The 54949-nt window shown below is 72.4% G+C and carries 53 protein-coding genes (1 of these 53 cut by a window edge); 30 read left to right on the top strand and 23 right to left on the bottom strand.

Annotated elements, in window-relative coordinates:
- Window positions 1–122: 122 nt before the first annotated feature.
- Complete coding sequence (locus ACZ4TR_RS10570) at window positions 123–482, bottom strand: nuclear transport factor 2 family protein (protein WP_465286788.1); 360 nt, start codon at window positions 480–482, stop codon at window positions 123–125.
- Window positions 483–663: 181 nt separating this feature from the next.
- Here ACZ4TR_RS10570 and ACZ4TR_RS10565 point away from each other — a divergent pair, with 181 nt between their 5' ends.
- On the top strand, window positions 664–1470 hold the full coding sequence (locus ACZ4TR_RS10565; protein ID WP_465286787.1) for a helix-turn-helix domain-containing protein: 807 nt from the start codon (window positions 664–666) through the stop codon (window positions 1468–1470).
- 43 nt (window positions 1471–1513) lie between these two features.
- On the top strand, window positions 1514–2287 hold the full coding sequence (locus ACZ4TR_RS10560) for an aldo/keto reductase (protein ID WP_465286786.1): 774 nt from the start codon (window positions 1514–1516) through the stop codon (window positions 2285–2287).
- Here ACZ4TR_RS10560 and ACZ4TR_RS10555 read toward each other — a convergent pair.
- The 6 genes from ACZ4TR_RS10555 to ACZ4TR_RS10530 form a co-directional block, all read right to left on the bottom strand.
- Window positions 2284–3915 (bottom strand): hypothetical protein, encoded by a 1632-nt coding sequence (locus ACZ4TR_RS10555; protein ID WP_465286785.1) that lies wholly within the window; start codon window positions 3913–3915, stop codon window positions 2284–2286. The genes ACZ4TR_RS10560 and ACZ4TR_RS10555 overlap by 4 nt on opposite strands.
- 116 nt (window positions 3916–4031) lie before the next feature.
- Window positions 4032–4913: a 3-methyladenine DNA glycosylase gene (locus ACZ4TR_RS10550; RefSeq protein ID WP_465286784.1), complete on the bottom strand. Its 882-nt coding sequence runs from the start codon at window positions 4911–4913 to the stop codon at window positions 4032–4034.
- Window positions 4910–5953 carry a hemolysin family protein gene (locus tag ACZ4TR_RS10545; protein WP_465286783.1) on the bottom strand — a complete coding sequence of 348 codons (1044 nt, stop codon included), beginning with the start codon at window positions 5951–5953 and terminating at the stop codon, window positions 4910–4912. The genes ACZ4TR_RS10550 and ACZ4TR_RS10545 overlap by 4 nt, the downstream gene beginning before the upstream one ends.
- On the bottom strand, window positions 5950–7314 hold the full coding sequence (locus ACZ4TR_RS10540) for a hemolysin family protein (protein ID WP_465286782.1): 1365 nt from the start codon (window positions 7312–7314) through the stop codon (window positions 5950–5952). The genes ACZ4TR_RS10545 and ACZ4TR_RS10540 overlap by 4 nt, the downstream gene beginning before the upstream one ends.
- A gap of 214 nt (window positions 7315–7528) precedes the next feature.
- The gene (locus ACZ4TR_RS10535) at window positions 7529–8095 is read right to left on the bottom strand and encodes a TIGR03086 family metal-binding protein (RefSeq protein WP_465286781.1); all 567 of its coding nucleotides are present in this window, start codon (window positions 8093–8095) and stop codon (window positions 7529–7531) included.
- Between the two features lie 23 nt (window positions 8096–8118).
- Window positions 8119–8700: a TetR/AcrR family transcriptional regulator gene (locus tag ACZ4TR_RS10530; RefSeq protein WP_086673969.1), complete on the bottom strand. Its 582-nt coding sequence runs from the start codon at window positions 8698–8700 to the stop codon at window positions 8119–8121.
- Window positions 8701–8886: 186 nt separating this feature from the next.
- Between ACZ4TR_RS10530 and ACZ4TR_RS10525 the strand changes: the two genes are divergently transcribed.
- The 5 genes from ACZ4TR_RS10525 to pip all read left to right on the top strand — a co-directional run bounded on the left by ACZ4TR_RS10525 (window position 8887) and on the right by pip (window position 13082).
- On the top strand, window positions 8887–9282 hold the full coding sequence (locus ACZ4TR_RS10525) for a hypothetical protein (RefSeq protein WP_465286780.1): 396 nt from the start codon (window positions 8887–8889) through the stop codon (window positions 9280–9282).
- A 40-nt stretch (window positions 9283–9322) separates the two neighbouring features.
- Entirely contained in the window at window positions 9323–9931 is a 609-nt protein-coding gene (locus ACZ4TR_RS10520; protein WP_465287343.1) for a DUF3558 domain-containing protein, read from the top strand.
- A gap of 3 nt (window positions 9932–9934) precedes the next feature.
- On the top strand, window positions 9935–11284 hold the full coding sequence (locus ACZ4TR_RS10515) for a hypothetical protein (RefSeq protein ID WP_465286779.1): 1350 nt from the start codon (window positions 9935–9937) through the stop codon (window positions 11282–11284).
- 34 nt (window positions 11285–11318) lie between these two features.
- Window positions 11319–12047: an ESX secretion-associated protein EspG gene (locus ACZ4TR_RS10510; RefSeq protein WP_465287342.1), complete on the top strand. Its 729-nt coding sequence runs from the start codon at window positions 11319–11321 to the stop codon at window positions 12045–12047.
- A gap of 87 nt (window positions 12048–12134) precedes the next feature.
- On the top strand, window positions 12135–13082 hold the full coding sequence (gene pip / locus ACZ4TR_RS10505; RefSeq protein ID WP_465286778.1) for a prolyl aminopeptidase: 948 nt from the start codon (window positions 12135–12137) through the stop codon (window positions 13080–13082).
- A gap of 76 nt (window positions 13083–13158) precedes the next feature.
- On the opposite strand, the gene ACZ4TR_RS10500 is transcribed toward pip, so the two are convergent.
- A complete protein-coding gene (locus tag ACZ4TR_RS10500) occupies window positions 13159–14358 on the bottom strand; it encodes a Glu/Leu/Phe/Val dehydrogenase dimerization domain-containing protein (RefSeq protein WP_465286777.1) in 1200 nt (399 codons plus the stop codon).
- Window positions 14359–14479: 121 nt separating this feature from the next.
- On the opposite strand from ACZ4TR_RS10500, the gene ACZ4TR_RS10495 reads away from it, so the two are divergent.
- The 8 genes from ACZ4TR_RS10495 (at window position 14480) to ACZ4TR_RS10460 (ending at window position 23079) form a co-directional block, all read left to right on the top strand.
- The gene (locus ACZ4TR_RS10495; protein ID WP_465286776.1) at window positions 14480–15406 is read left to right on the top strand and encodes a LysR family transcriptional regulator; all 927 of its coding nucleotides are present in this window, start codon (window positions 14480–14482) and stop codon (window positions 15404–15406) included.
- Between the two features lie 138 nt (window positions 15407–15544).
- On the top strand, window positions 15545–16804 hold the full coding sequence (locus tag ACZ4TR_RS10490) for a glutamate-cysteine ligase family protein (RefSeq protein ID WP_465287341.1): 1260 nt from the start codon (window positions 15545–15547) through the stop codon (window positions 16802–16804).
- Entirely contained in the window at window positions 16801–18138 is a 1338-nt protein-coding gene (gene egtB / locus ACZ4TR_RS10485; protein ID WP_465286775.1) for an ergothioneine biosynthesis protein EgtB, read from the top strand. The genes ACZ4TR_RS10490 and egtB overlap by 4 nt, the downstream gene beginning before the upstream one ends.
- Before the next feature lie 4 nt (window positions 18139–18142).
- On the top strand, window positions 18143–18904 hold the full coding sequence (gene egtC / locus ACZ4TR_RS10480) for an ergothioneine biosynthesis protein EgtC (protein ID WP_465286774.1): 762 nt from the start codon (window positions 18143–18145) through the stop codon (window positions 18902–18904).
- Window positions 18901–19878, top strand: coding sequence for an L-histidine N(alpha)-methyltransferase (gene egtD / locus ACZ4TR_RS10475; RefSeq protein WP_465286773.1), 978 nt, complete (start codon window positions 18901–18903; stop codon window positions 19876–19878). Before egtC ends, egtD begins: the two co-directional genes overlap by 4 nt.
- 46 nt (window positions 19879–19924) lie before the next feature.
- Window positions 19925–20347 (top strand): nitroreductase family deazaflavin-dependent oxidoreductase, encoded by a 423-nt coding sequence (locus ACZ4TR_RS10470; protein ID WP_465287340.1) that lies wholly within the window; start codon window positions 19925–19927, stop codon window positions 20345–20347.
- A 138-nt stretch (window positions 20348–20485) separates the two neighbouring features.
- Window positions 20486–22090, top strand: a complete 1605-nt coding sequence (locus ACZ4TR_RS10465) for an alpha/beta hydrolase (protein ID WP_465287339.1) — start codon at window positions 20486–20488, stop codon at window positions 22088–22090.
- Window positions 22091–22365: 275 nt separating this feature from the next.
- A complete protein-coding gene (locus ACZ4TR_RS10460) occupies window positions 22366–23079 on the top strand; it encodes an MgtC/SapB family protein (protein WP_465286772.1) in 714 nt (237 codons plus the stop codon).
- A gap of 67 nt (window positions 23080–23146) precedes the next feature.
- Here ACZ4TR_RS10460 and acnA read toward each other — a convergent pair whose 3' ends face one another.
- Entirely contained in the window at window positions 23147–25978 is a 2832-nt protein-coding gene (acnA, locus tag ACZ4TR_RS10455; RefSeq protein WP_465286771.1) for an aconitate hydratase AcnA, read from the bottom strand.
- 349 nt (window positions 25979–26327) lie between these two features.
- Between acnA and ACZ4TR_RS10450 the strand changes: the two genes are divergently transcribed.
- The gene (locus ACZ4TR_RS10450) at window positions 26328–27638 is read left to right on the top strand and encodes an NlpC/P60 family protein (RefSeq protein WP_465287338.1); all 1311 of its coding nucleotides are present in this window, start codon (window positions 26328–26330) and stop codon (window positions 27636–27638) included.
- Here ACZ4TR_RS10450 and ACZ4TR_RS10445 read toward each other — a convergent pair.
- A complete protein-coding gene (locus tag ACZ4TR_RS10445; RefSeq protein ID WP_465286770.1) occupies window positions 27635–28033 on the bottom strand; it encodes a DUF1801 domain-containing protein in 399 nt (132 codons plus the stop codon). The genes ACZ4TR_RS10450 and ACZ4TR_RS10445 overlap by 4 nt on opposite strands.
- A gap of 61 nt (window positions 28034–28094) precedes the next feature.
- On the opposite strand from ACZ4TR_RS10445, the gene ACZ4TR_RS10440 reads away from it, so the two are divergent.
- From ACZ4TR_RS10440 to ACZ4TR_RS10420, 5 genes are all read left to right on the top strand, one after another.
- A complete protein-coding gene (locus tag ACZ4TR_RS10440; RefSeq protein ID WP_465286769.1) occupies window positions 28095–28802 on the top strand; it encodes an SAM-dependent methyltransferase in 708 nt (235 codons plus the stop codon).
- 9 nt (window positions 28803–28811) lie between these two features.
- Window positions 28812–29357, top strand: a complete 546-nt coding sequence (gene mobA, locus ACZ4TR_RS10435; protein WP_465286768.1) for a molybdenum cofactor guanylyltransferase — start codon at window positions 28812–28814, stop codon at window positions 29355–29357.
- 159 nt (window positions 29358–29516) lie between these two features.
- Window positions 29517–30590, top strand: coding sequence for an AAA family ATPase (locus tag ACZ4TR_RS10430; RefSeq protein ID WP_284749328.1), 1074 nt, complete (start codon window positions 29517–29519; stop codon window positions 30588–30590).
- A gap of 6 nt (window positions 30591–30596) precedes the next feature.
- Window positions 30597–31541, top strand: a complete 945-nt coding sequence (locus ACZ4TR_RS10425; RefSeq protein WP_364520199.1) for a DUF58 domain-containing protein — start codon at window positions 30597–30599, stop codon at window positions 31539–31541.
- Window positions 31538–32518 carry a VWA domain-containing protein gene (locus ACZ4TR_RS10420; RefSeq protein ID WP_465286767.1) on the top strand — a complete coding sequence of 327 codons (981 nt, stop codon included), beginning with the start codon at window positions 31538–31540 and terminating at the stop codon, window positions 32516–32518. Before ACZ4TR_RS10425 ends, ACZ4TR_RS10420 begins: the two co-directional genes overlap by 4 nt.
- Before the next feature lie 296 nt (window positions 32519–32814).
- Here ACZ4TR_RS10420 and ACZ4TR_RS10415 read toward each other — a convergent pair whose 3' ends face one another.
- From ACZ4TR_RS10415 to ACZ4TR_RS10385, 7 genes are all read right to left on the bottom strand, one after another.
- A complete protein-coding gene (locus ACZ4TR_RS10415; protein WP_465286766.1) occupies window positions 32815–33324 on the bottom strand; it encodes a hypothetical protein in 510 nt (169 codons plus the stop codon).
- An 84-nt stretch (window positions 33325–33408) separates the two neighbouring features.
- On the bottom strand, window positions 33409–33879 hold the full coding sequence (locus tag ACZ4TR_RS10410) for a tRNA (cytidine(34)-2'-O)-methyltransferase (RefSeq protein WP_465286765.1): 471 nt from the start codon (window positions 33877–33879) through the stop codon (window positions 33409–33411).
- Between the two features lie 3 nt (window positions 33880–33882).
- Window positions 33883–34305 (bottom strand): acyl-CoA thioesterase, encoded by a 423-nt coding sequence (locus tag ACZ4TR_RS10405; protein WP_465286764.1) that lies wholly within the window; start codon window positions 34303–34305, stop codon window positions 33883–33885.
- A gap of 16 nt (window positions 34306–34321) precedes the next feature.
- Entirely contained in the window at window positions 34322–35266 is a 945-nt protein-coding gene (locus tag ACZ4TR_RS10400; protein ID WP_465286763.1) for a TAXI family TRAP transporter solute-binding subunit, read from the bottom strand.
- The gene (locus ACZ4TR_RS10395; protein ID WP_465286762.1) at window positions 35263–36657 is read right to left on the bottom strand and encodes a sensor histidine kinase; all 1395 of its coding nucleotides are present in this window, start codon (window positions 36655–36657) and stop codon (window positions 35263–35265) included. Before ACZ4TR_RS10395 ends, ACZ4TR_RS10400 begins: the two co-directional genes overlap by 4 nt.
- A 4-nt stretch (window positions 36658–36661) precedes the next feature.
- Window positions 36662–37330 carry a response regulator transcription factor gene (locus ACZ4TR_RS10390; protein WP_285478479.1) on the bottom strand — a complete coding sequence of 223 codons (669 nt, stop codon included), beginning with the start codon at window positions 37328–37330 and terminating at the stop codon, window positions 36662–36664.
- Between the two features lie 7 nt (window positions 37331–37337).
- The gene (locus ACZ4TR_RS10385) at window positions 37338–38669 is read right to left on the bottom strand and encodes an MFS transporter (protein WP_465286761.1); all 1332 of its coding nucleotides are present in this window, start codon (window positions 38667–38669) and stop codon (window positions 37338–37340) included.
- Between the two features lie 184 nt (window positions 38670–38853).
- Here ACZ4TR_RS10385 and ACZ4TR_RS10380 point away from each other — a divergent pair, with 184 nt between their 5' ends.
- Window positions 38854–39558 carry a beta-ketoacyl-ACP reductase gene (locus tag ACZ4TR_RS10380; protein WP_364520217.1) on the top strand — a complete coding sequence of 235 codons (705 nt, stop codon included), beginning with the start codon at window positions 38854–38856 and terminating at the stop codon, window positions 39556–39558.
- A 53-nt stretch (window positions 39559–39611) separates the two neighbouring features.
- The gene (gene fabI / locus ACZ4TR_RS10375; RefSeq protein WP_465286760.1) at window positions 39612–40379 is read left to right on the top strand and encodes an enoyl-ACP reductase FabI; all 768 of its coding nucleotides are present in this window, start codon (window positions 39612–39614) and stop codon (window positions 40377–40379) included.
- Window positions 40380–40382: 3 nt separating this feature from the next.
- Here the strand turns inward: fabI and ACZ4TR_RS10370 are convergent, their stop codons facing one another.
- Together ACZ4TR_RS10370 and ACZ4TR_RS10365 are read right to left on the bottom strand one after the other, a co-directional pair.
- Entirely contained in the window at window positions 40383–41549 is a 1167-nt protein-coding gene (locus ACZ4TR_RS10370) for a Cmx/CmrA family chloramphenicol efflux MFS transporter (RefSeq protein ID WP_465286759.1), read from the bottom strand.
- Between the two features lie 68 nt (window positions 41550–41617).
- Window positions 41618–42199 (bottom strand): TetR/AcrR family transcriptional regulator, encoded by a 582-nt coding sequence (locus ACZ4TR_RS10365; protein ID WP_465286757.1) that lies wholly within the window; start codon window positions 42197–42199, stop codon window positions 41618–41620.
- Window positions 42200–42285: 86 nt separating this feature from the next.
- Here ACZ4TR_RS10365 and ACZ4TR_RS10360 point away from each other — a divergent pair, with 86 nt between their 5' ends.
- Window positions 42286–43329: a ferrochelatase gene (locus tag ACZ4TR_RS10360; protein ID WP_465286756.1), complete on the top strand. Its 1044-nt coding sequence runs from the start codon at window positions 42286–42288 to the stop codon at window positions 43327–43329.
- Window positions 43330–43332: 3 nt separating this feature from the next.
- On the opposite strand, the gene ACZ4TR_RS10355 is transcribed toward ACZ4TR_RS10360, so the two are convergent.
- The gene (locus ACZ4TR_RS10355) at window positions 43333–44130 is read right to left on the bottom strand and encodes a hypothetical protein (protein ID WP_465286755.1); all 798 of its coding nucleotides are present in this window, start codon (window positions 44128–44130) and stop codon (window positions 43333–43335) included.
- A gap of 100 nt (window positions 44131–44230) precedes the next feature.
- Here ACZ4TR_RS10355 and ACZ4TR_RS10350 point away from each other — a divergent pair, with 100 nt between their 5' ends.
- On the top strand, window positions 44231–45628 hold the full coding sequence (locus ACZ4TR_RS10350; RefSeq protein ID WP_465286753.1) for an ATP-binding protein: 1398 nt from the start codon (window positions 44231–44233) through the stop codon (window positions 45626–45628).
- Window positions 45625–47589, top strand: a complete 1965-nt coding sequence (locus ACZ4TR_RS10345; protein ID WP_465286752.1) for a hypothetical protein — start codon at window positions 45625–45627, stop codon at window positions 47587–47589. The genes ACZ4TR_RS10350 and ACZ4TR_RS10345 overlap by 4 nt, the downstream gene beginning before the upstream one ends.
- Before the next feature lie 7 nt (window positions 47590–47596).
- On the opposite strand, the gene ACZ4TR_RS10340 is transcribed toward ACZ4TR_RS10345, so the two are convergent.
- Window positions 47597–48904, bottom strand: a complete 1308-nt coding sequence (locus ACZ4TR_RS10340; protein ID WP_465286751.1) for a hypothetical protein — start codon at window positions 48902–48904, stop codon at window positions 47597–47599.
- 128 nt (window positions 48905–49032) lie between these two features.
- Here ACZ4TR_RS10340 and ACZ4TR_RS10335 point away from each other — a divergent pair, with 128 nt between their 5' ends.
- Both ACZ4TR_RS10335 and mshC read left to right on the top strand, forming a co-directional pair.
- Window positions 49033–49791 carry a MerR family transcriptional regulator gene (locus ACZ4TR_RS10335; RefSeq protein WP_465286750.1) on the top strand — a complete coding sequence of 253 codons (759 nt, stop codon included), beginning with the start codon at window positions 49033–49035 and terminating at the stop codon, window positions 49789–49791.
- A 71-nt stretch (window positions 49792–49862) separates the two neighbouring features.
- A complete protein-coding gene (gene mshC / locus ACZ4TR_RS10330; RefSeq protein ID WP_465286749.1) occupies window positions 49863–51101 on the top strand; it encodes a cysteine--1-D-myo-inosityl 2-amino-2-deoxy-alpha-D-glucopyranoside ligase in 1239 nt (412 codons plus the stop codon).
- Between the two features lie 56 nt (window positions 51102–51157).
- Here the strand turns inward: mshC and ACZ4TR_RS10325 are convergent, their stop codons facing one another.
- Together ACZ4TR_RS10325 and ACZ4TR_RS10320 are read right to left on the bottom strand one after the other, a co-directional pair.
- Window positions 51158–52789 (bottom strand): ABC-F family ATP-binding cassette domain-containing protein, encoded by a 1632-nt coding sequence (locus ACZ4TR_RS10325; RefSeq protein ID WP_465286748.1) that lies wholly within the window; start codon window positions 52787–52789, stop codon window positions 51158–51160.
- 158 nt (window positions 52790–52947) lie between these two features.
- Window positions 52948–53424, bottom strand: coding sequence for a MarR family winged helix-turn-helix transcriptional regulator (locus ACZ4TR_RS10320; protein WP_364520239.1), 477 nt, complete (start codon window positions 53422–53424; stop codon window positions 52948–52950).
- 145 nt (window positions 53425–53569) lie between these two features.
- On the opposite strand from ACZ4TR_RS10320, the gene ACZ4TR_RS10315 reads away from it, so the two are divergent.
- Window positions 53570–54157, top strand: coding sequence for an ArsR/SmtB family transcription factor (locus ACZ4TR_RS10315; RefSeq protein ID WP_364520241.1), 588 nt, complete (start codon window positions 53570–53572; stop codon window positions 54155–54157).
- Window positions 54154–54949: the 5' portion of an MFS transporter gene (locus ACZ4TR_RS10310; protein WP_465286747.1), read on the top strand. The gene runs 434 nt beyond the window's last position; the window shows 796 of its 1230 coding nt (coding positions 1–796); the start codon lies at window positions 54154–54156; its stop codon lies off the right edge, out of view. The genes ACZ4TR_RS10315 and ACZ4TR_RS10310 overlap by 4 nt, the downstream gene beginning before the upstream one ends.

The following is a 54949-nucleotide window of genomic DNA, read 5'->3' as shown; positions in this document are numbered from 1 at the left end:
CAAAAAGGAACGGGAGAAAGGGGAAGAATCCCCACCGGACGGGGGGGGGAGGGGGGGGGGGGGGGGGGGGGGGGGGGGGGTGTCTCCCCCCCCCCCCCCCCCGCCCCCCCCCACGCCGGTTCTCAGCCGGGGATCTTGTCCAGGAAGCCGTGGACGTGGGCGATCTTCCCGTCTTCGAGCTCGACGACGTCGAACCCGATGGCGACGGGCTCGGCACCGGGCGTGCCGAGGTACCACTGGAACCGCGCGAGATCGTGGTGCGCGTCGGGCTCGGCGGGCAGGCTGAAGGTCAGCCCGGCGAACTGCTGCTGCGCCCCGCCGACGAACTGGTCGATCCCGTCGTGCCCGGCGACGGCCCCGAGCGGGTCGGTGTAGCGGGCGCCGTCGGTGAAGAGATCGGCGATCAGGGCGCGGCGCTTGCCGCCGTCGGTCTCGTTCCAGACGGCGATGTACTGCTCGACGATGCCGCGGACGTCGGTCATGGCAGTTCCTTTCGTTGGGGGACAACGGGTTGTCGTCGTCCGGTGCTGGGAACGACTTTGGCGGACGGCCGGCGGCCCGTCGATTACGCGAGAGGTAATGCCGCGGCGGCGCTCGGACCGGCCGCGGGCATTACCCGCGAAGTAATGGCAGCGACCCGGTGATCGCCGTAGCGTCGCTCGCGTGACGACTACGGTGCAGGCCGCGCGGCAGCGGCCCGTCGGGGAGCTGCTGCGGGAATGGCGCGACCGGCGGCGGATCAGCCAGCTGGACCTCGCGATCTCGGCGGACATCTCCACCCGCCACCTCAGCTTCGTGGAGACCGGGCGTTCCCGGCCGAGCCGGGACATGGTGCTGCGCCTCGGCGAGCACCTCGACGTGCCGCTGCGCGAGCGCAACCGGCTGCTGCTCGCCGCCGGGTTCGCGCCCGCCTACACCGAGAACGCGCTGGGGGACCCCGGGATGTCCGCCGTCCGCCAGGCCGTCCGGCAGCTGCTCGCGAGCCACGAGCCCTACCCGGCCGCCGTCGTCGACCGGGGCTGGAACCTCGTCGACGCCAACGACGCCACCGGTCTGTTCGTCGCCGGGATCCCGCCCGAGCTGACCACCAACGTCCTGCGCGCGACCCTGCACCCCGACGGCATGGCCCCGCACGTGCTCAACCTGGGGGAGTGGCGCGCCCACCTGCTCGGCCGGCTCCGGCGCCAGGTGGGCCAGACCGCGGACCCCGCGCTGACCGACCTGCTGGACGAGCTGCGTGGCTACCCCTGCGACCAGCCGGTGCCCGAGGTGGAGGTCCCCGGACCGGGTGACATCTTCGTGCCGCTGAAGTTCCGCCACGAGGGCACCGACCTGACGTTCTTCAGCACGGTCGCCACGTTCGGCACGCCGCTGGACGTCACGGTCGCGGAACTGGTGATCGAGTCGTTCTTCCCGGCCGACCCGGCGACGGCCGCACACCTGCGCGAGCGGGCCGCGTCGGTGGAATGATGGGGGACACCCGCGCAGCATCCGACGTGAGGATCACCGGTAGATGGCCGTCCCGCCTTCGCTCGCCCTGTCCGACGGAGTCCGCATTCCCCAGCTGCTGTTCGGCGTCGCGGGACTGACCGCGGCCGAAACCGGCCGCGCCGTCCGCATCGCCCTCGACACCGGCTACCGGGGCTTCGACACCGCGCCGGGGACCGAGGCGGCGGTGGGCGACGCGCTCGCCGGAGTCCCCCGTGAAGAGCTGTTCGTCAGCTTCAAGGTGCCCGCGCAGGGCTACGACGCCGCCCGCCGTGCCGCCGACCAGGCACTGACCGCGCTCCGGCTCGGGCACGCCGACCTGTGCCTCCTGGACGGGACGAAAGGCGCGTTCACCGACACCTGGCGCGCCCTGAGCCGCCTCCGGGCCGACGGCCGCGTCCGCGCGGTCGGCGTCGCCGGGTTCGGCATCGCGGAACTGCGCCGGCTCATCGACGCCACCGGCGCGGTCCCGGTGCTGAACCAGATCGAGCTGCACCCGTGGCTGCAGCAGCTCCCGCTGCGCGAATTCCACACCGAGCGCGGCATCGTGACCGCCGCGTCGAGCCCGGCCGCCAACGCCGGCCTGCTGGCCGACGAGACGGTCACCGCCCTCGCGGCCAAGTACGGCAAGACGCCGGCCCAGATCGTGCTGCGCTGGCACCTGCAGGCCGGCACGGTCGCCGTGGCGGCCTCGGCCACGACGACCCGCACCCGGGAGAACTTCGGGATCTTCGACTTCGAGCTCGCCGACGACGACCTCGCCGTGCTGGCCGAGCTCGACAACGGGACGCGCGTCTAGGTCGACTTGATCCCGGCGGCGGCGAAGTCGGCCTGCTGGGCCGGCTGTTCCAGGTACTCGCGGAACGTCTGGGCGGCGCGGAGCACGGTGTCGTCGATGCCCTGCCCGGTGAGCCCGATGAACGGGTAGTCGGCCGACCGCGCGCTCGCCACCGACTGCGCGGGCGAGCCGATCAACTCGGGCTTCTTCGTGGTCAGCTCGCTGACCCAGTACGACGATTCCGGCAGCCAGGCGGCGGGGAGCCCGCCGATCGCGTCGAGGTTGGTCCGGCCCACCAGCGCGTCGAGCACCTGCGCGGAGGGCTTGGCCTCGATCATCACGTGCACGCACTGGCCGTGGACGACGGTCGCGGCCTGGTTCCAGCGGTCGGCCGCGGCGGTCAGGGGTTTCTGCGCGCTCGGCGTGACGAGGATCCGCATGTGGGAGGTGCCGCCGGAGCAGCTGGCGGCCTGCGCCTCGGCGCGGCTGTTGAGCTCGCTGTCGGCCCAGTTCCAGCCGATCACGCCGAGCCCGATCAGGGCGGCGAGCACGGCGCAGGCGATCGGCCAGGTGGCGATCCGGCGCCGCGGCGCCTTCTTGCCGACGATCCGGTGCGACCCGGTCGCCTCGCCCTTGCCGAGGGTCCGGTGCGAGCCGGTGGCCTCACTCTTGCCGGTGGTCTCGTCCTTGCCGGACGGCCCGGTGGTGTCGGTGCGGCCGGGGACGCGACGGCGGCCGGAGGTCTCGCTTTCGCCGGCTTCACTGCGACGGCGGCCGCGGCGCGGGGTGCTTTCGCTGTCGCCTTCGCGGTCGAGGGTGCGGTGCGAGCCGGTGTTTTCGGTCCGGGCGGCGATCGGGTAGTCGCCGGAGGTCTCGTCGTGCCGGGTGATGATCTCGGTCCGCTCGGCGGCCGACTCCGCCGGCCGGACGGGGGCTTTGCCACGACGGCGCCCGCCCCCGGCTTCACCGCGGCGGGCTTCGCCACGGCGACCAGCGGGAGTTTCGCCGCGCCCGGCCGCCGGGTAGGACCCGGAAGCTTCACCGCGGCGGGTGGTGCGAGACGATTCGCCGCGTTCGGCGACGGGGTGGGAGCCGGGAGTCTCAGTGCGGCCGGCAGCCGGGTAGGCGCCTGAGGCCTCATCGCGGCGGCTGACGGCAGCCTCACCGCGGCCGGCCACGGGGTACGCGCCGGAAGTCTCATCGCGGCGGCCGGCGGGAGCTTCACCGCGGCCGGCGACAGGGTAAGAGCCGGAAGTTTCGCCGCGACGGGCGGCGGGCGACGATTCACCGCGCCCGGCGACGGGATAAGAGCCGGAAGCCTCGCCGCGCCCGGCCACCGGATAGGAACCGGAAGCCTCACCGCGGCGGGGGGCCGGGTGCGAGCCGGTCGGCTCGCCGCCCCCGGAGACGAAGTAGCCCGACTTTTCGCCGCGAGCGGCGCCGCGGCCGGCGATCCCGAAGGCGTCCGAGATGGAGCTGCGCTTCGGGGTGCCCTTGCCCGCGACCGGGTACGCGCCGGAGGCCTCGCCTCGACCCGCGGCGCGGGGAGATCCCGCGGCCTCGTCGGGGTGCGGGCGGCGTCCGCCCGGCGCCCCGGCACGGTCCTGAGGGTGCGGCACGGGCTCGTCGTCCCGGGCGTGTCGCCCCATGGTCGTCCTTTCGGCGTCCTGCGCATGTCAAGTACGCGCTGCGATGCAATGAAACCGTTATCACCCTAACAGGTGAGTATCAGTGAGAGAATAATCTGACTCACAGTGGCGCGTACTCAGGGTGCTGCGCTGACCAGGCGATGGCAGTGCGCTATCAGGCGGGCACGCACCGGCGCCGCCCGCCGGGCGAAATCACCCTGGGCCCGGGCGTATTCGGCGCGTCCCTCGGCCGTCTCGATCCGCACCGGCGGATAGCCGAGCGCGGCCAGGTCGTACGGGCTCGCCCGCATGTCCAGCGTCCGGATCTCGACGGCCAGCTCGAATCCGTCCGCGACCAGCTCCGCCGGCACGAACGGATCGAGCTTGTACGCCCATTTGAACAGGTCCATGTTCGCGTGCAGGCACCCCGGCTGCTCGAGTGCGACCTGCGTCTCCCGGGACGGCGCCAGCTCGTTGCGCGGCCGGGCGTCCGCGGTGAAGAACCGGAACGCGTCGAAGTGCCCGCACCGGATGTCGAGGGACTCGACGACCTCGTCGGTGCCCGCCGAGCCCAGCCGGAGCGGGACCTGGTTGTGCCGCACCGAGTCCGCCGGCTCGCGGTAGACCATCGCCCACTCGTGCAGCCCGAAGCAGCTCAGCCGCGGCGCGCGGGACGCCGTCGCGGTCAGCAGGCCGAGGACGAACTCGGCCGTCCGCCTCTTGCCTTCGGTGAAACCCTCCGGGTCGAGGACGACGCCGTCGGCGGTCTCGACGTAGCCCTTGCGGTCCAGGAAGCGTCGCGCCGCGGGCCCGGCGAGGGCGACACCGGGCCCGGGCTGCCACCGCTCCAGGTGCGACGGCCGGTACGAGTAGTAGGTGAACAGGAAGTCGAGCACGGGGTGCTTCTCGCCCCGTGAACGTCGCTCCTGATGCGGGACCGTCCACCGCCGCATCCGCTCGACGTGCGCCGCCTCCCGGGCCAGCCAGTCCGGTTCGGCGAGCACGTCGACGGCGGTCACGCGCCCACGTGGGTGCCATCGCGCACGGTGCCCACGTACTCCTCGACGAGGTCCTCCAGGGCGACGACGCCGACGGCCTTCCCGTCGACGTCGAGCGCCCGCGCCAGGTGGCTGCCTTCCTTGCGCATGGCCGACAGCGCGCTGTCGAGCCGGGCGTCGGCCCGCAGTTCGGTGAGCGCGCGCGTCTTGGCCGTCGGCACGATCGTCGCCGGGTCGTGGCCGGCCAGGTCGAGGACGTCCTTCACGTGGATGTAGCCGGTCAGCCGGCCGTCGTCGGTGCACACCGGGAACCGCGAGAAGCCGGTCGAGGACACCGCCCGCTCGACGTCGCCGACCGTCGGCCCGCAGGGCAGGGTCGTCAGCTCGGCCGTCGGCACCAGCACGTCGGCCACCGTCTTCTGCACCGACGACAGCGTCTGGGTGAGCCGCCGGTGCTCGGACTGGTCGATCAGGCCTTCGCGCCGCGACTCGCTGAGCAGCTCGGCCAGCTCGTCGGACGTGTAAGCCGTCTCGAGCTCGTCCTTCGGCTCGACCTTCACCGCGCGCAGCAGCGAGTTGGCGACGAAGTTGAGCAGCCAGATGAACGGGTTGGCGAGCTTGACCCACCCGACGTGCACCGGCACCAGCCACAGCGCGAGCCGCTCGGGCTCGGCGATCGCGAGGTTCTTCGGCACCATCTCGCCGATCAGGACGTGCAGCACGGTGATGAACGCCAGCGCGATGGCGAACGAAACCGCGTGCAGCAGCGTCTCGGGCAGGCCCAGCAGGTCGAAGAACGCCGACAGGCGGTGCGCGATCGCGGGCTCGCCGAGGCGGCCGAGCAGCAGCGAGCAGATGGTGATGCCCAGCTGCGCACCGGCGAGCATCAGCGACACGTGCTTGCTCGCGTTGATCACGATCTTCGCGCGCGTCTTGCCCTGCTCCAGCAGCGCTTCGAGCCTGTCACGCCGCGAGGAGATCAGCGTGAACTCCGCGCCGACGAAGAAGGCGTTGAGCAGCAGCAGGACCACGACGAGGGCGATGTTCAGCCAGTCGCTCACGAGACCACCTCGGCCACGGCGGGTGCCGGGGATTCTGGGGGTTCTTCGGACGCCCGGACCGGGGCCACTTCGACCTCGGCGATCCGGCGCTTGTCCATCGTGGTGACGGTGAGCAACCAGCCGTCGACCTCCGCGGCGTCACCCTCGGCGGGGATCTTGCCCAGCCGCTCGAGGATCAGCCCGGCGATGGTCTCGTAGTCGCCGTCCGGCATCCGGAAGCCGGTGACGTCGGTGACCTCGTCGGCGCGCAGCTGCCCGGACACCAGCCAGCTGTCGGTGCCGACCTGCTGCGACGCCGGGCCCTCGTGGTCGTCGTGCTCGTCGCGGACGTCGCCGATGATCTCCTCGACGACGTCCTCCAAGGTCACCAGCCCGGCCGTGCCGCCGTACTCGTCGACGACGATCGCCAGCTGGAAGCGGGAGTCGCGCAGCCGGTTGAGCAGGTCGTCGCCGGGCAAGGACTCGGGCACGGTCGGCACCGGCCGCATGACCGAGCCGATCGGCACGGCGGCGCGGTCGGCGGCGGGCACCGCGAAGGCCTGCTTGACGTGCACGGCGCCGCGGACGTCGTCGAGGTCCTCGGCGTGCACCGGGAACCGCGAGAACCCGGTGCGGCGCGAGATGTCGATGAGGTCCTCGATGGTGTCGTCGACGGCGAGCGATTCGAGCTGCACGCGCGGGGTCATCAGCTCCTCCGCGGTGCGCTCGCCGAACCGCAGCGAGCGGTCCAGCAGCTCGGCGGTCGACGTGTCGAGCGTGCCGCTTTCGGCGCTGGAGCGCACGATCGAGCCCAGCTCCTGCGGCGAGCGGGCGGACCGCAGTTCCTCCTGCGGTTCGACGCCGAACTTGCGCACGAGGAAGTTCGCGCTGTTGTTCATCAGCGTGATGAGCCAGCGGAAGAGCGCGGAGAACCGCGAGTGGTAGCCGGCGACGGCGCGGGCGGTCGGCAGCGGCCGGGCGATGGCGAGGTTCTTCGGCACCATTTCGCCGAGGATCATCGACAGCGACGTGGCGATGACCAGGGCGAGCACGATCGACGCGCCGGCAGCGAAGTCCTCCGGCAGCCCGACGCCGGTGAGCAGCGGCCGGACGAGCTCGCCGATGAGCGGCTCGGCCAGGTACCCGGTGATCAGCGTGGTGAGCGTGATGGCGACCTGGGCGCCGGAGAGCTGGAAGGACAGCGTCCGGTGGGCTTTCTGGACGGTCAGGGCGCGGCGGTCGCCGACCTGGCGGACGTTGGCCTCGACGGTGCTGCGCTCGAGCGCGGTCAGCGAGAACTCCGCGGCGACGGCGAGGCCGGTGCCGACGGTCAGCAGCACGAAGAGGAGGACGCCCAGGACGGCGAAGAGGATTTGGATCATGCCGCGGCCGCCCGGGCGGCGGGGGATGAACCTATCGGACAGCCGGGTCGGTCACCCGGCTCGGTACTGTCACCAGGTGACTGCGCTGCGCGCACGAAACGGTCACTCCTAGCAGTGAATCGGCGTGTACTGCGAATATGCGGACAATCTTAACGTGTCCGCGCCGTGCCCGCGGAGATATCGGTGTGTCGGCGCGCTCACCTCGGCGGGTGGTTCACCGCGGTGCGCGCCCGAGCAGGCCCACGAGCCGGGCGGCGGGACCCGCGCCGCGGGGGACCGGGACCGGCGGGTCGAAGATGCCGAGCCCCTGCCACTCGTCCACCCAGGGCCGGACGACGTCGAGGAGGCGCTCGGCGAGTTCCTCGGTCACCGGGCAGGGCAGATCCAGCGCCGTCGCGAGGTCCCAGGCGTGCACGGCGGCGTCGATCGTCATCTGCCAGCCGTACTCGCGGGCGGGGAGCAGGCCGGTCGAGACGTGCACGGCGCGTTCCAGCACGCCGTCGTCGAGGAAGGCTTCGCGGGCGGCTTCGGCGGCCGAGTCCCAGGCGGACACCGGGTCGTCGCCGAGGACGTCGCCGTCGAAGCGGTCGCCCACGTCGTCCAAAGTGGCGCCGGCCAGCAGGGGAGGTGCCCAGAGCTGCTCGGCGACGAGGTGGTTCACGAGGTCGCGGACCGTCCACTCGGTACACGGCGTGCGGTGGCCCCAATCGGTGTCCCCGGCCGCGTGCACCGCGTCGCCGAAGGCCCGCAACGCGTGGCCGTGTGCCTCGAGAAGATCCACGCGGGCCATTTGACCACGGCGGATCAGGTGGTGCCCGGCCGGTGCCGCCGCACGGTCTCCTCGACGAGGTCGAGCACCGGCCCGAGGCCGGCGGCCGGCAGGCCCATGGCCAGGTGCGAGACGAGTCCTTCGAGGACGAGCTCGAGGAACGCGGTGAGGACGTCGACATCGACGTCGTCGCGCAGGATCCCGGCCTCTCGCTGGCGCAGCAGGCGCAGGCGGGTGGCGGTGGTCAGCTGCTCGGACCGTTCGGCCCAGCGGGCGCGGAACTCCGGATCGGTGCGCAGCCGCCGTGAGACCTCGAGGCGGGTGCCGAGCCAGTCGGCGGGGTGGTCACCGCCGGCGAGGAGGTCCCGCATGACCTGGACCAGGCCCTGTTCGGCCACGACGTCGGCCATCCGGATGGCGTCGTCCTCGGCGAGGGCGAGGAAGAGCGACTCCTTGTCGCGGAAGTGGTGGAAGATGGCCCCGCGCGACAGCCCGGTGGCTTCCTCCAGGCGCCGGACTGTGGCACCTTCGTAGCCGTAACGTGCGAAGCAGACACGCGAGCCGTCGAGGATCTGGCGCCGGCGTGCGTCGAGGTGATCCTGGCTTACGCGTGGCATCCTGAAATCCTGGCACCGCGGACCGGGATCTCGCAATCCGTACGTACGTACTGTGACCCGGAGTGCCCGGGAACCGAACCGGAACCCCCATCGTCGGAACGTTGCGGCGATTCGCTGACACGGCGTGAGACAGTTGGCTAATCTTTGCACCATCACGGTGGGTGAACTGAGGGGAAGGTGCGGGTCGTGATCATCGGCGAAGCCGGGCAGGCGGCACAGGCGCTGTGGGGTGACGCCTTCGAGAACTCCGCACCCGTGTACGGCGGCGGGGGCAAGGGCGGCCAGTTCAAGATGGACCCCGAAGAGCTGAACGCGGTGATCGGCCAGTGGGAGGACGTCCTGGACAAGATCGTCGAGGACGGGAACAAGATCCACGCCCTGGTCTACACGCCCAAGCTGGCGCCGGGTGAGGATGCCGTCAGCGGCGGCTACGCCACGACCACCGGCGACTCGATCGCCTCGCTCATGCGGCAGAACGACTCGATGCGCAAGTACGCGCAGGAGTACATCAAGAAGCTGAAGGAAGCGCAGTCGAAGACCGTGGTCACCGACCAGGACTTGTCGGACACCTTCAAGGCATAGGCGACCAGAACTCGTGCGAAAAAACCTCGTCACCCTCGCTGTGTCCTTGGCCGTCTCGGCAGCGCTCGCGACGGCGTGTACGTCGACCACCGGCGGTGCCGCGTCTCCGGCGCCGAGCGATTCGCCCTCGTCGGGTGCGTCTTCGGCCGACCCCGAGGTGCCCAAGGTTGCGCAGGCCCTCGACGCGGGCAAGTACGTCGGAGACCCCTGCGGCCTGGTCCCGAAGGATCTGCTCATGTCGCTCAGGTACACCGACGCCGGCGAATCCCACCCGGCGGGCAACACGCCGGTGACCGAAGCCGGACCGTCCTGCGCCTGGAAGATCAGGGGTGAGGGGATCGGCGCCCAGCTCATCCTGGGCACGGGGAACCGCGACAACGGGACGGGTGGCCTGGCCGGCCAGTACGCCGCCTACCGCGACGGGCGCGTCGTGAAGTTCCTCGAGCGGGCCCCGGATGTCGACGGCTATCCGGCGATCTACTTCGACGCCGTGGACGAGCGGTCGATGGGCACCTGCACCCTGGCCGTCGGAATCGCCGACGACCTCTCTTTCAGCGTGCAGGCCCAGGGTTACCAGGGGCAGGACGACTCGTGCGGCACGGCCACCCGGATGGCGGCCGCTGTGATCAAGACGCTCAAGGGGGCATGACGAGTGGACGGCAAGCAGATCTTCGACAATTTCAGACAGGGCGACACCACCGGGCTGCAGCAGACGGCGGAGACCGTCCGTGAGCTGTCCGACGCCTACATGGAGCGGGGCGCGAGCATCAAAGCCCTCCAGGCGCGGATGGTGAACTCGTGGAGCGGCGACGCCGCGGACGCCGCCAATGCGGGCGCCGGACCGATGGAACGGGCCTTCCACGACAGTTCCGGGCCCCTGGACGACACTGCGGCGTCGGTCAAGATCCAGGCCGCCGTGTTCGAAAGTTCGAACCACGCGGTCGTCGAGGTGCCGCCGAAGCCGGACAAGCCCAGCCCGTGGAGCGTCGGCCTCAAGGCCGCGATCCCGATCGCCGGGCCGTTCATGGCCAAGGACGACATCGACAACTACCAAGAGGGCATGGCGAAGTACAACGCGGCGAACGAGACCAACGTCCGCGTGATGGACCAGTACAGCAACGCCACCGAAAGCACCCGGTCCGCCCTGCCCACGGAGTACGGCGTCCTCGAATCCGACGGTGCCGCGATCTCGGTGAAGACCCCGGGTGGCTTGCCCCCGGTCGGGCCGCTGCCGCCGATCATCGTCGACCGGCACCCGTGGGAGCCGGAGACGCCGCCGAACCGCGGCGATGGCGACCACACCTCGACCACCAGCGTCGACACCACGCACACCGGTGGCCCCGACCAGCCCGGCGGCACCGACCGCCCCGGTGGCACGGATCGCCCCGGTGGTACGGATCGCCCCGGCGGCACCGACCGACCCGGTGGGACCGACCGACCCGGCGACGACACCCACACGACCGGTACCGGCCGCCCGACCACCACGACGACCCGCCCCGGGCAGACGGGCACCGACCGGCCCGGCCGGACGCCGGTCGGCACCGATGGGATCGAGTTCTACCCGACCGGCACCGGTGGTGGCGGCGGCCAGAACTACTCCAACACCTTCGGCAGCGACCCCAACTCGAGCACCGGCGGCCGCGGGCCGACCAGCGGCAACGCCGGCAGCCGGCTGCTGGACTCCAACGGCCGGCCGATCAGCGGAACCGGAGGCGGGTCCGGCAGCGGTGCCGGCGGCTCCGGCGCCGCGGGGGAGCGGGGGCCCGGCAGCGGCCGGGGTTCCGGCATGGGCGGCCTCGGCAACGCCGCCGCCGCGGAGGCCGCCGCCGCGCGGTCGGCGGCCGGCCGGTCCGGGCAGATGGGGCCGATGGGGGCCGGAGGCCGCCGGGGCGAGGGTGAGGAAGATGATGAGCACCAGCGGCCGGACTTCCTGATCGAGGCGGACCCGGACGCCATCTTCGGTACCGACCAGCGGACCAGTCCGCCGGTCATCGGCGAGTAGAGCGAGTAGGCGGGTGGACGTGGCAACAGGCCGGGTGGACGTTCCGGTCGAGGCACTGGCCGCACTGGCCGAGCGCGAGCAGGTCGGTCAGCTGCACATCACCCTGCGCCCGGAGCCGCTGTGGCTCTCGGACGAGGAGCGCGACGAGGCCGGCAAGCGGGTCGACGCCGCGCTGGCCGAAGCCGGGCTGATCGACGCGCGCGGCCGGGCCACCGTCGACTTCCTCGACTGGCTCCCGTTGCTGGTGAACCCGGCGCGGGAGTGCTACGGCTGGGTCGGTGTCGAGGGCCGGACCTACGGTGTGCTCGCCGCCGCCAAGGGCCTGCAGGCGATCCTGGCGGTCTCCGACGGGACGCAGGTCGGCGTCCAGGAGATCGACCGGAACCGGCTCGCCGAGTCGCTCGTCGAGCAGCTGCCGCCGATGGGCGCGGGCGGCGGGCACCCGCGCACCGTCCGGGTGGCCGACCTGACCGAGGCGGCGCGCCGCGGTCAGGACGCCTACCCGCTCGCCCCGGCGATCGCCGACGTCATCAGCCTCGTGCAGCGCCCGGTCTCGGGCAGCGGTGAGCTCTACGTCGGCCGCCGGGACGAGGTCGGGCGCCACACCTGCCTGCGGCAGCCGCTGCACTACGCCGACACGGACTGGGGCCGCTACCTCAGCTACACCTCCGGCACGGGAGACGACGCCGTCATCCACATCGGCCCGGCGGGCCCGCGCGACCTGGCCGACACGCTCATGGAATTGGCCGTCGACCTCGCCTGAGCGGCGCCCCGGCGAAAATCGGCCGCACCGGATGCCCTCCGGCGGTAACGTGACAGCGCTGTTGTATTCCGGTGGAAGGACGCGCTGATGGCTGGGCTGTACCCCGAGATCGAACCGTACGAACACGGCTTGCTCGACGTCGGCGACGGGCACGAGGTCTACTGGGAGACCTGCGGGAACCCGCACGGCAAGCCGGCGCTCGTCGTGCACGGCGGGCCCGGGACCGGGTGCTCGGTGAACCTCCGGCGGTACTTCGACCCGGCGAAGTACCGGGTCGTGCTCGTCGACCAGCGCGGCTGCGGCCGCAGCATCCCGCACGCCGGTGCGCCGGTCGCCGACCTCTCCGCCAACACCACCGACCACCTGGTCGCCGACTTCGAGCTGCTCCGCACCCGGCTCGGCATCGAGAAGTGGTTGCTGTTCGGCGGTTCCTGGGGTTGCGTGCTCAGCCTGACCTACGCGCTGCGCCACCCCGGTCGCGTCAGCGAACTCGTCCTGATGGGCCTCGCGACCGACCGGTTCATCGAAATCGAGATGCTCATCCGCGGGCTCGGGGCGTACTTCCCGGACGCCTTCGAGAGGTTCCGGCAGGGCGTGCCGGAGAGCGAGCGGGACGGCGACCTGTCCGCCGCCTACCACCGGCTGCTGATGGATCCCGATCCGGCGGTCCACCGCAAGGCGGCCGACGACTGGTGCGCCTGGGAGGACGCGATGCTCCCGGGCGTGCCCCCGCACAAGAGCTTCGAGGACCCGGCGTACCGGCTTTGCTTCGCGCGGCTCGTGACGCACTACTTCAGCAACCGGGCGTTCCTGCCCGACGGCGAAATCCTGCGTGACCTCGGCAAGCTCGCGGGCGTCCCGGCCGTGCTCGCCCAAGGTGTGCTCGACACGAGCAACATCGTCGGCACGCCGTGGCTGCTGCACCACGGCTGGCCGGGCAGCGAGCTGGTGATGCTGGACAACATCGGGCACTCCACGCAGGACGCCCCGATGCAGGACGTGCTCGTCGGCGCGACCGACCGCTTCGCCCGCTGACCGCACCCCGGACGCCTCTGAAGGCCACCATCAGGGCATCCAGTGCCCTCGTGGTGGCTTTCAGAGGCTTGACCGCTCAGGGGATGAGCAGCGCCGGCTCACCTTCCGGCGCGAGCGCCGCCTCGGCACGCCGGGCCCGGGTGGTCTCGGCGAGCCGCAGCCCGGTGACGCGCAGCGGCAGCCGGTCCATGTTCCACTCGGTCAGCAGCAGCGCGACCTTGGCCTGCATCTCGGTGCGCAGCCGCAGGAACGAGTCGGCCGGGTCCGCGCCGACCTCGCCCAGCAGCAGCCACCACGCCCACGCAGCCGCGCCCGCGTTGGCGACGAAGTCCGGCACCACCGCGACCCCGCGGGCCGACAGTGCGGCCTCCGCTTCCGGCGTCGTCGCGGCGTTGGCGGCCTCGACGACCACCGCGGCCTTGACCAGGTTCTCGTTGTCCGGCCGCAGCGCGTAGGAGATGGCGGCCGGCACGAAGATGTCGGCGTCGATCCCGACGACCGTCTCGCGCGGCAGCGAGCGGACCCCGGCGGGCAGCCGCGACCGGTCCACCTCGCCGAAGCGGTCACGCAGTTCCAGCAGCGCCGGGACGTCGAGGCCGACGGGGTCGTACAGCGTGCCCGCGGCGTCGGCGACGGCGACCACCTTCATCCCCGCCTCGTGCAGGTACCAGGCCGCGCCGCCGCCCATGGTGCCGATGCCCTGGATCGCCACGGTCGTCTCGCGCACGTCCCAGTCCCACGCCGCCGCGACCCCGAGGCAGGCCTGCGCCACGCCGTAGCCGCCGACGACGTCGCCGAGCAGGAGCCCGCCCGGCACCGGTGCGTTGAGGCCCGCCTGCACCCGGCGCAGCGTGCGCGCCGGATCGGCCGAACGGGTGATCGCCGCGTGGTACGACTGCTCGAGCCCGAGCTCCGCGAACACCTCGTCGATCAGGTGCTGCGGCACGCCGAGGTCCTCGGCGGTCACCCAGTGCGCGTCGAGCCACGGCCGCAGGAACGCGCAGAACCGCTTCAGCACGCCGAACGCCCGCGGGTCCTTGGGGTCGAAGTCGATGCCGCCCTTCGCCCCGCCGACCGGCAGGTTGAAGGTCGCGGTCTTGTTGGCCATGCCCCGGGCGAGGTCTTCGACCTCGCTCATCGTGCAGCCCGCCCGCATCCGGGTGCCGCCGGTGGCGACGCCGGAGACCAGGCTGTGCACGACCAGGTAGCCGTTCGCGCCGGTGATGGGATCGGTCCACGTCAGTCGCATCAGCGGCTCGGCGTTGCGCGGGGTCATCAGGGCCACTCACCTCCAGGGAAGTCCGGGGCGGTCCGGCGACCGCCTCGACCGAGCGTGCGCCCCGGGTGGCCCTCGCGTCCATTTACCGCTGCTGCACGATCTCGTTTAGGTTTGCTGCATGGAGCTTTCGTTGCATCGGTTGAGGATGCTTCGCGAGCTGCACCGCCGAGGCACCGTCACCGCGGCCGCGGCGGCCCTGCACTACACCGCTTCGGCGGTGTCGCAGCAGCTCGCGCAGCTGGAACGGGACGTGGGTGCCAAGCTGTTCGAACGGCTCGGCCGGCGCGTCCAGCTGACCGAGCTGGGCAAGCTGCTGACCGAGCACGCGGAGGAGATCCTCGGCTCGGTGGAGCGCGCGACGCTCGCCCTGGAAGAGGCCCAGGAGGCCCGCACGGTCCGGCTGGTCGCCGGCGTGTGGGCGTCGGTGGCCTCCGGGCTGCTCCCGACCGCGCTGACCGCCCTCGCCGGCGAGCACCCCGGCATCGAGGTGCGCACCCGCGAACTGGCGCCGGAGGACACCGCCGAGGCCGTCCGCGACGGCTCGCTCGACCTGTCGTTCGTCATCGACTACTCCGACGCGCCGACGGCGTGGGACGCGGGGCTGGAACGCGCGGTCGTCGCCGTCGAGCGGCTGCACGCCGCCGTGCCGCGGGGCGCGGTTCCGTCGGGGTCGGCCTCCCTGGACGACCTCGCCGAACACCCGTGGATCCTGGCCAGCCCGAAGTCGCACTTCGGCCGGGCGATGCGCACCGCCTGCCGGCGGCACGGCTTCTCCCCGAAGATCAACCACGAGGTCGAAGAGCAGTCCACGGCGATGGCGATGGTGGGGGCGGGGCTCGGCGTCACCCTGGTTTCGGACCTGGGCCTGCGCTTGCTGCGGCCGCCCGGGATCGACGTCGTCGCGCTCACCACCCCCCTGCTGCGGACCGTGTCGATCGCCTACCGGCGCACCGCGTTCCGGCGGCCGGCGTTGCACCTGGTGATCGAGGCCGTCCGGGCCTCGGCGGCCGAGCTGGGCCTGGGCACCGAGTCCGCTTTGCCCTGATCCGGGACTTCTTACGGAGTGGTGAACCCGTCCTGCTCCGCAAGACGAGCCCTGAATTTGTCGTACCCCGCGTGTAGCGTCCGAAGTCAAGAAGTTCCACCACCCGGAACAAGGACGGACATGACAGAAGCGGCTGAAGTGTCTACGGTGCACCACTTTCCCGAGAAGTCGGGTAGTGCGTCCAACCGCACCGCGAGGGTCCTGGCGGACCGCGCGGCCGGGGAAGCGTACGTGGCATCGGTGTGCTTCAAGCACGGGCCACCTCGCCTGATCGGCGTGGAGCTGGAGTTCACCGTGCACCACGCCGACGACCCGGCCAGATCCCTCGATCCCGACCTCCTCGCCACGGCGCTGGGCCCGCACACCCCGCGGACCCTCCGCCCCGACAGTCCCGCTTCGCCGCTCCCGGCAGGCTCGCCAGTGAGCCTCGAGCCCGGGTGCCAGGTCGAAATCTCCGCTCTTCCCCAGGCCTCCCTGCGCGATCTCGACGCAGTGGTCACGGCCGACCTCCACCACCTGCGTGACCGCCTCGCCCGGCACGGCCTCGTGCTGGGCGAAACGGGTATCGACGCCCACCGGCCGCCCCGCCGCCTCCTCCGCACGCCGCGCTACGCGGCGATGGAGAGCCGGTTCGCCCCGATCGGGCCCGGTGGCATCACCATGATGTGCAGCACCGCGGGCCTGCAGGTGTGCCTCGACGCCGGGGAGGCCGAGCACCACGCCGCCCGGTGGTCGGCCGCGCACGCCATGGGCCCGCCGCTGCTCGCCCTCTTCGCCAACTCCCGCGTCCACGCCGGGCGCGACACGGGCCTGGCGTCCGCCCGCTGGCTCGCGGTGCACGACACGGAGCCGGTGCGCACGCGCACGGCGGCCGTGGCGGCCGATCCGGCGGCGGACTGGGCCAAGCGGATGATGGACACCCCGCTGATGGTCCTGCCTCGGGCGGACCGGCCGTGGGACGCGCCGGAGGGGCTGACGTTCGCCGACTGGATCGAGGGCCGGGGCGCGGCGTCCCTGCTGCCGAAACCGACGGTGGCCGACCTCGACTACCACCTCACCACGATGTTCACCCCGGTCCGCCCGCAGGGATACCTGGAGATCCGGTACCTGGACGCGCAGCCGCCCGGCGAATGGCTGGCGCCGGTGGCGCTGGTCGCGGCGCTGCTCGCCCGGCCGTCCACAGTGGACAGGGTGCGTGACCTCTGCGCGCCGGTCGCCGGCCGCTGGACCACGGCGGCGCGGCGCGGCCTGGCGGACCCGGAGCTGGCGGCGGCCGCGGCGGCACTGGCCGACCTCGGCTGCGCCGAGCTGGGCGCGACCGGGCTGGCGGAGGAGTCGATCACCGAGATCAGCAAGAGCGTGCAGGGGCGCGCGTACCGATCGAGGAGCGAAGCATGAGCACGGAAGCACTCGGTGACCTGAGCGCGCAGGACCTGCGTGCCCGGGCCGCCGAAGCACTGACCAGGGCGCGGGCGCGCAGCATGGCGCTGACCGACGCCGTGGACGACGAAGACCTGGTCCGCCAGCACTCCAAGCTGATGTCGCCGCTGGTGTGGGACCTCGCGCACATCGGCGTCCAGGAGGAGCTGTGGCTGGTCCGCGACGTCGGCGGCCGGGAGCCGCTGCGGCCGGACATCGACGACATCTACGACGCCTTCCAGCACGCGCGCGCCGACCGGCCGGAGCTGCCGCTGCTGGGCCCGGCCGAGGCGCGCGCCTACGTCAAGCAGGTCCGCGAGAAGGCGTTCGACGTGCTGGAGCGCGTCCCGCTCCAGGGCAGCAGGCTGACCGAGCAGGCGTTCGCGTTCGGCATGATCACCCAGCACGAGCAGCAGCACGACGAGACCATGCTGGCCACCCACCAGCTGCGCAAGGGTGACCCGGTGCTGCACGCGCCGGAGCCGCCGCCCGCCCGCTCGGGCGCCCTCCCGGCGGAGGTCCTCGTGCCGGGTGGCGCGTTCACGATGGGCACCTCGGCCGAGCCGTGGGCGCTGGACAACGAGCGCCCGGCGCACGAGTTCGCGGTCGAGGCGTTCTGGCTGGACACGACCCCGGTGACGTGCGGGGCCTACGCCGAGTTCCTCGACGCCGGCGGATACGACGACGAGCGGTGGTGGAGCCCGGCGGGCTGGGCCTACCGCACCGAAAGCGGCGTCACCGCGCCGCGCTTCTGGAAGCGGGAGCAGGACGGCTGGTGGCGGACCCGGTTCGGGGTCTACGAGCGCATCACGGCCGGCGAGCCGGTCGTCCACGTCTCCTACCACGAAGCCGAGGCGTACGCGGCCTGGGCCGGGCGGCGGCTGCCGACCGAGACCGAGTGGGAGAAGGCCGCCCGCTTCGACCCGGCGACCGGACGCTCGCGGCGGTTCCCGTGGGGCGACGAGGAGCCGTCCGCCGAGCACGCCAACCTCGGCCAGCGGCACCTGCGCCCGGCACCCGCGGGGGCGTACCCGGCCGGCGCGTCGCCGACCGGCGTGCACCAGCTGATCGGCGACGTGTGGGAGTGGACGAGCACGGACTTCCACGGCTACCCGGGCTTCGCGCCGTTCCCGTACCGGGAGTACTCGGAGGTGTTCTTCGGCCCGGAGTACAAGGTGCTGCGCGGCGGCTCCTTCGGCACCGACTCGGCGGCCATCCGGGGCACGTTCCGCAACTGGGACTACCCGATCCGGCGGCAGATCTTCGCCGGCTTCCGCACCGCCCGCGACGCGGTACCCGGCGAGGTGGGCTAGGCGCATGTGCCGCCACATCGGATACCTCGGCGAGCCGGTTTCACCCGCCGAGGCGGTTTTCCGCGCGCCGCACGCGCTGCTGGTGCAGTCCTACGCACCGGCGGACATGCGCGGCGGCGGCTCGGTCAACGCCGACGGGTTCGGGCTGGGCTGGTACCCCGGCCCGGGCTCCGGGCCGCTCAGGCACCGGCGGTCCACTCCACTGTGGACGGACGAGACGCTGCCGCCGCTGGCCGCGTCGGTGACCTCGGGCGCGTTCGTCGCCGCGGTCCGCAACGGCACCACCGGCATGCCGGTGACCGAAGCGGCCGCCGCGCCGTTCACCGCGGGGCGCTGGCTGTTCAGCCACAACGGCGTCGTCCGCGGCTGGCCCCATTCGCTGGCCGAACTGGCCAAGACCCTGCCCGTCACCGCACTGCTGACCCTGGAGGCGCCGACGGACTCGGCGGTCCTCTGGGCTCTGCTGCGGGCCCGGCTGGCGGCCGGCGAGGACCCGTTGACGGCGGTGGCGGGCCTGACGGCCGCCGTCGAGGCGGCCGCGCCCGGCTCCCGGCTCAACTTCCTGCTCACCGACGGCGCAACGCTGATCGGCACCGCCTGGACGCACGCGCTGTCCCTGCTGGAGACCCCGGCGGGCGTGCTGCTGGCGTCCGAACCCCTCGACGGCGACCCGCGCTGGCGGCCCGTCCCCGACCACCACGCCGTGCGCGCCACCGCGGCCGGCGTCGACGTGCTTCCCCTGACCCTGGAAGGCAGCCACTCATGACCGAAGTCGATCTCGACCACCACCGCTCCGGCGACGCCGTCACCGCGGAACTGCGCGCGGACGTCGTCGCCGGGCTCACCGCGGAGCGGAAGTGGCTGCCGCCGAAGTGGTTCTACGACGCCGAGGGCAGTGAGCTCTTCGAAAAGATCACCCAGCTGCCGGAGTACTACCCGACCCGCAGCGAGCGCGAGGTGCTGGCCGCGCACGCCGGCGACGTCGCGGAGCTGACCGGCGCGCACACGCTCGTCGAGCTCGGGTCCGGGTCGAGCGAGAAGACCCGGCTGCTGCTGGACGCGCTCACCGGGCACGGGACGCTGGAGGCGTTCGTGCCGCTGGACGTGTCCGAGTCCGCGCTCGCCGAGGCCGCCGAGGCGATCTCGAAGGACTACCCGGGACTCACCGTGCGCGGGGTCGTCGGCGACTTCACCCAGCACCTCGACCTGCTGCCCGGCGGCCGGCCCCGGGTGGTGGCCTTCCTCGGCGGCACGATCGGCAACTTCCTGCCCGCCGAGCGCGCGGCCTTCCTGCGTTCCGTGCGGGAAGTGCTGGGCGAAGGGGAGTGGCTGCTGCTCGGCACCGACCTCGTGAAGGACCCCCGCATCCTCGAACGCGCCTACGACGACGCCGCCGGAGTCACGGGCGAGTTCGACAAGAACGTGCTGCGGGTGATCAACGCCCGGCTCGGCGCGGACTTCGACGTCGACGAGTTCGAGCACGTCTCGCACTGGGACGCGGAGAACGAGTGGATCGAGATGCGCCTGCGGGCCCGCCGGGCGCTGACCGTCGAGATCCCGGGAGCGGACCTCACGGTGGCGTTCGCCGAAGGCGAGCACATCCGCACGGAGATCTCGGCGAAGTTCCGCCCGGGCGGCGTCGAAGCGGAGCTGGCCGCGGCCGGGTTCGCGCTCGAGCGCTGGTGGACCGACTCCCAGCAGCGGTTCGGGGTGAGCCTGGCAAGATCTGTGCGTGGCTAATCCTCTCCGGGCGCTCGCCCGGGCCGTCGGCACCAAGCCGTGGCTGATGCGCACGGCCGGGTTCGTCGTGTGGGCGGACAAGAAACTGCACCGCGCGTTCGGCGGCCGGGTGAGCCTCGTGGCGCTCGCCGGGCTGCCGTCGCTCCGCCTCACGACGACCGGCCGCAAGAGCGGCCTGCCGCGGAGCACGAACCTGCTCTACTTCCCGCACGGCGACGACCTGGTGCTGACAGCGTCCAACTGGGGGCGCCCGAACGACCCGGCGTGGGCGTTGAACCTCCGTGCGAACCCGAAGGCGGAGGTCGCGCTCAAGGGGCGGCCGGCCGAGGTGGTGGCGCGCGAGCTGCAAGGCGAGGAGTACGACGCCATGTGGCAGGAGCTGCTCCGGTTCTGGCCGGGGTATCGGATGGAGCAGCGCGAGGCGGGCCGGCGGTTACCGGTTTTCGTACTCAAGCCATTTGCCCGATAGGTTCCCACCATCCTTTTGGCCGGTGCCGGGATTCACCGGTTTGTGCCAGTGTCTCCCGGGTAACGCGCCGTGACGTCTCGACCGCGCGGCGAAGTGACCCAGGGAGGAGACGTCTTGCCGAGATCCACACAGGGCCGGGTGCGGTCGTTCGCACTGGCCGGGGCACTCGTGGCCGGCTTGGGACTGGCCGGAACGGCCGGAACCGCCGCGGCGGCCGAAGACGCGGTGGCCAAGCCGGCCGTCGTGGGCGCGACCGCCGCCGTCAACTGGGGCACCTGCTCGAGCGACACTCTCGCCGGCGTGCCCGCGGACCAGGTCAAGTTCTACAGCTGCGCCCGCTACCGGGTGCCGATCGACCACAACAACGCGTCGCTGGGCACCATCGACATCGCCCTGCTCAAGCGCGCCGCCCGCACGCCGGGCACGCGCGTCGGCTCGCTGTTCCTCAACCCCGGCGGTCCCGGCGGCTCGGGCCTGCGGATGCCGATCAGCGGCCAGTACTACTTCCAGCCGAAGGTGCTCGACCGGTTCGACCTCGTCGGGTTCGACCCCCGCGGCGTCGGCCAGAGCAACCCGCTGCGGTGCTTCACCACCCAGGAGGACGCCGACGAGGTCTTCGGCGCCCAGATTCCGGTGCCGCTGAGCCGCGCCGAGATCTCCGGCACTCTCGCCAGCTACCGCGACTACGGCAAGTTCTGCAAGAACAACGCGGGTTCGCTGCTCGACCACATGTCCACCAAGGACGTCGTGCGCGACCTCGACACGCTGCGCGCGGCGGTCGGGGATCAGAAGCTCACCTTCGCCGGCTTCTCGTACGGGACGCTCATCGGCTCGACCTACGCGTCGATGTTCCCGAAGCAGTCCCGCGCGATCGTGATCGACGGCAACGTCGACCCGGCGCTGCGCACCAGTGACGGCGTGCAGTACGACCGGGAACGCGCGCAGGGCTTCGAGATCGCGCTCGACGGGTTCCTGAAGCGCTGCGACCAGGCCGCCGCGAAGTGCGCGTTCAGCGACGGCACCCCGCGGGCGAAGTTCGACGAACTGCGCGAGTACCTCCGCAAGCAGCCGATCACCATCCCCGGCGGCGGCTCCGTGGACATCAACTCGTTCACCGGCGGGGTCTCGAGCGTCCTGTATTCGCCGTCGGCGTTCCCCGGCCTGGCCGAGGACCTGCAGGCGCTCTACAACGCCATCCACCCGGCGGGCGCGCAGGCACAGGCGCTGCAGGCCAAGCCGCTGAAGGCGCTCCTCCCGGGCAAGCAGGGCCTGGCCGACCAGAACCCGGACAGCCCCTACACCAGTGACGACTCGTACTTCGCCGTCAACTGCTCCGACAAGCCGTTCAAGATCAAGCAGGAGCAGGTGCCGGACATCGCCGCGAAGTGGGAGCGCGAGTCGCGCACCTTCGGCCGCTACCAGGCGTTCGCCGACACGGCGAGCTGCCCGGTGTGGCCGGCGAAGAAGCCGGACGTCTACCGCGGCCCGTGGCGTGCCAAGACCGACGTCCCGGTGGTCGTGGTCGGCAACTACTACGACCCGGCGACGCAGTACAAGTTCGCCCAGCGGATGGCGGCCGAGCTGGGCAACGCCCGGCTGCTGTCGGTCGACGCGTTCGGCCACTGCATCCTCGGCGACGCCCTGGGCGTCGACAAGGCCGTGGCGGACTACCTGACCGAGCTCAAGGTGCCGGCGAACGGGCAGGTGTTCCAGCCGAACGTCCAGCCGTTCGAAACCGCTTGACAGCAAGGAAACGGGCCGGGGTGACACTGTCGCCCCGGCCCGTTCCCGTACCCGGGGGAACCGGCCTTCGTAGTGATCATCACAGCCCGGTCCGCGCGGCGGGCGCTACAGTGGTCCGGTTGATCAACCACGAGCAACGGAAGCGAGGTGAGCGGCACATGCCAGCGGACAGTCGTCGGACGATCGGGCGTGCGCTCACCGGAGGCTTCCGGCTGGGCTGACTCGTCCGGTCTCCTCCTGTCCGGCAGTGCGCGCACGCCGGAAAGAGCCGGATCATGACCCTCTTCGAAATGCTGCTGCGCGTCGGCGCCGGGGTCGGCCTGGGTGCCGTCATCGGGTTCGAGCGCCAGTTCCGCGCCCGGATGGCCGGGCTGCGCACCAACGCCCTCGTCGCGGTCGGCGCGACGCTGTTCGTGCTGCTGTCCGCCCACGGGTTCGGCGGCCTGAGCACGAGCGCCGACGCCGACCCGACGCGGGTGGCCGCCCAGATCGTCTCGGGCATCGGATTCCTCGGGGCCGGCGTCATCCTGCGCGACGGCCTCAACGTCCGCGGCCTCAACACGGCGGCGACGCTGTGGTGCTCCGCGGCCGTGGGATCCCTTGCGGGGGCGGGGTTGTACGTCGTCGCCGCGGCCGGGACCGCCGTCGTGGTCGGGGTGAACGTGGTGCTGCGGCCACTCGGCCGCGTGGTCGACCGCCGGCCGGACTCGGGCGGCGAAACCCCGGCCCGCTACGAGTTCCAGGCGGTGACCCGCGACGACTCCGAGGCGCACGTGCGGGCCCTGCTCGTGCAGGCGCTGGCCCGCACGGACTTCCGGCTGCTCTCGGTGCTGAGCACCGACCGGCCCGAGGACCGCACGGTCGAGGTCCGCGCCGAGCTGGCCGCCGACCAGCGCGACGACGCCCAGATGGAGTCGGCGGTGTCCCGGCTGTCGCTGGAGCCCGCGGTGTCCAGCGTCCGCTGGGAAGCCGTGCCCACCTCCGCCTGAACGCCGTGAAGGCCTCCTTACCGGCTCAAGATGCCGGTAAGGAGGCCTCCACGGACCTCGGAAACCCTTACGCCTGCGTCATCTTCCGCAGCACGTACTGCAGGATGCCGCCGTTGCGGTAGTAGTCCGCCTCACCCGGGGTGTCGATGCGGACGTCCGCCTCGAACTCCACCTTGGTGCCGTCCGCCTTGGTCGCGGTGACGTGCACCGTGCGCGGGGTCTCGCCGTCGTTCAGCTTCGTGATGCCCGAGATGTCGAACGTCTCGGTGCCGTCGAGGCCGAGCGACGAGGCCGACTCGCCCGCCGGGAACTGCAGCGGGATGACGCCCATGCCGATCAGGTTGGACCGGTGGATGCGCTCGAACGACTCGGTGATCACCGCGCGCACGCCCAGCAGCGAGGTGCCCTTGGCCGCCCAGTCACGCGACGAACCCGAGCCGTACTCCTTGCCGCCCAGCACGACCAGCGGGGTGCCCTGCGCCGCGTAGTTCTGCGCCGCGTCGTAGATGAACGCCTGCGGTGCGCCCTCCTGCGTGAAGTCGCGCGTGTAGCCGCCCTGCACGTCGTCCAGGAGCTGGTTGCGCAGCCGGATGTTGGCGAACGTGCCGCGGATCATCACCTCGTGGTTGCCGCGCCGCGAGCCGTAGGAGTTGAAGTCCTTCTTCTCCACGCCGTGCTCGGTGAGGTACTGCGCGGCCGGGGTGCCCGGCTTGATCGCGCCGGCGGGGGAGATGTGGTCGGTGGTGACCGAGTCGCCCAGCTTCGCCAGCACCCGCGCGCCGGTGATGTCGGTGACCGCCGCCGGCTCCGGGGTCATGCCCTCGAAGTACGGGGGCTTCCGGACGTAGGTGGACTCGGCGTCCCACTCGAAGGTCTTGCCCTCCGGGGTGGGCAGCGCCTTCCAGCGCTCGCCGCCGTCGAAGACGTCCGCGTAGTCCTTGGTGAACATCTCCTGCGTGATCGCGTAGTCGATGGTCTCCTGGATCTCCTGCGCGGTCGGCCAGATGTCCTTCAGGAAGACGTCGTTGCCGTCGCCGTCCTGGCCCAGCGGCTGGTTCGCGAAGTCGAAGTCCATCGTGCCGGCCAGCGCGTAGGCGATGACCAGCGGCGGCGACGCGAGGTAGTTCATCTTCACGTCGGGGTTGATCCGGCCTTCGAAGTTCCGGTTGCCCGAAAGCACCGAGACCGCGGTGAGGTCGTTCTCCTGGATCGCCGCGGAGATCTCGTCCGAAAGCGGGCCCGAGTTGCCGATGCAGGTGGTGCAGCCGTAGCCGACCAGGTGGTAGCCCAGCTTCTCCAGGTACGGCCACAGGTTGGCCTTGGTGTAGTAGTCGGTGACGACCTGCGAACCCGGCGCCATCGACGTCTTGACCCACGGCTTGACCGCGAGGCCCTTGTCCACGGCGTTGCGTGCGAGCAGCGCGGCGCCGAGCATGACCGACGGGTTCGAGGTGTTCGTGCAGGAGGTGATCGAGGCGATCACCACGGCGCCGTGGTCGAGCACGAACTCGCCGCGGTCGGACGTGCTGACCTTGACCGGCTTGCTCGGCCGGCCCGACGCGCCGTTCGCGGCGGAGCTGGTGACCGGCGCGGCGTCGTCCTCGGCGAACGACAGCGACGGGGCGTCACTGGCCGGGAACGACTCCTCCGAAGCCTCGTCCATCTTGGTGTGCGGCGTGGTGTCCTCGCCGCCGACGTAGTCGTGGATCGACTTGCGGAACGACGACTTCGCGTCCGACAGTTCGATGCGGTCCTGCGGGCGCTTCGGGCCGGCGATCGACGGGACGACCGTCGAGAGGTCCAGCTCGAGGTACTCGGAGTAGGCGGCTTCGCGCGACGGGTCGTGCCAGAGGCCCTGCTCCTTGGCGTAGGACTCGACCAGCGCGACCTGCTCGGCCGAGCGGCCGGTCAGCTTCAGGTAGCGGACGGTCTCCTCGTCGATCGGGAAGATCGCCGCGGTGGAGCCGAACTCCGGGCTCATGTTGCCGATGGTGGCGCGGTTGGCCAGCGGCACCGCGCCGACGCTCTCGCCGTAGAACTCGACGAACTTGCCGACCACGCCGTGGCGGCGCAGCATCTCGGTGATCGTGAGGACGACGTCGGTGGCGGTCACGCCGGCCGGGATCTCGCCGGTCAGCTTGAAGCCGACGACGCGCGGGATGAGCATCGACACCGGCTGGCCCAGCATGGCGGCCTCGGCCTCGATGCCGCCGACGCCCCAGCCCAGCACGCCCAGGCCGTTGACCATGGTGGTGTGCGAGTCGGTGCCGACGCAGGAGTCGGGGTAGGCCTGCCCGTTGCGGGACATGACCGTGCGCGCCAGGTGCTCGATGTTGACCTGGTGCACGATGCCGGTGCCCGGCGGGACGACCTTGAACTCGTCGAAGGCGCCCTGGCCCCAGCGCAGGAACTGGTAGCGCTCGCGGTTGCGCTCGTACTCGATCTCGACGTTGCGCTCGAAGGCGTCGGCGCGGCCGAACACGTCGATGATCACCGAGTGGTCGATGACCAGCTCGGCCGGGGCGAGCGGGTTGACCTTGTCCGGGTCGCCGCCGAGGTCGGTGACCGCCTCGCGCATGGTGGCGAGGTCGACGACGCAGGGCACGCCGGTGAAGTCCTGCATGATCACGCGGGCGGGCGTGAACTGGATCTCGATCGACGGGTCGGCCTTCGGGTCCCACGAGCTCAGCGCGCGGATGTGGTCGGCGGTGATGTTCGCGCCGTCCTCGGTGCGCAGCAGGTTCTCGAGCAGGATCTTGAGGCTGTACGGCAGGCGCTCGGCGCCCTCGACCTTGTTCAGGCGGAAGACCTCGTACGAGGCGTCTCCGACCTTCAGCGTGTCTTTGGCGCCGAAGCTGTCCTTGCTGGCAGGTGCGGTCACGTCTAACTCCAGTGGCATGGACTTCCGCGCCGGTGCGGCGGTCGAGTCCCGGGTCAGTTCGGTCAGTTCGGTGTCGTGCGGTCCGCACGAGGCGGACGCGAGTCTTGCGCACCCCCACCGTAGGACCGGAACGGGGATGGCACACCTCGCGGTGGCTCAAACAGTACGCGCGTCCTGTTTGGGGTTCAAGGCGACACGCGGTGTGGGCTGCGCCATCCGCGACCAGGGTCCCTCAATAAGGGGAATTGGTGCCTACGGTGTGTAAGTTTCCGGTGATGCTTGTGATAGTGGTGTGACTGCAGTGACGCGCGATGTGCGCAGGTGAGCGGAGGTGGCGGTCGTGCCGGAACGGCGCAGGGGCTGGTGTGTGCCGAGCGGGCGCCGTGGACTGACCGTGAGCACCCTGGCGCTGGTGATCTTGTTCGGCGCGGGCGGTACGGGCCTCGCCGCGCCCCCGCCGCCGCCCAACCCGAGCGACTCGGAGCTGAACAGCAGCAAGGCCCAGGCCAACGCGAAAGCCGGTGAGGTCGGCCGGCTGACCAACCAGCTGGCCCAGGCCGAGCAGAAGCTGTCCCAGCTGCAGGACGACGTCGAGCTCAAGCAGGAAGAGGCCAACAAGGCCCTGGTCGACCTGCAGTCCGCGCAGGACGCCGCCGCCCAGGCGGAGAACGACGCGAAGGCCGCCCGCACCGAAGCCGACGCCGCGGCCGCCGCCATCGAGAAGGCCCGCAACGACCTGAAGACCTTCGCCGCCGCGAGCTTCCAGCAGGGCAGCACGGTCGGCTCGCTCTCGGCGTACCTCAGCGCCGACAGCCCCAAGGACATGCTGGCCCGCGCGCAGCTGCTCGACGCGGTCGGCGGCGACCGGCTCAACGCCCTCGACCGGCTCCAGCAGGCGCAGACCGAGAAGGCGAACAAGGACTCCGCGGCCCGCAAGGCCGCCGAGATCGCCCAGCAGAAGCAGGACGCCGCCCGTCAGGCGAAGACCAGCGCGGACTCCGCGCAGTCCGCCGCGATCCGGGCCCAGGACAGCCAGGCAGCGCAGAACACCCAGCTCGAGAAGAACAAGTCCGACGTCGAGCAGCAGCTCTACGCCGCCCAGTCCAAGGTCAGCGGCCTGCAGGGGCAGCGGCAGCGTTACCAGGACTGGCTCGCCCAGAAGCAGCGCGAGGACGACGAACGCGCCCGCCAGGCCGCGCTCGGCTCCTCCGGCGGGGGTGGCCGCCCGGCGAGCAGGCCTCCGGCGGGCCCGGCCGGCTCGTCGATCGAGGCGGTCATCGCCCGGGCGCTGTCGAAGATCGGCCTGCCCTACGCCTGGGGCGGCGGCAACGCGAGCGGCCCGACCCGCGGCATCCGCGACGGCGGGGTCGCCGACCGCTACGGCGACTACAACAAGATCGGCTTCGACTGCTCCGGCCTGATGATCTACGCGTTCGCCGGGGTCAGGGGCCTGCCGCACTACAGCGGCTACCAGTACACGGCGGGGCGCCGGGTCCCGCTGTCGCAGATGCGCCGCGGCGACATGCTGTTCTGGGGCGGCGCCGGCGGTATCCACCACGTCGCGCTGTACCTCGGCGGTGGGCAGATGGTCGAAGCGCCGCAGTCCGGCCTGCGGGTCCGGGTCGCGCCGGTGCGCTACGGCGGGATCATGCCGTACGCGACGCGCCTCATCGGCTAGCCGCGCTCGGCCTTGAGCTTCCGCCAGCCGCCCGCGCGGTTGTTCGCGATGATCTGCCGGAACATCGCGAGGAGCGCGGGCCGGTTGATCGGCTCGCCCCGGCGGAAGGCGACGGTGCGCGCGGTCTTGTTGCCGTGGCCGGCGGTGATGATGCCCTCGGGGTCGGGGACGATGCCGCCGTCGTAGACGAAGACGTTGACGTGGTCCTTCGCCGCGAGCAGGGCGCAGACGTTGCCGTCCAGGACGAAGTACGGCTGACGGGTGCGCTTGATCGTCTCGACCACCTCGGGATCCGCCGCGTGGACCAGCTCGCGGACCTCGCGGCAGATCGCCTGCTGCCATTCGGGCAGCGCGTCGATGTAGGCGTCGACACGTGGCTCGACGGTGTAGGTCACCCGGGGAGTATGCCCGAAATCCGCTCGACGCCGTCCCCTCGCGGCCACCAGGATCGGCCCGGTGGACGACGAACTGAACGCGCTGCGGCGCAGCCGGATGCGCTGGAACACGCCCCTGTCCGAGCCCCACGCGGAACTGCTGCTCGACCGGATGGCCCTCGACGAGGGGCGCCACCTCGTCGACCTCGGCTGCGGCTGGGGTGAGCTGCTGCTGCGGGCCGCCGGCCGGACGCCGGGCCTGCGCGCGACCGGCGTCGACACCGACGTGACCGGCATCGAGCGCGGCCGGGCGGGGGCCGGGGACCGCGCCGTCGAGTTCGTCGAAGCCGACGCCGCCGCCTGGGAAGGGCGCGCCGACCGGGCCTTCTGCATCGGCGCCGCGCACATCTTCGGCTCGACGAAGGCCGCGCTCGAAGGACTCGCGCGGAAGGTGCCGTCGGGCCGGCTGCTCTACGGCGACGGCTTCTGGGTGGTTCCGCCGAACCCCACGGCGCAGGAGATCTTCGGCCCGGACCTGCTGACCCTGCCGGACCTGCTCGACGCGGCGGGCGGCGCCGGCTGGCGGGTGCTCCACTTCAGCACCGCCGACCAGCTCGAATGGGACGACTTCGAGTCCACCTCGCGCGCCGGCTGGGCGGAGTGGCTGTCCGCGCACCCGGACGACCCGCGCGCCGGCGAGGTCCGGGACTGGCTCGACCGGCGGCTGCGCGAATACGTCCGCGACTACCGGGGCGTGCTGGGCTTCACCTACGTCGTGCTGGGCCGCTAGATTCCCCGGATGCGCTACGCGGGGATCGTGGTGGCCGGCGGATCGGCCCGCAGACTGTCCGGCGTGGACAAGCCGGCCCTGTCGGTGGGCGGGAAACCGTTGCTCGCCCGGGCGATCCACGCCCTCGGCGGCGCCGAGCGGGTGATCGCCGTCGGCCCGCGGCGGCCCGGGTTCGACGTCGTGTGGACCCGGGAACCGGTGCCCGGCACCGGCCCGGTGGCGGCGCTGGCCGCAGGGCTCGCGGTGGTCCCGGACGACGTCGAGGCCGTGGCGGTGCTGGCGGCCGACCTCCCGGGCGTCCGCCGGTCCACAGTGGACCGCCTGGTCGCCGCGATCGGCGACGGCGACGGCGCGGTGCTCGTCGACGCCGGCGGGGCCCGGCAGTGGCTGCTGGGCGCGTGGCGGGTCGCCGCGCTGGCGGCCGCGCTGCCGCGGCAGCCGGAAAACGCGGCGCTGCGGCGCACCCTGGCCGGCCTGCGCATCACCGACGTGCCGGCCGAACGGGGCGAAGCGGACGACATCGACACGCCCGAGGACCTCGAGCGCCACCGCTGAGGACCTGCTTCACAGATGTCACACCGGGGAAGGTGTTGGCTACTGACGGGGCAACGCGTGCGTCCGCGTGCCGGACGGACGAACGCCCGGGGGACGCAGTACGGTCGCACCGCGTGATCACCGTCGCGGGGGCGGCGCACGAACTTTCGAGGAGGCAGAGTGACCGAGCCCGGCTACGCCGAGGGCGGGAACGGGCAGCAGCCCGGGACGCCGGCCCGGGACGCCCAGTTGCTGGAGCGGACCGTGTTCGAGGTCAAGCGGATCATCGTCGGCCAGGACCGCCTGGTCGAGCGGATGCTGGTCGGCCTGCTGGCCAAGGGCCACCTGCTGCTCGAAGGCGTGCCCGGCGTGGCGAAGACCCTCGCGGTGGAGACCTTCGCCCGGGTGGTCGGCGGCTCGTTCTCCCGCGTCCAGTTCACCCCCGACCTGGTGCCCGCCGACATCCTCGGCACCCGGATCTACCGCCAGGGCGCCGAGCGCTTCGACGTCGAGCTCGGCCCGGTCGTGGCGAACTTCGTGCTCGCCGACGAGATCAACCGCGCGCCGGCGAAGGTGCAGTCGGCGATGCTCGAGGTGATGGCCGAGCGGCACGTGTCGATCGGCGGGCAGACGTTCCCGATGCCCGACCCGTTCCTCGTCCTGGCCACGCAGAACCCGATCGAGAACGAGGGCGTGTACCCGCTGCCCGAGGCGCAGCGCGACCGGTTCCTGTTCAAGATCCTCGTCGAGTACCCCTCCGCCGAGGAGGAGCGCGAGATCATCTACCGGATGGGTGTCACGCCGCCGACCCCGCACGAGGTGCTCAGCCCGGGCGAGCTGGTCCGGCTGCAGGGCGTCGCGGCGCAGGTGTTCGTGCACCACGCCCTCGTCGACTACGTGGTGCGGCTCGTGCTGACCACCCGGACGCCGAACGAGCACGGCCTCGCCGACGTCGCCGGCTGGGTGTCCTACGGTGCTTCGCCGCGCGCGAGCCTCGGCATCATCGCCGCCGCCCGGGCGCTGGCCCTGGTCCGCGGCCGTGACTACGTGCTGCCGCAGGACGTCGTCGACGTCGTGCCGGACGTGCTGCGCCACCGGCTCGTGCTGTCCTACGACGCGCTCGCCGACGGCGTGCCGATCGACCACATCATCACGCGCGTGCTGCAGACCGTGCCGTTGCCGCAGGTCTCGGCCCGGCCGCAGGGCGGGGCCGGCCAGGGCGGCCCGGTCCCGGCGGGCGCGCCGGTCAGGTAACCGGTGATGGCGAAGAACGAGAAGGGCGCCCGCCCTTCGTGGGCGCCGCCGGTGCTGCGCGGCGAACGGCTGGAGGCCGGGCTCCGGACCCTGGAGCTCGACGTCCGCCGCCGGCTCGACGGGCTGCTGCAGGGCAACCACCTCGGCCTGGTGCCGGGGCCGGGGTCCGAGCCCGGCGAGGCCCGCCCGTACCAGCCCGGTGACGACGTCCGCCGGATGGACTGGGCGGTCACCGCCCGCACCACGACCCCGCACATCCGCGAGACCGTGGCCGACCGCGAGCTGGAGACGTGGATCGTCGCCGACCTCTCGGCGAGCCTCGACTTCGGGACGGCGCTGTGCGAGAAGCGTGACCTGGTGGTCTGCGCGGTCGCGGCGGTCGCCCACCTGACCGGGGGCGGCGGCAACCGGATCGGCGGCTTGATCTCCACCGGCGCCGAGACGACCCGCATCCCGGCGCGCGGCGGCCTGGCGCACGCTCGCGGGCTGGTGCGGAGACTGGCCGAGACCCCCCGGGCGGCCGAGGGCACGCGCGGGGACTTCGCCCAGGCGCTGGAGGCGCTGCGCCGGCCGCCGCGCCGCCGTGGCCTGGCCGTGGTGATCTCCGACTTCCTGGGCGACACGACCTGGGAGCGGCCGCTGCGGGCGCTGGGCGGCCGCCACGAACTGATCGCGATCGAAATCCTCGACCCGCGCGACGTCGACCTGCCCGACGTGGGCACCGTCGTGCTGGCCGACCCGGAGACAGGGAAACAGCGCGAAGTGCATGCGTCGGCCTTGCTGCGCAAGGAGTTCGGGGCCGCGGCCCACGCCCACCGGCAGACGGTGGCGGCCGGCCTGCGGCGCGCGGGTGCGGCGCACCTGACGCTGCGGACCGACGCCGACTGGATCGCCGACATGGTGCGGTTCGTCGTGGCCCGCAAGCGCCGCTGGTCCGGCGGTGTGGCGTGAGTCTGACGGGGTTCTCCGCGCCGTGGTGGTTCCTGCTGCTGATCGCGGTCGCCGCCGTCGCTGTCGGGTATGTGCTCGCCCAGCGCGCGCGGCGGAAGCGGACCATGCGGTTCGCGAACCTGGCGCTGCTGGACAAGGTCGCGCCGAAGAGCCAGGGCCGGGTGCGGCACCTGCCGGCGGTGCTGATCGTGCTGTCGCTGCTGCTGCTCACCGTCGGGCTGGCCGGGCCGACCGCCGAGCAGAAGGTGCCGCGCAACCGGGCGACCGTGATGCTGGTGATCGACGTGTCGCTGTCGATGGAGGCCACCGACGTCCTGCCGACACGGCTGAAGGCGGCGCAGGACGCGGCGACGCAGTTCGCGCAGAACATGACCCCGGGGATCAACCTCGGCCTGATCTCGTTCGCGGGCACGGCGACCGTCCTGGTCAACCCGACGACCGACCGCAACGGTGTGATCAAGGCGATCGAGAACCTCAAGCTGGCCCAGTCGACGGCGACCGGTGAGGGTATCTTCGCGGCCCTGCAGTCGGTGGAGAGCTTTTCCAGTGTGGTGGGCGGAGCCGACGGGCCACCGCCGGCGCGGATAGTGCTGATGTCCGACGGCAAGCAGACGGTGCCCGAGGACCTGTACGCGGCCCGCGGCGGCTACACGGCGGCCCAGGCGGCGAAGCAGGCCGGCGTGCCGATCTCGTCGATCTCGTTCGGCACGACGCACGGCTCGGTCGACATCGACGGCAAGGCCCAGCCGGTCAGCGTGGACGACGAGTCCCTGCGCGAGATCGCCCGCCTGTCCGGCGGCGACTTCTACAAGGCGGCCAGCGCCGAAGAGCTGAAGAAGGTGTACGGAGACCTCGGCGAGCAGATCGGCTACGAGCTGAAGGACGCCGACGCGAGCAAGCCGTGGGTGGTGGTGGGGACACTGATCCTCATGCTGGGCGCGGCGGCCAGCTTGTTCTTCGGGCAGCGGCTTCCGTGACTCAGGCTCGGCGGACGCCGTACAGGCTTCCGCCGAGCAGAGTGACTCCGGAAAGCACGCCGCCGCTCACGAACGGGACCCACTGCGCCGCGCTTCCACGCAGGGCGAGGCCGACGACGCCGAGCACGGTCAGGACCGCCCCGACGGCTTCCGTTTCGTGAAAGACTGGGCGGGCGTGGTCGTCGGGGACCCGACTTGGCCACCGAGGCTGTCCATTCCCGCGTGCTCGGAACGGTTGCCCGACTCGCTGGTCTTGATTCTGCCGCTGATGTGGCGCGGAGACGACAGCACCCGCTTCAGTTGCGGCGGACGCCGTACAGGCTTCCGCCGAGCAGGGTCACGCCGGAAAGCACACCGCTCACGAACGGGACCCACTGCGCCGCGCTCCCGAGCAGGGCGAGGCCGACGACGCCCAGCACGGTCAGGACCACCCCGACCACCAGGATCGACTGCGTCCTCCACGCCGAGGCCAGTGCGACGAAGTGGAGCCCGACGATGGTCGCGATCCACGCGACGTTCGCCTGCACCGGCGCGTCCAGCAGGCTCAGCACGAAGAACCCGGCGACGAGCAGCACCACTTCGCCGATGACGATCACCCGGTAGCTCGGCCCGAACATCGGCCGGCCCTCGAGCGTCGGGCGGCCGCCGGCGCGGAGGCCGAGGACCACCACCGCCGCGAGGGCGGCCACGGCGAGGACGCGCAGCACCCAGGCGATCGCCGCGGGGAGCGGCGGCCCGGAGTTGACGAGGACGAACACGGTGCCGAACGCGGCGCCGATGAGCGCCCCCAGGAACTGCTGTCGCATGCGGCGAACCTACCGGACGGTGATCACCCGCCCGCCAAGCCTCTGAAGCCACCATGAGGGCACCCAGTGCCCCCATGGTGGCCTTCAGAGACCTTCGGGGGTCGCGAAGCCGTTCTGCCGCCAGGCCTCGTAGACCGTGATCGCCGCGGTGTTGGCCAGGTTGAGCGACCGGCTGGTCGGCAGCATCGGCAGCCGCACGCGGTCGGTCACCTCCGGTGCCTCCTGCACCGAAGCGGGCAGGCCGGCCGACTCCGGCCCGAACAGCAGCACGTCTCCGGGCGCGTACGCGACGTCCGTGTACAGCCTGGTCGCCGACGCGCTGAACGCGTAGACCTTCGCCGGCAGCAACACTTCCCAGGCTTCCGGCAGCGACGCGTGCACCCGCACCCGTGCCAGGTCGTGGTAGTCGAGCCCGGCGCGGCGCAGCTGCTTGTCCTCCAGCGTGAACCCCAGCGGCTCGACCAGGTGCAGCTCGCACCCGGTGTTCGCCGCCAGCCGGATCGCGTTGCCCGTGTTCGGCGGGATTTCGGGCTGGTAGAAGAGAATGCGGAACACGGCTCAGTCCCCGAGCGCGGCCGCGTACACCTTGCGGACCGCCTCCGGCGGCGCCGCCGGTCGCACGGTGGCCGGGTCGATGAACACGTACCGGACGTTCGCCGCGAGCACCAGCGTCTCGCCGCGGTGGATTTCGAAGTCGAAGATCAGCGACGTCGTGCCGAGGTGGGTCAGGTACTGCGAGACCACCAGTTCCTCGTCGTACCGGGCCGGCGCGCGGAACTTCAGGTTCGCCTCCGCCACCACGACGTCCGTGCCGTGGGCCAGGAACTCGTCGTGGGAACCGAACAGCGCCTTCTCCGCCTCGAAGGCGCACATGTCCACATAGGCCAGGTAGTGGGCGTTGAAGACGATGCCCTGGCCGTCGCATTCGTGGTAGCGGACGCGCAGCGGCAGCTCGGCGATCGGGTGGCGGGGATCGGTCACCGGCCCAATCTAGCGCTCAGCCGTGCAGCGCCCGGTACGTGGCCGCCGCGCCCGGCTGCAGCGGCACCGGCTGCGTGCCGATGAGCGTTCGCACGTCGAGGAACTGCGTGCCGACGGCCTCGGCGGGCACCAGGTCGGTCGCCCGCTCGACGAGCAGCCGCACGACCGCCGCGGCGACGTCGCCGGGCAGGGCGGGCGAGCAGACCAGCAGGTTCGCCACGCCGATCGTGCCCAGCGCCCCGACCCCGCGGTAGGCGCCGTCGGGCACCTGGACCTGGTCGTACACCGGGCCGTACGCGGCGCGCAGCGCGGGCACCACCGAATCCAAGGGCAGCAGCGCGATGGGTGTCGTGCGAGTGAGGTCCGCGAGCTTCGGCGTCGGCACGCCGCCGGACCACAGCATGGCGTCGATCCGCCGGCCGGCCAGCGCCTGGACGGCGTCGTCGAACAGCAGGTGCCGGGCGTCGACCGCGACCCCGGCCTTGGCGAACAGCCGCTCGCCGAGCTGGGCCGCGCCGGATCCGCCCGCGCCCAGCGACACCGGGCGCCCCGCGAGGTCGGCGAGGCGGCGCACCGGCCCGTCCGCCCGCACCACCAGCTGCAGGTAGTTCTCGTAGACGCGGCCGAGCGCGAGCAGCGGCACCTTCCCCGGGAACGGCGCGTTCCCGATGAGCGCCGTCTGGGCGACGTCGGCGAGCACCAGCCCGAGGTCGGCCTGCCCGCGCCGTACCAGCTCGACGTTGGCGACGCTCGCCTCGGTCGGCACGGCGGTGGCGTGCAGCCGAGGCTCGGCGCGGTTCAGCTCGGCCGCCAGCAGCTCGGCGAAGGCCAGGTAGAAGCCGCCACGCTCGCCGGCCGCGATGGTGACCGTCCGTTCGGGACCGTCGTAGCCGGACGTCGAGCAGCCGGCGAGGGCCAGTCCGAGGCCGCCGAGCAAGGCGGTGCGGCGGGTGAGCGTCATCGCGGCACCTCCCGCAGCGGCAGGGTCACGCGCACTTCGAGCCCGCGGGGGAGTGCTTGGCGCAGTTCCAGGACGCCGCCGCGGGTGCGCACCTGCTGGTGCGCGATGGCCAGCCCGAGCCCGGTCCCGCGCGGGGCGCCTTCGCCGCCGGCGCGCCAGAACCGCTCGGTCGCCCGCGCGCGGTCCTCAGCGGACAGTCCGGGACCGTCGTCGCGGACGACGAGGGTCGCCGTCGAGACGCCGCTTTCCCAGTCCGTGGTGATCTGCGCACCGCGCCCGGCGTAGTGGACGGCGTTGTCCAGCAAGACGTCGAGGATCTGCGCGAGCTCGCCTTCCGGGCAGCCGACGGTGACCGGCTCGTCGTGCCCGGGCGGCGGCACGAGCGCCGACCCGGCGTCTTCGGCCGCCGGGCGCCAGGCGTCGACGCGTTCGGCGAGCACCGAGGCGAGGTCGCACGACTCGTCCGCGCCCCCGGCCGCGACGCGCGTCGCGGTGCTCTCGGCCAGCGCGAGGGCCAGCAGCCCGTCGAGCAGCTTTTCGAGGCGTTCCACCTCGGCCACGGTCGCCCGGTAGGTGGCCTCGTCGCCCTCGACCCGGCCGGCGAGCGAGTCGACGCGCAGCCGCAGCGCCGCCATGGGGTTCCGCAGCTGGTGGGAGGCGTCGGCGACCAGCCGGTGCTGCTGGTCGGCCGCTTCGAGCACGGCTTCGGACATCCGGTTGACCTCCCCGGCCAGCACCCGCAGCTCGCGCGGCCCGGTGCGTTCGGGCACGTGCGCGCGGTGCCCGGCGGCGACGGCCAGGACCCCGGTCTCCAGCTCGTGCAGCGGCCGCACCATCCACCTGGCCAGCACCACGGCGAGCAGCACGAACACCACCGCGACCAGCAGTGCCCCGGCGCCGATGGTGCCCCAGCGGGTGGCGACGTCCGCGGCCGCCGCCGTCACGGACGCCCGCAGCACGACCACGCCGGACACCCGGGTGCCGGTGCCGACGGGCCGCGCGAAGTACGCCGGTCCGGCCGACCACGGGCCGAGCCGGCCGACCTGCGGCGCGGGCTCGTTGCGCATCGTGGCCTCGACCAGCGCGTGCACCGCCGGGTCGGCCGCGGTCAGGCCGCCGGCCTGCACCAGCGGCGAGCGCCGCTGGTCGACGATGACGACGCCTTCGCCGTACAGCTCGGCGTAGCGGGCCGCGTCGGCGGCGAGCGCGGCCGGGTCGCGCGTGTCGACGGCCTGCTGGGCCAGCACGACGAACCGGTCGACGTCGGCGGTGCGCGAGATGACCAGCTGCTGGGTGCGCTGCTCGGCGGTGGACACGAGCAGCGGCACGGCGAACGCGGCGACCACCGCGAGCGCGAGGGCGACCAGGACCACCAGCAGCCGGGTGCGCACGGGGTCAGTCCCGGCCGAGCCGGTAGCCGAAGCCGCGGATGGTGGCGAGCAGCCCCGGCCGGTCCAGCTTGGCGCGCAGCCCGGTCAGGTGGACGTCGAGGGAGCGGGACACCGCGAGGTAGGCGTCGCCCCAGACCTCGTCCATGAGCTGCTGGCGGCTGACCGCGGTGCCGGGGCGGGCGGCGAGCACGGCGAGGATTTCGAACTCCTTGGTGGTGAGCCCGATGTCGTGCCCGGCGACGAGGACCCGGCGGGCGCCGAGGTCGATCTCGACGTCCTCGACGCGCACGACGTCTCCGGCCGGTGCCTCGCGGGCCACCGCGCGCCGCACGACGGCGTCCATCCGGGCCAGCAGCTCGGCCAGCCGGACCGGCTTGGTCAGGTAGTCGTCGGCGCCGAGGCGCAGGCCACGCACGATCGAGCGTTCGTCACCGCGGGCGGTCAGGACGATGACCGGCACCGGCGACACCGCGCGGATCTTCCGCAGCACGTCGAGCCCGTCGATGTCCGGCAGTCCCAGGTCCAGGAGGACGAGGTCGGCGTCGCGGTGGCGGTGCAGGGCGTCCGCCCCGCGGCCGACGCTGGTGACGGGATGACCGCGCGCGTGCAGCGACTCGGCGAGCGCGCCGGCGACACCCGCGTCGTCTTCGACGAGGAGCACGCGCACGGCCATCCCTTTCTCAGTGTTCTTCGTCCCGGCGGCGTTCGAGCTCGGAGCTCTTCGAGGTTTCCCGCATTGTGCCGTAGACGATCAGGGAAACCAGGACGCAGCCCGCGACGTACCAGAAGAAGACCGACTCGTGCCCGGCGCTCTTCAGCGCCTGCGCGATGAGTTCGGCGGTGCCGCCGAAGATCGCGACGGTGAGCGCGTAGGGCAGGCCGACGCCGATGGCGCGGATCTTCGTCGGGAACAGCTCGGCCTTCACGATCGCGTTGATCGACGTGTAGCCCGCCACGACGACGAGCCCGGCCAGGACGAGGAAGAACGCGCCGACCGGGTTCCGCGTCGAGCCCATGACCGTCATGATCGGGACGGTGAGCAGGGTGCCCGCGATGCCGAAGAACAGCAGCAGCGGGCGGCGGCCGATCCGGTCGGACAGCTTGCCCGCCAGCGGTTGCAGGATCGCCGCGAGCAGGATCGCCGAGAACAGGATGATCGTGACCGTGCGCCGCGGGATGTGGGCGGTGTTCTCGAGGAACTTCTGGCTGTAGGTGGCGAAGGTGTAGAACGCCACCGTGCCGCCGAGGGTCAGGCCGACGACGAGCGCGATCTCCTTGGGGTACTTGGCCAGCGCGCGCAGCGTGCCGCGCTCGCCGGTCGTCCCGGCCTCGTCCGCTTCACGCGTGTAGCTCTCCGACTCGTCCATGCCGCGGCGCAGCCACATGACGCTGAGCGCGGCGACCGTGCCGACGCCGAACGCGATCCGCCAGCCCCACGACGTCAGCTGCTGCTCGGTGAGCAGGCCCTGCAGGATCAGCTGGAGCCCCAGCGCCAGCAGCTGGCCGCCGTAGAGCGTCACGTACTGGAAGCTCGAGTAGAAGCCGCGCTTGCCGGGAGTGGCCACTTCGGACAGGTACGTGGCCGACGTGGAGTACTCGCCACCGACGGACAGGCCCTGGATCAACCGGGCCACCAGCAGCAGGATCGGTGCCGCGAGGCCGATCGTGTGATAGCTCGGCGTGACGGCGATGAGCAGCGAGCCGCCCGCCATGAGCGTGACCGAAAGCACCAGCGCGCTGCGGCGGCCGAAGCGGTCGGCGAACCGGCCGAGCATCCAGCCGCCGAGCGGGCGCATGAGGAACCCGACGGCGAACACCGCGGCCGTGCCGAGGAAGGCGGCCGTCGTGTCGGTCGTCGGGAAGAAAGACTTGGCGAAGTACGTGGTGAACGCCGCGTAGGCGTACCAGTCGTACCACTCGACCAGATTGCCGATGGAGCCGCGCAGCACGTTGCCGATCACGCGTTTCTCGCTGACGGCCCCCGTGGTGGCGCCGCTGATCCGGGTTGTCATCGTCGACCTCCTGTGTTGCGACTCACGGTGACCAACCAGCGGGTAACCAGCAAGGTCGGAGGGCAGTTCCTAACACGCGCTTAGGACGGTCGCGGAGACTCCGGGCGCGGGTGCGCGACGGGTCGGCGCTGCCGATAGCCTCGTGCCCGACATCAGCGCACGGTCGACGAAGAGGGAGAACACTGTGGGACGGTCGGTTCTGGTCACCGGGGGCAACCGGGGCATCGGTCTGGCGATCGCCCGGGATCTCGCGGAGCAGGGACACCGGGTCGCCGTCACGCACCGTGGTTCGGGCGCGCCCGAGGGCCTCTTCGGGGTCCAGGCGGACGTCACCGACACCGACCAGGTCGACGCGGCGTTCAAGCTCGTCGAGGAGCACCAGGGTCCGGTCGAGGTGCTGGTGTCCAACGCCGGGCTGACCGACGACACGCTGCTGATGCGGATGAGCGACGAGCAGTTCGAGCGCGTCGTCGACGCGAACCTCACCGGCGCCTTCCGGGTCGCGAAGCGGGCCTCCCGCGGCATGCTGCGCGGCAAGTGGGGCCGGTTCGTCTTCATCTCCTCGGTGGTCGGGCTCTCCGGCTCGGCCGGCCAGGCGAACTACGCGGCGTCGAAGGCCGGCCTGGTCGGCTTCGCGCGTTCGCTGGCACGCGAGCTCGGCTCCCGCAACATCACCTCGAACGTGATCGCGCCCGGGTTCGTGCGCACCGACATGACCGACGAGCTGCCCGAGGAGCGCAAGAAGCAGATCCTCGACCAGGTGCCCTCCGGCCGGTACGCCGAGCCGTCGGAGATCGCCGCCGCGGTGCGCTACCTGGCCTCCGACGAAGCCGGCTACGTCAACGGCGCGGTGCTGCCGGTCGACGGGGGCCTCGGCCTCGGCCACTGACGCTTTTCGAAGACACAGCTTCCCCGTTCACCGAACCAAGACCTGGAGGACCCGTGCCCGGACTGCTCGAAGGCAAGCGCCTGCTGATCACCGGCGTCATCACCGACGCCTCGCTCGCCTTCCACGCGGCCAAGATCGCGCAGCAGGAGGGCGCGAAGGTGGTGCTCACCGGCTTCGGCCGCATGTCGCTGGTCGAGCGCATCGCGAAGCGGCTGCCCGAAGCAGCGCCCGTGATCGAGCTGGACGTCACCGACCAGGAGCACCTCGACTCCCTCGCCGACCGCGTCCGCGAGCACGTCGACGGCCTCGACGGCGTGCTGCACTCGATCGGCTTCGCCCCGCAGACCTGCCTCGGCGCGCCGTTCCTCGACGCGCCGGCCGAGGACGTCAAGACCGCGATCGAGATCTCGACGTACTCGTACATGTCGCTGGCGAAGGCGTGCCTGCCGCTGCTCGGCCGGGGCGCTTCGTACGTCGGCATGGACTTCGACGCGCGCGTCGCGTGGCCGGTCTACAACTGGATGGGCGTCGCGAAGGCCGGGCTCGAGTCGGTCAACCGGTACCTGGCCAAGGAGCTGGGGCCGCAGGGCATCCGCGTCAACCTGGTCAGCGCGGGCCCGATGAAGACGATGGCGGCCAAGTCCATCCCGGGCTTCGCCGACCTGGAGGACGGCTGGGGCGAGCGCGCGCCGCTCGGCTGGGACAGCACGGACCCGGACCCGGTGGCGAAGAGCGTCTGCGCGGTGCTGTCGGACTGGCTCCCCGCCACCACCGGCTCGATGATCATGGTCGACGGCGGGGTCCACTTCCTCGGCGTCTGAGCGTTACACGGCGATCGGTTCCCGGTCGCGGTCGTCACTCCGCTGGACGACGACCGCGACCGTGAGCGCGGCCAGGGTCGCCGCGCCGAGCACGATGCCCGTCCACGCGACGCTCGGGAAGCCCAGGCCGGCGCCGATCGCGACGCCGCCGAGCCACGGGCCGATCGTGTTGCCGACGTTGAACGCCGCCGTCGTGCTGGCGCCGACGAGTGTGGGCGCGTTCCCGGCCACCGCGTACGTGCGGACGTTGAGGGCCGGGTTGGCGCCGAACCCGGCGGCGCCGAAGACGAGCACGGCCGCCACGGCGACGCCCGCGTCGGTCGTGAGGGCCAGGACGAGCAGCGACGCCAAGGCGAGCCCGACGCAGCCGTAGAGCGTGGCGAACGGGTGGCGGTCGGCGAGCCGCCCGCCGGCCGTGATGCCGATGAGCGCGCCGACGCCGAAGAGCGCGAGGACCCCCGGCACCCACGCCTCCGGGAGACCGTCCGTTTCGGTCAGGAGCGGCGCGAGGTAGCTGAACGCGGCGAAGATCATGGCCTGGCACAAGGCGATCACGCCGAGTGCGAGCCAGACCCGGCCGCGCCGGTACAGCCGCAGCTCGGCGCGGACACTCATCCCGCCGCCGGTCGTCTCCGGCACCAGCGCGGCGACCCCGGCCGCCGCCAGCAGCGTCACCGCCGCGACCGCCCAGAACGCCGTCGGCCAGCCCGCGTGCTGGCCGATGAACGTCCCCGCCGGAACGCCGGCGATGTTGGCCACGGTCAGGCCGCCGACCAGCACCGCCATCGCGCGGCCGCGGCGCTCGACGGGCACCAGCGCGATCGTTGTCGCCACGGCGACGGCCCAGAAGCCCGCGCACGCGAGCGCGGCGATCACCCGCGTCGCGAACAACAGCGCGTACCCGGTGGAGAGCGCGCCCACGACGTGCGCCCCGAAAAAGACCGCGAGCAACGCGAGGAGCGTCCGGCGGCGGGGGAGCCGCAGGGTGCCGATCGCCAGCAGCGGCGCGCCCACGACCATGCCGATGGCGAACGCGGAGATCAGCAGGCCGGCGTCGGGGATGCTGACACCGAGGTCGGCGGCCATGCCGGGGAGCAGGCCGGTGATCATGAACTCGGACGTGCCCAGCGCGAACACGCTGAGCCCGAGGACGAAGACGGCCAGGGGCACGGGTCCTCCTTGGTTGTGAATTGATCAGTACAAAATTCGAGCAGGGTTGGCGTACTCGGTGGTGCTCTCTATCGGGTGATCGCCGAGAGGGTGAGGTCCGCGACGGCGTGCATGGCTTCTGCGCTCGCACCGCGGCGGGACATCACCCGGAGCCCGGAGATGGTGCTGAGCAGGAACTCGGCTACGTCGGCCGGGGTACGGCCGTCCCGGAGGCTGCCGTCGAGGACGCCCTCCCGGGCGCACGTGGTGAGCAGGACGAGCTGCTTCTTGGTGTCGTCGCGCAGGGCGGCGCCCACCTCGTCGTCAGGAGTGCCGAGCTCGGCGAGGGTGTTGACCACGAGGCAGCCGCGGCGGCCGTGCTCCAGCTCGTCGTCGATCAGGCCGTCGAACATGGCCGCGAGGCGCTCGGCCGCGGTGCCCGGCCCCTCGAGGACGGCCTTCCGGCCGGCGAGCCCCTGGGCGCTGTAGTGCGTCAAGGCTCGCTGGAACAGGGCTTTCTTGCTGGTGAAGGTGTTGTAGACGCTGCTTCGCCCGAGCCCGGTGGCCGCGCACAGGTCCTGCGTCGACGTCGCCTCGTAGCCGCGGGTCCAGAACGCGTGCATCGCGCTCTCGACGGCGGCAGTCTCGTCGAACTCCCGGGGCCTGGCCATGGGGCGAGCGTACCAGGGTTTTGGACTGGTCGATTCATAACTGGCCCGCGTCAGCGTGCGGGCCGCCACATCGGCAAGATGGACGGGTGGGATACGACGCGTTGCTGTGGCTTTCGTTCGGCGGCCCGGAAGGGCCCGACGACGTCATGCCGTTCCTCGAGAACGTCACCCGGGGCCGGGGCGTCCCGCGAGAGCGGCTGCTCGAGGTCGCCGAGCACTACCGGCACTTCGGGGGCGTCTCGCCCATCAACAAGCTGAACCGCGACGCGATGGCCGCGGTCGAGAAGCAGCTCGCGGCGGCCGGCATCGACCTGCCCGTGCACTTCGGCAACCGCAACTGGCACCCGATGGTCGAGGAGACGCTGGCCGAGCTGACCGCGTCCGGTGCCCGGCGGATCCTGGTGTTCCCGACCAGCGCGTACGGCGGCTACTCGGCGTGCCGCCAGTACGACGAGGACATCGAGCGAGCCCGCGCGGCGGTCGGTGAAGGCGCACCCGAAATGGTGAAGCTGCGCCAGTTCTTCGACCACCCGTTGTTCGTTTCGGCGGTGGCGGACGGCGTGCGCGCGGCGCACGCGTCGCTGGGGAACACGCCCGGCATCCGCACGGTGTTCACGGCTCACTCGGTCCCGTCGAGCGCGGACCAGGCTTCCGGCCCGCCGGCCGAGGGCGGCCGCCGGTACTCGCGCCAGATCGCGGAGGCGGCCCGCCTGGCGGCGGCCGAGGCGGGCATCGCGGAGTACGACGTCGTGTGGCAGTCGCGGTCCGGGCCGCCGCAGGTGCCGTGGCTGGAGCCCGACATCGTCGACCACATCGACGCACTGCACGAGTCAGGGGTCACCGGAGTCGTCGTCTCGCCGATCGGGTTCGTGTCGGATCACCTCGAGGTGATCTGGGACCTCGACAACGAGGCGGCGGAGCGAGCGGCGGAGCACGGAATGGCGTTCGCCCGCGCGGCGACGGCCGGTGCGGACCCGCGGTTCGCGGAGCTGGTGGTGGAGCTGGTCCGCGAGCACACGCACGGGGCAGAGCCGCGGAAGCTGTCCCCGTTCCCGACGGCGGGCTGCACGGTCAACGGCGCGCCCTGTGCGGTGGGCTGCTGCGAGCCGGCCAAGCGCCCGGCCCGGTAACCCTCAGCCTTCGCGGGCCGTCTGCTCCGCGAACACCCGCACCGCTTCGTTGACCGACGCGCACTGCGCTGTCCGGACCGCGTCCGACAACGGCCGCAAAGCCTGAGCCCGCAACGACGAAGCCGAAGCCGACAGTGCCCCGCCCGGGTCGTCGGACGACGCGATCGCCAGGATCGCCGCGATCTCCTCGGCCCGCTGCAGCACCCGCAACGCCCGCGCCGGCGTGCCCGCGGGCCAGTCGACGTCCGGGCGGGACCGCAGGTGCGCCGACAGCTCCGCCCGCACCCCCGGCCGGTCCGAAGCCACGTCCAGCGCCTGGAGCGCCCCCGCGCTGTTGCGGATCGCGTCCGTCAGCCCGTGTTCGGCTTCACTCAGGCCGACGTACTCCGGCGCCGAGGGCGAAGAAAGCGAATACACCGTCCAGCGCACCAGGCCCTCGGCGATCGGCTGCGGCACCAGCCCGGAACCGAGCTCCGGCAGCACGACCGCGTCGCCCGCGCGCAGCGCCGCCTCCGTGAACGGACCGCCACCGCCGAGGCCGCGGACGTCGCCCGGGACCGGGAGCACCAGCCGCATGCTTTTCGCTCCTTGCGAACGCAGCGCCATCAGCAGCTGGACGGGGGTGGCCGCCCGGTTGAACGCCAGCGGCAGCGTGAACGCCTCGGCCGCGGCGGCGTCGGCCGCCACGACGTCGTGGGCTTCACCCCACGCGAGCAGGGCGTCGAGGACATCGTCGGACGCGGCGGCTCCGTTCAGCCACGCGGAGGTCCAGACGGCGAAGGTCGCACTGGGACGGCACACGACGCCCTATTTTACCGGCCCACCGCGAACTCCGGCAGCGCGCCCACGCTGGAGTCGCTCCACATCGACGGACCGCCGATCGCGCAGTAGCGTCGAACAGGTGAACGCAGTTCCAGACGCTCTTCCCCGCACCGCCGGGGCCCTGCGCGCGGCCGGGTACGAGCCGCGGCCCATCGCGCAAGAGATCCACGACAACCTGCTGACCGCCCTCAAAACCGGCGAAGACGCCTGGCCCGGCATCGTCGGGTTCTCCCGCACCGTGCTGCCGCAGCTCGAACGCGCGCTGCTGGCCGGGCACGACGTCGTCCTGCTCGGCGAACGCGGTCAGGGCAAGACCCGCCTGCTCCGCACCCTCGCCGGCCTCCTGGACGAGTGGACGCCCGTCATCGAGGGCTCCGAGCTGGGCGAACACCCGCTCCAGCCGATCACGCCCGCGTCGATCCGGCGGGCCGCCGAGCTCGGCGACGAGCTGCCGGTCGCCTGGCGGCACCGCTCCGAGCGCTACACCGAGAAGCTGGCCACGCCGGACACCTCCGTCGGCGACCTGATCGGCGACGTCGACCCGGTGAAGGTCGCCGAAGGCCGCAGCCTGGGCGACCCCGAGACCATCCACTTCGGCCTGGTCCCGCGCGCCCACCGCGGCATCGTCGCCATCAACGAGCTGCCCGACCTCGCCGAGCGCATCCAGGTCGCCCTCCTCAACGTGATGGAGGAGCGCGACATCCAGGTCCGCGGCTACACGCTGCGGCTGCCCCTGGACGTCCTGCTCGTCGCCACCGCGAACCCCGAGGACTACACCAACCGCGGCCGGATCATCACCCCGCTGAAGGACCGCTTCGGCGCCGAGATCCGCACGCACTACCCCTTGGACGTCGAGTCGGAGGTGGCCGTCGTCCGGCAGGAAGCGAACCTCGTTGCCGAAGTCGGCGAGCCGCTGCTGGAGGTCATCGCCCGGTTCGTCCGGAACCTCCGCGAATCGCCGGTCATCGACCAGCGCTCCGGCGTGTCGGCGCGGTTCGCCGTCGCCGCGGCGGAAACCGTCGCGGCCGCGGCCCTGCGGCGTTCGGCGCTGACCGGGGAAGAGCCCGCGGTGGCCCGCCCGGTCGACCTCGACGCCGTCCCGTCGGTGCTGCGCGGCAAGATCGAGTTCGAGCCCGGCGAAGAGGGCCGCGAGATCGAGCACCTCGTGCACCTGCTGCGCCGCGCGGTCGCCGAGACCGCCCGCGAACGGTTCGCCGGCCTGGACCTGCGGCCGCTCGCCGACGCCGTCGCCGAGGGACACCTCGTCGCCACCGGCGAGCGCGTGCCGGGCAAGGACGTCCTCGAAGCCCTGCCGGAACTCCCGGTGCTGCACGAGGTCGCCCGGCGCGCCGGCGTCGGAGCCGACGAACCCGCCGGCCGGATCGCGGCCGCCGTCGAACTCGCCCTCGAATCGCTGTTCCTGGCCCGGCGGCTCGCCAAGGACTCCGACGACGCGACGACCGTCTACGGCCGATGACCGCGGTCCCGCTTCCCGACGGCTACTCCTACGGCCCGTGGCACGACGGGCCGGACCCGCTCGCGCCGCCGGCCGACCTGCGGGACGCGCTCGACGAGATCGGCCGCGAAGTCATGGCCGGGTCGTCGCCGCGGTCCGCGCTGGAGGAACTGCTCCGGCGCGGTACCGAGCGCACGTCGGGCCTGGACGAGCTGACCCGGCGCCTGTGGCAGCGCCGATCGCAGATCCAGCGCCGCAACAACCTCGACGGCACCCTCCAGGAGGTCCAGCGCCTGCTGCAGGAGGCCCTGGAAGCCGAACGCCGGGAGCTGTTCCCGGACCCGGACGACGAAGCGCGTTTCCGCGAGGCGCAGCTCGACGCGCTGCCGCCCGGCACGGCCGCGGCCGTCAACGAGCTTTCCGAGTACGACTGGCGCTCCGAGCAGGGCCGGGAGAACTACCGGCAGATCCGGGATCTCCTCGGCCAGGAGCTGATGGAGTCGCGCTTCCAGGGCATGAAGCAGGCGCTGCAGAACGCCGGGCCCGAGGACGTCGAGCGGATCAACGAGATGCTCTCCGACCTCAACGACCTCCTGGCCGCGCACGCCCAGGGCGCCGAGGACATCCAGGAGCGCTTCGAGGATTTCATGGGGAAGCACGGGGAGTTCTTCCCGGAGAACCCGCGAAACGTCGAAGAGCTCATCGACGCGCTCGCCGAGCGGTCCGCGGCCGCGCAGCGGATGCTCAACTCGATGTCGGCCGAGCAGCGGGCCGAGCTCGCCGAGCTGACCCAGCAGGCGTTCGGCGACCCGCGGCTGGCGCAGCAGCTGTCCCAGCTGGACAGTCAGCTGCGGGCCGCGCGCCCGGGTGAAGACTGGACGGGCTCGGAGCGCTTCCGCGGCAAGAACCCGCTGGGCATGGGCGAAGGCGCGCAGGCGATGGCGGACCTCGCCGAGCTGGACGCGCTGGCCGAGCAGCTCGGCCAGTCCTACCCCGGGGCGCGCCTGGAGGACATCGACCTCGAGGCCCTCGAACGCCAGCTGGGCAAGGACGCCGGTGTCGACGCGCGGCGGCTGTCCGAACTGGAGCGTGAGCTGCGCCGCCAAGGCCTGTTCGAACGGGCCGCCGACGGGACGCTCCGGCTGTCGCCCAAGGCGTTGCGGCGCCTGGGCGAGACGGCGCTGTCGGACATCGTGAACGCGCTGCGCGGCAAGACCGGCGACCGCGAGACCGAGTCGGCGGGCGCGGCCGGCGAGCCGACCGGCGCGTCGCGGCCGTGGCGCTTCGGGGACATGCAGCCCTGGGACGTGCCGCGGACGATCCGCAACGCCGTGCTGCGGTCGGTGTCGGTGGGGGAGAGCTCGGTCCGGCTGGACGTCGAGGACGTCGAAGTGGTCGAGACCGAGCACCGCTCGCGGGCGGCGGTGGCGCTGCTGGTCGACACGTCGTGGTCGATGGTGCAGGAAGGCCGCTGGCTGCCGATGAAGCGCACCGCGCTCGCGCTGCACCAGCTGATCAGCACGCGGTTCCGCAACGACGCGCTGCAGCTGATCACCTTCGGGCGCCACGCGATGTCCGTCGAGCTGCCGGAGCTGATCGGCCTGGAGGGCGCGTGGGAGCAGGGCACCAACGCCCACCACGCGCTGCTGCTGGCCGGGCAGCACCTGCGCCGCCACCCGGACGCCCAGCCGGTGGTCCTGATGGTCACCGACGGCGAGCCGACCGCCCACCTGGAACCGGACGGCGAAGCGGTCTTCGACTACCCGCCCCAGCCGCGCACCCTCCACAAGACACTGTCCGAAGTGGACAGGCTGGCGAAGCTGGGCGCGTCGGTGACGGTGTTCCGCCTCGGCGACGACCCGCGGCTGACGGCGTTCGTGGACGTCATCGCCCGGCGTTCGGGCGGCCGGGTGGTCGCCCCGGACCTCGACGGCCTGGGCGCCGCGGTGGTCGGCGACTACCTGCGCACCCGGCGGCGCTGAGCCCGGCTCAGGCCGCCCGGTCCAGCGACCGGGCGGCCCGGGCGGTGTCGGGGTGCCCGGCGGGCAGGTAGGCCTCGTGGTCGGCGAGCACTTCCAGGCCGAGGGTCTTCGCCTGCGTGAACGCCCCCGCGTCGGCGAGCAGTTCGACCGAGTGCCGCCGCAGCCGCAGGATCCGGCTCAGCCGCGGCTCGGCCTCGGCCGAGGGCAGGGCGCGGAAGTGCCGCCACAGCGCGGCCGCGTGGTCGGCGAGGTCCGCGGCGGGCGCCACGACGTCGAACGCCCGGTCCAAAGCTTGGGCCAGCCGCTCCTCGGCGTGCAGCCGGCCCAGCACCGCGCGCTGCGTCAGCCGGTGCATCACGACGACCTCGCCGCTGAGGTCGGACTCCGCGAGGGCCGCCTCCGTGAGACCGGCGAGAGCCGCGTCGACCGCCACCGGGTCCGGTCCCGCGCGGTGCAGGAGCGCGCGCCGCACGCCCCACGGCGCGAGCACGGCGAGCAGTTCGGCGAGCGCCAGTGCCCGGCTGTCGCGCGCCGCCACCGCGCGCAGGGCGGCGAGGGTGGTGTCTTCGACGCGGGGCGGGTGGTCCTCGCCCGGTTCCCGCTCCAACGGCGCGGCGTGCGGTAGCTCGTCGAGGTAGGTGGCGAACGGCTGCCGGCGGATCACCCCGCCGGCCTGGGCCAGCGCGAGGGGCAGGCAGCCCAGTTCCCGGGCGACGTCCGCCGCGGCGGGGCCGGGTTCCCGCCCGGAGCGCGCCTGGAGGAAGCCGACGGCTTCGGCTTCGTCGAAGCCGCTCACCGGCAGGGTGCCGCCGAGGACCTCGAAGTCCGGCACGGTCGTCGTGACCAGCACCCGGGCGCGGGCGGGCAGCCACCGGTTGAGCGCGTCCGGGTCGGTCGCGCCGTCGAAGACGACGACGGCGTCGTCGAGGTCGTCGAGCCACGCCAGACCCGCGCGGGCGGCGGCTTCGGCGTCGGCCGGGGCGGGATGCCGGGCGAGCGCGGCGTAAGCCCGTGCGGTGTTCGCCGGGTCCTGGGCCGCCACCCAGACGACGGGCCCGCGGCAGGCGCGGACGTAGGCCCCGGCGAGGTGGGTCTTGCCCACGCCGCCCCCGCCGAGCAGGACGCAGAACCGGCCCTCGCCGAACTTCTCCTCGATCCTGGCCAGGAGCGCGGGGCGGGACACGGCGGAAAGGGGCTCGCGGGGCACCGCACCCAGCACCGGCCGGGGCCGGGCACCGCGTCGCCGCCGGAGCGCGAACGCCATGACGAGCGCGATCAGCACGACCGCGCCACCCACCACGACCTCGGCTTTCATCGAGCCAGGCTAACCGCGCTCGCCGCCGCGCGGCGGCTACGGAAGGGTGACGCTTGACCCTCACGCCGCGTGAGGCACCACCGTGATCACCGCAAGGGCCACACGGCCGGAGAGGAGAAGGGGAACCGATGGGGCATCCCGTGGGCAAGGTCGCCGCGCTGGCCGGGGTCACCGTCCGGACGCTGCACCACTACGACGAGATCGGCCTGCTCAGCCCGAGCGGGCGGACGAGCTCGGGGTACCGCAGCTACGACGACGAGGATCTCGACCGGCTGCAGCGCATCCTGTTCTACCGGGAGCTCGGGTTCCCCCTCGAGACGATCGCGACCCTCGTCGACGACCCGGGCACCGACGCCGGCGCGCACCTGAAGAGGCAGCGGGAGCTGCTGGTGGCGCGCATCGGCGAGCTCGGGCGGATGGTCGCGGCCGTCGATCGCGCGATGGAGGCGAGAGCCATGGGCAACGCACTGACGCCCGAGGAGAAGTTCGAAGTGTTCGGCGGGTTCCGGGAGCCGGACGGCTACGCGGAAGAGGCCGCGCGGCGCTGGGGCGGCACGCCCGAGTGGCAGGGCGCGGCGACACCGTCCAAGGAGGACCTGGCGGCCGGGGAAGCGGCGCGCCGGGACTGGGTGCGCCGGCTCACCGCACTGCGCGAAGCGGGCGGCGCGCCGGACGGCACCGAGGCGGCCGACCTCGCCGAAGAGCACCGGGCGATGCTCGCCCGCGTCATGGGGGAGTGCTCGTACGAGACGCAGCGGCGCATCGGCGAGCTGTACGTCACCGAACCGGTGCAGCTCGGGTTCCTGGTCCGGGAGGATGAGCAGCGGCCGGGCGTCGGCGAGTTCGTCCGCGACGCCATCGTGGCGAACATCGCACGCCGGCAGTAACCGCTGCTCCACGTGGGGGAGGAGTCCCACCGGGCGGGAGGGTGGCGGAGCGAACGCTTACAGTCGAGGGTATGCAGACTTGGTCATCGGTCGACGTGCCCCGCATCCCCGGCACCCCCCGCCCGCTGCGGCTCCACGACACGGCCACCGGGCAGATCCGCCCGACCGCCCCCGGCGCCACGGCCCGGATGTACGTCTGCGGCATCACGCCCTACGACGCGACGCATCTGGGGCACGCCGCGACGTACCTGGCCTTCGACCTGGTGAACCGCATCTGGCGGGACAACGGGCACGACGTCCACTACGTGCAGAACGTGACGGACATCGACGAGCCGCTGCTCGAGCGAGCCCAGCGCGACCAGGACGACTGGGTCGTGCTGGGCATGCGCGAGACGGCGCTGTTCCGCGAGGACATGGTGGCCCTGCGTGTACTGCCGCCGAAGCAGTTCGTCGGCGCGGTGGAAAGCATCCCGGAGATCGTCGAGGTCATCGCGAAGCTGCTCGCCAACGGTGCCGCCTACCGCGCGGACGACCCGGAGTTCCCGGACGTCTACTTCGACCACACCGCGACCGGCAAGTTCGGCTACGAGTCGAACTACGACGAGCCGACCATGACGAAGTTCTTCGCCGAGCGCGGCGGTGACCCCGACCGCACCGGCAAGCGCCACCCGCTGGACGCGCTGCTGTGGCGCGTGGCCCGCGAGGGCGAGCCGTCGTGGGAGTCGGAACTGGGCGCGGGCCGCCCGGGCTGGCACATCGAGTGCAGCGCGATCGCGGTCAACCGGCTGGGCCTCGGGTTCGACCTCCAGGGCGGCGGCTCGGACCTCATCTTCCCGCACCACGAGTACAGCGCCGCGCACGCCGAGGCCGTCGCCAAGGACGGCCAGTTCGCCCGCCACTACGTGCACGCCGGGATGATCGGCCTCGACGGCGAGAAGATGTCGAAGTCGCGCGGGAACCTGGTGTTCGTCTCCCGGCTGCGGGCCGACCAGGTCGGCCCGGGCGCGATCCGGCTGGCCCTGTTCGCCGGCCACTACCGCGCCGACCGCGCCTGGACGGCCGACCTGCTGACCGAGGCGGAGACGCGCCTGGCCCGCTGGCGCGAGGCCGTCTCGCTGGCCACCGGACCGTCCGCAGAGGACACGATCACCCGCCTGCGCGACCACCTGTCCGACGACCTCGACACACCGAAGGCCCTGGCGGCGATCGACGCGTGGGCGAGCGAAGCCCTGCGTCGCGACGGCACGGACCCCGCGGCCCCCGGCCTGATCCGCATCGCCGTCGACGCCCTCCTCGGCATCACCCTCTGACCATCAAGGGCCGCACTTTCACGTGAAAGTGCGGCCCTTGGTGAGTGTATAACGGCCTATACTGCGGCGGGCTGGCCGGCGGCCAGCTCCAGGTGGTCGCCCGCCCAGTCACGGCGCAACCATCGATCGTGGGAGGCGATGACGACCGCGCCCGGCGCCGTTTCGAGGGCCTGGAACAGTTCTTCCGCCAGGGTCAGCGAAATGTGGTTCGTCGGCTCGTCCAGCAGGAGCACGTCCGGCGGTTCGGCCAGCAGCACCGCCAGCGCCAGCCGCCGGCGCTGACCCACCGAAAGCGCGCCCACCGGCTGCCGCAGATCCCGCGACGCCAGCAGGCCGAGGTGGCTCAACGGCGGCGCGTCCTCGCCGAGCGCGTCCCGGTACACCCGGGCCGCGGTCCGGTCCGGGTCGGTGAACACGACGTCCTGCTCCAGCAGGCCGACGCGCACGCCGCGTCCGAAGTGGACGGTTCCGGACGCCGGGGCGAGCCGCCCGGCCAGCACCGAAAGCAGCGTCGACTTCCCGGCGCCGTTCCCGCCGGTGACGAGCAACCGGGCCGAACCGTCGATGTCGAGCCGCGGCAACCGAAGGCGCCCCGGCACCTCCAGGGACCGCACCGAGATCGCCGGTCCGTCGCCGGTCGCGTGCCCGGTGAGCTCGGCCCGGAACCGCAGGGGCGCCGGGGGTTTGCGCACCTGGTCGCGTTCGAGGTGCTCGAGCCGCTGCTCGGCGTCGCGCACCCGCCGCGAGATCGTCTTCTGGACGCGGGCGCCCTTGAAGTGGTGGATGAACTTGTCGTTGTCGCGCGGGCCGCGGCCGTAGGCGACGTTGCGCGCGGTGACCGCGACGGTCTCCCGCAGCTCCTTCAACTCCTCCTGTTCTTCGGCGAAGCGCTGTTCCCAGCGCGCCCGCTCGGCCTTCTTGTGCCCGAGGTAGTCCGAATAGCTGCCGCCGTACCGGACCGCCCCGCCGGCCTGGCGGTCGGCCGCGGCCGGGTCCAGGTCGACGATGTCGGTGCAGACGGCGTCGAGGAACACCCGGTCGTGTGACGACAGCACGACGATCCCGGTCAGCTCGGTGAGGTGGCGTTCCAGGAAGTCCATCGCGGCGTCGTCGAGGTGGTTGGTCGGCTCGTCCAGCAGCAGGGTTTCCGGCCGCCGGACCAGGAGCGCGGCCAGCCCCAGCCGGGATCGCTGACCACCCGAAAGTGTGCCGAGCGGCCGATCGGGCTCGACGCCGCCGAGGCCGAGCCCGTCGCAGACGAGCTTCGCGCGGCGGTCGGCGTCCCAGAGGTCGTGGGCCTGGGCCCATTCCAGGACGCGGCCGTACTCGTCGAGGACGGACGGATCGTCGGGCCGGTCGGTCATCGCCGCGGTCAGCTCGTCGAGCCGGGCGGCGGCCGCGCGGATCTCGGCGAGCGCGTCGTCCAGGACGTCGGCGAAGGTCGCCTCGAGCGAAAACGGCAGCTCCTGCAGCAGGAACCCGACGTCCGGGCCGCGGCGGACCTCGCCGGAGCGGGGTTCTTCGAGCCCGGCGAGCAGCCGCAGCAGCGTGGACTTGCCGCTGCCGTTCTCGCCGACCAGGCCGAGCCGCTGCCCCGCCGACGCGGTCAGCGTGACGCCGTCGAGGACGACGCGGGTGCCGTAGCCGAAGACGACGTCCTTGGCCTGCAGAGGAAAGAGAGTGGACATGTGCGATCACCGGGCCCGGATGAGAAGAAGCGGAAATCCCGCCGGGCGTCGTGGCACGCGGGAGCGTCATGCTCGACCGGGTGCCGCCTCGGAAGCGAGATGGGCGCGGTTCAGTTCCTCATAGTGGAACCAGATTAACGCAACATCCGTAGAGTTAGTCAACTCGTTATGGCCTGGGTCACATCCGGCAGGTTGTGGGACGCCTCTTCCGCGGCGGCGGTGCCGTCGGTGAGGAAGCCGACGAGGGCGGTCAGCTGCCGGCGGTCCAGTCGCGCCAGCCGCTCGCCGACGAACCGGGCCATCGGCGCGTACAGCTCGGCGAGCTCGGCCATCCGGTCGGGCAGCGGCCGGACGACGAGCCGGCGCCGGTCCGCCGGATCCGGGGCGCGCTCGGCGAGCCGGTGCCGCTCCATCCGGTCGAGCAGCCGGGTGAAGGCCCCCGTCGAGATCCCGAGCAGCCGGGCGAGCTCGGACGGCGAGTCGCTGACCCCGCCGTGGAGCAGGTGCAGGCAGTGCAGCTCGGTGGGGGTGACGGCCATCCGCTCGGCGACCGCGGCGTGGAAGAGCGCGGTCGAACCCACGAAGCGGGGGAGGGCGAGGGCGGCGGCGGTGGCGAGTTCGCGCTGGTCGGGCAACGTCCATCCAAGTCGGGTGACAGTGCAGTCACTGCCCTGCGCAGTGACTGCCCCGCGAACGATAGCGGAGCCGCTTGACAAACCCGCAGGCGGGACCAACTATGAAAGAGTACTTTCGAAATGACTCTTTCAGATAGGACGACCGATGGCCGAGCTGCCGCCGCGCAAGCGGATCGAGGACGTCGAGCTGCTGCGCGCGCTGTCGCACCCGCTGCGGTCGGCGCTCCTGAACCACCTGACCGCCGTCGGCCCGCGCACCGCGAGCGAGTGCGCCGAGGCGGTCGGTTCGACTGCGTCGAACTGCAGCTGGCACCTGCGCCAGCTCGCGCAGTACGGCCTGGTCGAGCGGGCCGACGCCGAGGACGGCCGCGAGCGGCCGTGGCGGGCCCGCCAGGTCGGGCTGGAGATGGGGGAGCTGGCCGACGACCCGGCGCACCGGGCGGCCCAGCTCGGCATGGTGGGCGCGACCCTGGGCCACGAGCAGGAGCTGACCCAGCGGTACCTCGACTCGCTCGACGGACTCGACCCCGCCTGGCGCGCGGCGTCCGGGCTGATCACGTACGCGCTGCGCGTCACGCCGGAGGAGCTGACCCGGCTGACCGACGCGATCGACGCCCTGGTCCGGCCCTACGTCGGGGCCATCCGGACCGACGCGCCGGCGGGTGCCCACCCGGTGCACGTGGGCCTGCGGGCGTTCCCGCGCATCGAGCACTCGGGAAAGGCGGAGGAATGAAGCAGCTGCTGGGGGTGCCGGCGTTCGCGCGGTTGTGGGTGGCCGCGTTCTTCGGCGAGACGGCCGAGTGGATGCTGCAGGTGGCGTTGCCGGTGTACGTCTTCCAGCGCACCGGCTCCGCCGCGACGACGGCGCTGAGCATCGTGCTCGGCCTGGTGCCCGCCGTGTTGCTGAGCCCGGTCGCCGGGGTGGTGGCCGACCGCTGGAACCGGCGGGCGGTGCTGTTCGGCGTCTGCTGCGGGCTGGCCGTCGTCGCGGTGCCGCTGCTCGCTTCGCCCGGGGTGACCGTCGTGTACGCCGTGATGGCCGGGCAGGCGGCACTGGCGTCGGTGTTCGAACCGGCCCGCAACGCGCTGGTGCCCGAGCTCGTCGGCGTCGAAGAAGTGACCGGGGCGAACGGGCTGATGAGCGTGAACGGCAGCGTCGCCCGGCTGGCCGGCGGCTGGGCGGGCGGTGCGCTGCTCGGGCTCGGCGGGCTCGCGCCCGTCGTCACCGGTCACCTGGCGGTGCTGGCGGTGGCGGTGGCGCTGCTGGCCAAGCCGTTCCGCCGGGTGAGCGCACCCGCGCCGGCCGCCGCGCGCGAACCGGTGGTGCGGGCCTGGCTCGACGGTCTGCGCGAGCTCACGCACAACCGCCGCCTGTGGCGCACCGGGCTCGCGGTCGCGTGCACCTCCCTGGCGCAGGGCATGTTCCTGGTGCTGTTCGTGGTGTACGTCCTGGACGTGCTGGGTGGCAGCGAGGCCGAAGTGGGCCTGCTGCGCGGTGTGCAGGCGATCGGCGGGCTGGCGGCCG

The organism is Amycolatopsis sp. NPDC028719, assembly GCF_055565395.1.
The sequence above is the reverse complement of the archived record's forward strand: the minus strand, read 5'-3'. Positions and strand labels throughout refer to the sequence as shown.

What these genes read in the sequence shown, in the direction of transcription:
- ACZ4TR_RS10570 (WP_465286788.1), bottom strand. Translation starts at nt 482, where the DNA reads ATGACCGACGTCCGCGGCATCGTCGAGCAGTACATCGCCGTCTGGAAC.
- ACZ4TR_RS10560 (WP_465286786.1), top strand. Translation starts at nt 1,514, where the DNA reads ATGGCCGTCCCGCCTTCGCTCGCCCTGTCCGACGGAGTCCGCATTCCC.
- ACZ4TR_RS10555 (WP_465286785.1), bottom strand. Translation starts at nt 3,915, where the DNA reads ATGGGGCGACACGCCCGGGACGACGAGCCCGTGCCGCACCCTCAGGAC.
- ACZ4TR_RS10540 (WP_465286782.1), bottom strand. Translation starts at nt 7,314, where the DNA reads ATGATCCAAATCCTCTTCGCCGTCCTGGGCGTCCTCCTCTTCGTGCTG.
- ACZ4TR_RS10530 (WP_086673969.1), bottom strand. Translation starts at nt 8,700, where the DNA reads ATGCCACGCGTAAGCCAGGATCACCTCGACGCACGCCGGCGCCAGATC.
- pip (WP_465286778.1), top strand. Translation starts at nt 12,135, where the DNA reads ATGGCTGGGCTGTACCCCGAGATCGAACCGTACGAACACGGCTTGCTC.
- ACZ4TR_RS10500 (WP_465286777.1), bottom strand. Translation starts at nt 14,358, where the DNA reads ATGACCCCGCGCAACGCCGAGCCGCTGATGCGACTGACGTGGACCGAT.
- ACZ4TR_RS10495 (WP_465286776.1), top strand. Translation starts at nt 14,480, where the DNA reads ATGGAGCTTTCGTTGCATCGGTTGAGGATGCTTCGCGAGCTGCACCGC.
- egtB (WP_465286775.1), top strand. Translation starts at nt 16,801, where the DNA reads ATGAGCACGGAAGCACTCGGTGACCTGAGCGCGCAGGACCTGCGTGCC.
- egtC (WP_465286774.1), top strand. Translation starts at nt 18,143, where the DNA reads ATGTGCCGCCACATCGGATACCTCGGCGAGCCGGTTTCACCCGCCGAG.
- egtD (WP_465286773.1), top strand. Translation starts at nt 18,901, where the DNA reads ATGACCGAAGTCGATCTCGACCACCACCGCTCCGGCGACGCCGTCACC.
- ACZ4TR_RS10470 (WP_465287340.1), top strand. Translation starts at nt 19,925, where the DNA reads ATGCGCACGGCCGGGTTCGTCGTGTGGGCGGACAAGAAACTGCACCGC.
- ACZ4TR_RS10460 (WP_465286772.1), top strand. Translation starts at nt 22,366, where the DNA reads ATGACCCTCTTCGAAATGCTGCTGCGCGTCGGCGCCGGGGTCGGCCTG.
- acnA (WP_465286771.1), bottom strand. Translation starts at nt 25,978, where the DNA reads ATGCCACTGGAGTTAGACGTGACCGCACCTGCCAGCAAGGACAGCTTC.
- mobA (WP_465286768.1), top strand. Translation starts at nt 28,812, where the DNA reads ATGCGCTACGCGGGGATCGTGGTGGCCGGCGGATCGGCCCGCAGACTG.
- ACZ4TR_RS10425 (WP_364520199.1), top strand. Translation starts at nt 30,597, where the DNA reads ATGGCGAAGAACGAGAAGGGCGCCCGCCCTTCGTGGGCGCCGCCGGTG.
- ACZ4TR_RS10415 (WP_465286766.1), bottom strand. Translation starts at nt 33,324, where the DNA reads ATGCGACAGCAGTTCCTGGGGGCGCTCATCGGCGCCGCGTTCGGCACC.
- ACZ4TR_RS10400 (WP_465286763.1), bottom strand. Translation starts at nt 35,266, where the DNA reads ATGACGCTCACCCGCCGCACCGCCTTGCTCGGCGGCCTCGGACTGGCC.
- ACZ4TR_RS10390 (WP_285478479.1), bottom strand. Translation starts at nt 37,330, where the DNA reads ATGGCCGTGCGCGTGCTCCTCGTCGAAGACGACGCGGGTGTCGCCGGC.
- ACZ4TR_RS10385 (WP_465286761.1), bottom strand. Translation starts at nt 38,669, where the DNA reads ATGACAACCCGGATCAGCGGCGCCACCACGGGGGCCGTCAGCGAGAAA.
- ACZ4TR_RS10365 (WP_465286757.1), bottom strand. Translation starts at nt 42,199, where the DNA reads ATGGCCAGGCCCCGGGAGTTCGACGAGACTGCCGCCGTCGAGAGCGCG.
- ACZ4TR_RS10345 (WP_465286752.1), top strand. Translation starts at nt 45,625, where the DNA reads ATGACCGCGGTCCCGCTTCCCGACGGCTACTCCTACGGCCCGTGGCAC.
- ACZ4TR_RS10340 (WP_465286751.1), bottom strand. Translation starts at nt 48,904, where the DNA reads ATGAAAGCCGAGGTCGTGGTGGGTGGCGCGGTCGTGCTGATCGCGCTC.
- ACZ4TR_RS10335 (WP_465286750.1), top strand. Translation starts at nt 49,033, where the DNA reads ATGGGGCATCCCGTGGGCAAGGTCGCCGCGCTGGCCGGGGTCACCGTC.
- mshC (WP_465286749.1), top strand. Translation starts at nt 49,863, where the DNA reads ATGCAGACTTGGTCATCGGTCGACGTGCCCCGCATCCCCGGCACCCCC.
- ACZ4TR_RS10325 (WP_465286748.1), bottom strand. Translation starts at nt 52,789, where the DNA reads ATGTCCACTCTCTTTCCTCTGCAGGCCAAGGACGTCGTCTTCGGCTAC.
- ACZ4TR_RS10315 (WP_364520241.1), top strand. Translation starts at nt 53,570, where the DNA reads ATGGCCGAGCTGCCGCCGCGCAAGCGGATCGAGGACGTCGAGCTGCTG.